At 63.2% G+C, this 40,875-nt stretch carries 37 protein-coding genes and 1 pseudogene (1 of these 38 only partly in view); 12 read left to right on the top strand and 26 right to left on the bottom strand.

The window, feature by feature from the left end:
• The 9 genes from ABWL39_RS04780 to fadD all read right to left on the bottom strand — a co-directional run.
• Window positions 1–448, bottom strand: a 448-nt coding sequence (locus tag ABWL39_RS04780; protein WP_367787588.1) for a hypothetical protein, incomplete at its 3' end; no start/stop codon positions are given.
• 356 nt (window positions 449–804) lie between these two features.
• Window positions 805–990 carry a Lar family restriction alleviation protein gene (locus ABWL39_RS04775; RefSeq protein WP_367787586.1) on the bottom strand — a complete coding sequence of 62 codons (186 nt, stop codon included), beginning with the start codon at window positions 988–990 and terminating at the stop codon, window positions 805–807.
• Between the two features lie 70 nt (window positions 991–1,060).
• Window positions 1,061–1,627 carry a dCTP deaminase gene (gene dcd / locus ABWL39_RS04770; RefSeq protein WP_367787583.1) on the bottom strand — a complete coding sequence of 189 codons (567 nt, stop codon included), beginning with the start codon at window positions 1,625–1,627 and terminating at the stop codon, window positions 1,061–1,063.
• A gap of 105 nt (window positions 1,628–1,732) precedes the next feature.
• On the bottom strand, window positions 1,733–2,824 hold the full coding sequence (apbC, locus tag ABWL39_RS04765) for an iron-sulfur cluster carrier protein ApbC (protein WP_367787626.1): 1,092 nt from the start codon (window positions 2,822–2,824) through the stop codon (window positions 1,733–1,735).
• A gap of 106 nt (window positions 2,825–2,930) precedes the next feature.
• On the bottom strand, window positions 2,931–5,021 hold the full coding sequence (locus ABWL39_RS04760; protein WP_367787581.1) for a 7TM diverse intracellular signaling domain-containing protein: 2,091 nt from the start codon (window positions 5,019–5,021) through the stop codon (window positions 2,931–2,933).
• An 86-nt stretch (window positions 5,022–5,107) separates the two neighbouring features.
• On the bottom strand, window positions 5,108–6,256 hold the full coding sequence (gene dapE, locus ABWL39_RS04755) for a succinyl-diaminopimelate desuccinylase (protein ID WP_367787580.1): 1,149 nt from the start codon (window positions 6,254–6,256) through the stop codon (window positions 5,108–5,110).
• Window positions 6,253–6,600: an ArsC family reductase gene (locus ABWL39_RS04750; RefSeq protein ID WP_367787578.1), complete on the bottom strand. Its 348-nt coding sequence runs from the start codon at window positions 6,598–6,600 to the stop codon at window positions 6,253–6,255. The genes dapE and ABWL39_RS04750 overlap by 4 nt, the downstream gene beginning before the upstream one ends.
• Window positions 6,601–6,634: 34 nt before the next feature.
• Window positions 6,635–7,792 (bottom strand): PilT/PilU family type 4a pilus ATPase, encoded by a 1,158-nt coding sequence (locus tag ABWL39_RS04745; RefSeq protein ID WP_367787576.1) that lies wholly within the window; start codon window positions 7,790–7,792, stop codon window positions 6,635–6,637.
• Between the two features lie 191 nt (window positions 7,793–7,983).
• Complete coding sequence (gene fadD / locus ABWL39_RS04740; RefSeq protein WP_367787574.1) at window positions 7,984–9,666, bottom strand: long-chain-fatty-acid--CoA ligase FadD; 1,683 nt, start codon at window positions 9,664–9,666, stop codon at window positions 7,984–7,986.
• A 419-nt stretch (window positions 9,667–10,085) separates the two neighbouring features.
• On the opposite strand from fadD, the gene rimP reads away from it, so the two are divergent.
• From rimP to chrA, 10 genes and pseudogenes are all read left to right on the top strand, one after another.
• Window positions 10,086–10,511 carry a ribosome maturation factor RimP gene (gene rimP / locus ABWL39_RS04735; protein ID WP_367787572.1) on the top strand — a complete coding sequence of 142 codons (426 nt, stop codon included), beginning with the start codon at window positions 10,086–10,088 and terminating at the stop codon, window positions 10,509–10,511.
• An 87-nt stretch (window positions 10,512–10,598) separates the two neighbouring features.
• On the top strand, window positions 10,599–12,077 hold the full coding sequence (gene nusA, locus ABWL39_RS04730) for a transcription termination factor NusA (RefSeq protein ID WP_367787569.1): 1,479 nt from the start codon (window positions 10,599–10,601) through the stop codon (window positions 12,075–12,077).
• 51 nt (window positions 12,078–12,128) lie between these two features.
• On the top strand, window positions 12,129–14,882 hold the full coding sequence (gene infB / locus ABWL39_RS04725) for a translation initiation factor IF-2 (protein ID WP_367787566.1): 2,754 nt from the start codon (window positions 12,129–12,131) through the stop codon (window positions 14,880–14,882).
• A 50-nt stretch (window positions 14,883–14,932) separates the two neighbouring features.
• Window positions 14,933–15,307, top strand: a complete 375-nt coding sequence (gene rbfA, locus ABWL39_RS04720) for a 30S ribosome-binding factor RbfA (protein WP_367787563.1) — start codon at window positions 14,933–14,935, stop codon at window positions 15,305–15,307.
• Window positions 15,304–16,218, top strand: a complete 915-nt coding sequence (truB, locus tag ABWL39_RS04715; protein ID WP_367787561.1) for a tRNA pseudouridine(55) synthase TruB — start codon at window positions 15,304–15,306, stop codon at window positions 16,216–16,218. Before rbfA ends, truB begins: the two co-directional genes overlap by 4 nt.
• A gap of 109 nt (window positions 16,219–16,327) precedes the next feature.
• The gene (rpsO, locus tag ABWL39_RS04710; RefSeq protein WP_367787559.1) at window positions 16,328–16,597 is read left to right on the top strand and encodes a 30S ribosomal protein S15; all 270 of its coding nucleotides are present in this window, start codon (window positions 16,328–16,330) and stop codon (window positions 16,595–16,597) included.
• 229 nt (window positions 16,598–16,826) lie between these two features.
• On the top strand, window positions 16,827–18,950 hold the full coding sequence (gene pnp / locus ABWL39_RS04705; RefSeq protein ID WP_367787624.1) for a polyribonucleotide nucleotidyltransferase: 2,124 nt from the start codon (window positions 16,827–16,829) through the stop codon (window positions 18,948–18,950).
• Between the two features lie 106 nt (window positions 18,951–19,056).
• Window positions 19,057–19,443, top strand: a complete 387-nt coding sequence (locus ABWL39_RS04700) for a DUF2237 family protein (protein WP_367787558.1) — start codon at window positions 19,057–19,059, stop codon at window positions 19,441–19,443.
• 106 nt (window positions 19,444–19,549) lie between these two features.
• Window positions 19,550–19,717, top strand: a pseudogene (locus ABWL39_RS04695) (chromate resistance protein ChrB domain-containing protein); the annotation flags it as partial.
• 14 nt (window positions 19,718–19,731) lie between these two features.
• The gene (chrA, locus tag ABWL39_RS04690) at window positions 19,732–21,072 is read left to right on the top strand and encodes a chromate efflux transporter (protein ID WP_367787621.1); all 1,341 of its coding nucleotides are present in this window, start codon (window positions 19,732–19,734) and stop codon (window positions 21,070–21,072) included.
• 20 nt (window positions 21,073–21,092) lie between these two features.
• On the opposite strand, the gene ABWL39_RS04685 is transcribed toward chrA, so the two are convergent.
• From ABWL39_RS04685 to ABWL39_RS04605, 17 genes are all read right to left on the bottom strand, one after another.
• Window positions 21,093–21,965: a pirin family protein gene (locus ABWL39_RS04685; protein WP_367787556.1), complete on the bottom strand. Its 873-nt coding sequence runs from the start codon at window positions 21,963–21,965 to the stop codon at window positions 21,093–21,095.
• A gap of 121 nt (window positions 21,966–22,086) precedes the next feature.
• A complete protein-coding gene (locus ABWL39_RS04680) occupies window positions 22,087–22,941 on the bottom strand; it encodes a pirin family protein (RefSeq protein WP_367787555.1) in 855 nt (284 codons plus the stop codon).
• 128 nt (window positions 22,942–23,069) lie between these two features.
• On the bottom strand, window positions 23,070–24,206 hold the full coding sequence (locus ABWL39_RS04675) for an ABC transporter permease (protein WP_367787553.1): 1,137 nt from the start codon (window positions 24,204–24,206) through the stop codon (window positions 23,070–23,072).
• Entirely contained in the window at window positions 24,199–25,137 is a 939-nt protein-coding gene (locus ABWL39_RS04670; protein ID WP_367787552.1) for an ABC transporter ATP-binding protein, read from the bottom strand. Before ABWL39_RS04670 ends, ABWL39_RS04675 begins: the two co-directional genes overlap by 8 nt.
• Complete coding sequence (locus ABWL39_RS04665; protein ID WP_367787551.1) at window positions 25,134–26,213, bottom strand: HlyD family secretion protein; 1,080 nt, start codon at window positions 26,211–26,213, stop codon at window positions 25,134–25,136. Before ABWL39_RS04665 ends, ABWL39_RS04670 begins: the two co-directional genes overlap by 4 nt.
• Entirely contained in the window at window positions 26,213–26,881 is a 669-nt protein-coding gene (locus tag ABWL39_RS04660) for a TetR/AcrR family transcriptional regulator (protein WP_367787550.1), read from the bottom strand. Before ABWL39_RS04660 ends, ABWL39_RS04665 begins: the two co-directional genes overlap by 1 nt.
• Before the next feature lie 182 nt (window positions 26,882–27,063).
• Entirely contained in the window at window positions 27,064–28,365 is a 1,302-nt protein-coding gene (locus ABWL39_RS04655) for a GGDEF domain-containing protein (protein ID WP_367787548.1), read from the bottom strand.
• 112 nt (window positions 28,366–28,477) lie between these two features.
• Entirely contained in the window at window positions 28,478–29,386 is a 909-nt protein-coding gene (locus ABWL39_RS04650; protein ID WP_367787547.1) for a hydroxymethylglutaryl-CoA lyase, read from the bottom strand.
• Between the two features lie 3 nt (window positions 29,387–29,389).
• Complete coding sequence (locus tag ABWL39_RS04645; protein ID WP_367787546.1) at window positions 29,390–31,393, bottom strand: acetyl-CoA carboxylase biotin carboxylase subunit; 2,004 nt, start codon at window positions 31,391–31,393, stop codon at window positions 29,390–29,392.
• Between the two features lie 3 nt (window positions 31,394–31,396).
• Entirely contained in the window at window positions 31,397–32,191 is a 795-nt protein-coding gene (locus ABWL39_RS04640) for an enoyl-CoA hydratase/isomerase family protein (protein WP_367787544.1), read from the bottom strand.
• Window positions 32,188–32,772, bottom strand: a complete 585-nt coding sequence (locus tag ABWL39_RS04635) for a GNAT family N-acetyltransferase (protein ID WP_367787542.1) — start codon at window positions 32,770–32,772, stop codon at window positions 32,188–32,190. The genes ABWL39_RS04640 and ABWL39_RS04635 overlap by 4 nt, the downstream gene beginning before the upstream one ends.
• Window positions 32,773–32,782: 10 nt before the next feature.
• A complete protein-coding gene (locus tag ABWL39_RS04630; RefSeq protein WP_367787541.1) occupies window positions 32,783–34,390 on the bottom strand; it encodes a carboxyl transferase domain-containing protein in 1,608 nt (535 codons plus the stop codon).
• Window positions 34,391–34,429: 39 nt separating this feature from the next.
• A complete protein-coding gene (locus ABWL39_RS04625; RefSeq protein WP_367787539.1) occupies window positions 34,430–35,569 on the bottom strand; it encodes an acyl-CoA dehydrogenase family protein in 1,140 nt (379 codons plus the stop codon).
• Window positions 35,566–36,042, bottom strand: coding sequence for a MaoC family dehydratase (locus ABWL39_RS04620; protein WP_367787538.1), 477 nt, complete (start codon window positions 36,040–36,042; stop codon window positions 35,566–35,568). The genes ABWL39_RS04625 and ABWL39_RS04620 overlap by 4 nt, the downstream gene beginning before the upstream one ends.
• 13 nt (window positions 36,043–36,055) lie before the next feature.
• Window positions 36,056–37,240 carry an acetyl-CoA C-acyltransferase gene (locus ABWL39_RS04615; RefSeq protein WP_367787536.1) on the bottom strand — a complete coding sequence of 395 codons (1,185 nt, stop codon included), beginning with the start codon at window positions 37,238–37,240 and terminating at the stop codon, window positions 36,056–36,058.
• Between the two features lie 64 nt (window positions 37,241–37,304).
• The gene (locus tag ABWL39_RS04610) at window positions 37,305–38,468 is read right to left on the bottom strand and encodes an isovaleryl-CoA dehydrogenase (RefSeq protein WP_367787618.1); all 1,164 of its coding nucleotides are present in this window, start codon (window positions 38,466–38,468) and stop codon (window positions 37,305–37,307) included.
• Window positions 38,469–38,674: 206 nt separating this feature from the next.
• On the bottom strand, window positions 38,675–39,061 hold the full coding sequence (locus tag ABWL39_RS04605; RefSeq protein ID WP_367787535.1) for a MerR family DNA-binding transcriptional regulator: 387 nt from the start codon (window positions 39,059–39,061) through the stop codon (window positions 38,675–38,677).
• 194 nt (window positions 39,062–39,255) lie between these two features.
• Here ABWL39_RS04605 and ABWL39_RS04600 point away from each other — a divergent pair, with 194 nt between their 5' ends.
• On the top strand, window positions 39,256–40,305 hold the full coding sequence (locus ABWL39_RS04600; RefSeq protein ID WP_367787534.1) for an MBL fold metallo-hydrolase: 1,050 nt from the start codon (window positions 39,256–39,258) through the stop codon (window positions 40,303–40,305).
• 45 nt (window positions 40,306–40,350) lie between these two features.
• Window positions 40,351–40,875, top strand: partial view of a CheR family methyltransferase gene (locus ABWL39_RS04595; protein WP_367787533.1) — the 5' portion only. Its footprint extends 312 nt past the window's final position; the window shows 525 of its 837 coding nt (coding positions 1–525); its start codon is at window positions 40,351–40,353; its stop codon lies off the right edge, out of view.

Here is a 40,875-nt window from a genome sequence, read left to right as displayed (position 1 = left end):
AGATGATTGTTACGGGGTCGGTGCCTTTGGCTTTTTCGGAGTTATAGATTGCCAGCCGTTGGGCATCAATGTTGGCTGCTTCGGTGGAAAATTTTTCCTTGAATGCATCGTCAACAATTCGCCCCGTTGTGGAGAGCTTATTTACCGGGTCTCCACCACCGACGCCGCGAAGGTCATAGAAAATGGTGCTTGGGGCATTCGCCATGTCATAGGCGATTCTTTCCGCACTTTGGGGGTCGTCGCTCGCAGACTTCAAGAGCTTCTGTTGTGCTGCTGTTGTGGATTGCGTGGCTCCGTTGCCACCAGCAGCAAGAGCCTTGGCTGCATTAGAAATGGTCACTGTATCGGCAGTTATTGCCGTTGAGGTTGGCGCTTCTTGCCGCTGACTGACCGATTTTGTGAGGGCGCTATACCGTGAAGAAGTACCGCCAAGCCCCTGGATCATCATTTTTCTACCCCTTTTCAATAATTAAATGCTATTGAGTGTAAGGAGTGGAAAACAAGAACCATGCCAGGAAAAGAGCCTTGTTCGTGCCGCTTTTCCTCTCACTGTGGAGTGGGCTTGGCTGGGGGCTATATCCCTTTTCTTCCAATGGAGCCCTTGTTGCGCCTGCTGGATGGGCTGCACGGCAAGCCCTGCCTAAAGCACGACAGCCTATGAATCGAGCTGCGGTATGTCAATCGGGTACGGTGCTTTCCGCGCTGCCAGCAGACGGGGGCGGTGGCACATTGGTCACTCTATGTGGCTTGATTGGCGGGCGGCAGGTTGTCTCGCTCACGGGCAATGGCTTTGCCGTTCCCCGCTTACTTCACCGCATTCCACGCCCGGATCGCTTCGGGCTTGCTCGGGCAGATCGTCGAGATAGCCTTGCAGTTGCCATCCTTGCCGAATTTGGCACATTGCACCCACCAGCGGTTGGAGCCCGATTTCTTCACTTCGGCGGGTTGGCCGCAGCGTGGGCAGGGTTTTGGGATTACGGCTTCAGCCATGGGTATTCCTTGTACGCAAAATGCAGAGGGCCGCGTGGATGCGGCCCTCTGCATGATAGATGGTGCCGAGTCAGATTTTTGGTAGCGTGACGCCGCGCTGGCCCAGGTATTTGCCGCCGCGGTCCTTGTACGAGACTTCGCAGATCTCGTCGGACTCGAAGAACAGCACCTGCGCCACGCCTTCGTTGGCGTAGATTTTTGCCGGCAGCGGGGTGGTGTTCGAGAATTCGAGCGTCACATGGCCTTCCCACTCGGGCTCGAACGGGGTGACGTTGACGATGATGCCGCAGCGTGCGTAGGTCGATTTGCCGAGGCATACGGTCAACACCGAGCGCGGGATGCGGAAATACTCGACGGTGCGCGCGAGCGCGAACGAGTTGGGCGGGATGATGCACGATTCGCCCTTGAATTCGACGAAGGAGTTCGGGTCGAAATTCTTGGGGTCGACGATGGTGCTGTTGATGTTGGTGAACACCTTGAATTCGTCGGCGCAGCGGATGTCGTAGCCGTAGCTCGAGGTGCCGTAGGAGACGATCTTGTGGCCATTGACCTCGCGCACCAGGTTGGGCTCGAACGGCTCGATCATGCCCTCTTGTTCCGCCATGCGGCGAATCCATTTGTCTGATTTGATGGACATCGTGTGTCAGCCAGAAGAAATCGAGGCCGCTAGTCTAGCTGACTGCGGCCTCGTTTGCATTGGGAAAAGCCCAAACCTTGAGCGAGATGGGGTGTGCCGTGCCGATCAGCTGTTCTGGATCACGATTTTCGGGAATTTCGCCGAAAAATCCTGCGCCTTGTCGCCGATCTTGACCGCTACCTTGCGCGCGATCTGCCGGTACAGTGCCGCGATACGGCCGCCCGGCTCGGCTACGACGGTGGGTTTGCCCGAGTCGGTGGAGAGACGAATCGACATGTCGAGCGGCAGCTGGCCCAAGAGGTCGACGCCATAGTCGGCACACATCTTCGCGCCGCCGCCTTCGCCGAAGATCGGCTCGGCATGGCCGCAATTCGAGCAGATGTGGATCGACATGTTCTCGACGATGCCAAGGATGGGCACGCCGACCTTCTCGAACATCTTGAGGCCCTTGCGTGCATCGAGCAGCGCGATGTCCTGCGGCGTGGTGACGATGACGGCGCCGGTGACGGGAATCTTCTGCGACAGCGTGAGCTGGATGTCGCCGGTGCCGGGCGGCAGGTCGATTACCAGGTAGTCGAGCCTGTCCCAGCTCGTCTCGTTGAGCAGCTGCGTCAGCGCCTGGGTGACCATCGGGCCGCGCCACACCATGGGCTGCTCGGGGTCGATCATGTAGCCGATCGACATGGTCTGCACGCCGTAATGCTCGATCGGTGTCATGGTCTTGCCGTCGGGCGATGCGGGCCGCTGGCCTTCGCAGCCCATCATGGTCGGCTGCGAGGGGCCGTAGATGTCGGCATCGAGTATGCCCACGCGCGCGCCTTCGGCGGCCAGCGCCAGCGCCAGGTTGGCGGCCGTGGTCGATTTGCCGACGCCGCCCTTGCCCGAGGCGACGGCGATGATGTTCTTCACGTTCGGCAGCAGCGGGATGCCGCGCTGCACGCTGTGCGAAATGATGTTGGAGCGCACGCGCACCTCCACCTCGCCAAGCTCGGGCGCGGCCTGCAGCGCGGTGCGCAGTTGCGTGGCGAGCTCCTGCTCGACGCTCTTGGCCGGATAGGGCAGCTCGATCTCCACCATCGTCTTGCCACCTTCGGCGCTGACGCGCTTGAGGGCCTTGCCGGTGACGAAGTCCTTGTCGGTGTTGGGGTCGATCTGTTGCTTGAGGATGTCGCGAACGACTTGTTCTGTCTGGCTCATGTCGGAGGACCCTGCGCGGCGGTCGCCGCCGAATAGTTTGCTGAATAGGCTCATGTTGGGTGCCAGTTTAATCAATTCGAGTGGCGGCTTCCAGGCGGTGAAGGGGCTACGCCTGGGGGGCCGTTGCGGCTCCGGCCGCTGTTGCTGTTGCAATGGGCTGCTCGGCCGGGAGTTCGACCACGAAGCAGGCGCCGCGCCCCGGCCGCCGCTCGTGCCAGACATCGCCGCTCATGGCTGTCGCCAGCCGTTTGACGATGGACAGGCCGAGGCCAGTCGAGTGTTCGCCCGCCGTGGGCTGGGCGGATAAGCGCGCAAATTTCTGGAACAGCCGGGCCTGATCTGCGTCCGAGATGCCGGGGCCTTCGTCCTCGATCTCGATGCGGATACGGCCTTGCTGCACGCTCCAGCGCAGGTAGACGCTGCGGTGCGAGGGCGAGAACTTGATTGCGTTCGACAGCAGGTTTTCGCAGATCTGGAACACGGCGCCGCGGTCGAGCCATGCGTCGATTTCGTCCCCGCTCTCGAGGTGCAGCTGGATCTGCTTCTCTTCTGCCCAGCGGCGAGCCTCGGTCACCAGCGAGCGCAGCAGGTCGCCGATCGAGACCTTGCCTGGGTGCAGCAGCAGCTTGCCCGATTCGATCATGTCGAGATCGAGCAGCTTGGAGATGATGCCCATCATGCGGTCGGTGATCTGCTGCAGTTGGGTGAGCGTCCAGTAGGTGCGCTCCTTCGGCCAGTCGTCGAGGCGCGATTGCAGCAAGCCGGTGCCGGCGCGGATCTGGTAGATCGGGTTCTTCAGGTCATGCGCGGCAATGCGCAGGAATTCGGATTTCTCGTGGTTGAGCGTGTCGAGCTCGCGGTTGGCGACTTCGAGTTGCTGATTCGCCTGCAACAGCGCGGCGGTACGCTCCTTGACGCGTTGCTCGAGCTCGCGCTCGGCGTTGCGCAAGGTATCGACCACCATCTCGCGCGCGGCTTCACGCTGTTTCTGCATCTGGCGATAGCGGTCCGCCAGCGCGAACGACAGCAGCAGCATCTCGGCCGGTACGCTGAGGTAGGCGCCATACATCGAGAGGAATTGGACATCGAGCACGCCCAGCGCGCGCAGCATGGTGACGAGGATGCCGGTGATCCAGGCGCCCTGTGCCAGCACCAGGAAGCGGGCGATATGCTGCCCGCGATACCAGCACAGGATGCCGGTGGTGATGCTGCAGAGCGACACCACGATCGCCAGGATGCTGTTGATGTAAGACAGCGTCTGCGTTGAGTACTGTGTCAGCGCCATGGCCGCGACCACCGCCTCGACTGCGGCGAGCACACGCAGCACGGTGGCCATGCGCGGCGCCAGTCGCTTGGGTTCGAGAAAGCGCAGCGTGAACAGCGCAATGCCCAGCATGGCCAGGGCACCGAACAGGTTGACCCCGGCGTTTTCCAGATACACCGAGCCCGGCCACAGGTACTGATAACCGAGGCCGCTATGGGTGGCCTGCCACAAGCCGGTGCAGACCACGGACATGACGTAGAACAGATAGCTGACGTGGATGCGTAGCAAGAACAGCATTAGGTTGTAGGCCGCCAACGCCAGCACGAAGCCAAAATAGAAGCCATGTATCGTCTGCTTTTCCTGGCTTGCCGTGGCGAAATAGCGGTCGGACTGGACCGTGATTGGCAGCGTCATGCTGCTCGTGGTCTGCACCCGCAGGTAATAGGTTGTCGTGCCGCTGGGCTCTGGCCGCAGCGGGAAAGCAAAATCACGGATGGGAAAAGGGCGTTGCGAGAACGGCAGCTGGTCGCCCGTCAGGTCGCGTCGGTAGCCACCGGGTGCCTTGGCGTCGGGGCTGTACAGCGCAATGCTGTCGAGCGTGGGCAGGTCGATCTCGAGAATCCAGTTGGTGTCTGGCGCCTGATTGTCGATCGAGAAACGGAACCAGTACGCCGCACTGGTGTAGCCGAATGCCGGTTGATAGGTGCGGACAGGCTGGAAAGCCTGGTCTGGCCTGGCCATGACCTCGGCCAGCCCGAGCTTGCCGTTGGTATCGACGAGGTATTCGAGATGGGTGCCGAATGTGTTGTACTGCTGCGAAGGCGTCAACACCAGCGGTGCGGCACGGCCCCAGGCCGATAGCGGCAACAGGGCGGCCAGGACGCTGTAGATCGCTAGCAGTCGTATCAGGCGTGTAAAGGCGTGGTGGTGCACAGGAATTCTGCGAAGTTGGTAGGGCGCCGTCCTCCAGGCGCGGCGCCCTACCAAGATAGCCGATCGGCGCGGATCAGGCCAGCGACTTATTTGCTTTGGGGAATGCCGATCAAGCGCTCCAGCGTGCCCTGATAGACGCGCGACAGCTTGGGAATGTCGTCTACCGCAACGCATTCGTTGAGCTTGTGGATGGTCGCGTTGATCGGCCCGAACTCGACGACCTGCGGGCAGATGGCTGCGATGAAGCGGCCATCGGAGGTGCCGCCGGTTGTCGACAGCTCGGGCGGCTGGCCGCAGACGTCGTTGATGGCTGCCGACAGCGCATGCACGAGCGGCCCCTTCTCGGTCAGGAACGGGTTGCCCGACAGCGTCCATTCGATCTGGTAGTCGAGCCCGTGACGGTCGAGAATCTCATGTACGCGGGCTTTCAGGCCCTCCGCCGTGTTCTCGGTGGAAAAACGGAAGTTGAACAGCAGCTCGCACTTGCCCGGGATGACGTTGTTGGCGCCAGTGCCGGCATGGATGTTCGACACTTGCCAGGTCGTCGGCGGGAAATATTCGTTTCCGTGGTCCCATTCGGTCGCGGCGAGCTCGGCCAAGGCCGGTGCCAGGGTATGAATCGGATTCCTGGCCAGGTGCGGGTAGGCAATATGGCCCTGTATGCCCTTGACGTGCAGCCGCCCGGAGAGCGAGCCGCGCCGCCCGTTCTTGATCACGTCGCCAAAACGCTCGCTCGATGTCGGCTCGCCGACGATGCAGCAGTCGATGGTCTCGCCGCGCGCTGCGAGTGCTTCGACCACCTTGACCGTGCCGTCCACCGACGGGCCTTCCTCGTCCGAGGTGATGAGCAGCGCAATCGAGCCATTGGGACGCTTGTGCTCGGACAGGAAGGCCTCGATCGCGGTGATGAATGCCGCCAGCGAGGCTTTCATGTCGGCGGCACCACGGCCGTAGAGCAGGCCATCGGTGATGGTCGGCATGAACGGGTCGCTGTGCCATTGGTCGAGCGGGCCCGTGGGCACCACGTCGGTATGGCCGGCGAAGCACACGACCGGGCTGCTGTCGCCAAGCCGGGCCCAGAAGTTGTCGACATCACCGAAACGCATGCGCTCGATGTTGAAGCCGAGCCGCTCCAGGCGCTCGATCATGATGTCCTGGCAACCCGCGTCACGCGGGGTGTTGGAGGGCAGGGAAATCAGCTGCTCGGTGAGCAGCAGGGTAGGGTTCTGGCTCATTTTCCGAATACCCGCTCATAGCTGTCGGTGCTGAAGCCCAGTTCGATCCGGCCGTCGACATCGAGCACCGGGCGCTTGATCACCGACGGCTTCTCCAGCATCAGGCGAATCGCGCTGGCGTTGTCGGTGACGGCCGCCTTCTGCTCATCAGATAGTTGACGCCAGGTCGTGCCCTGGCGGTTGACGAGCTTGTCCCAGCTGACCTGCATCAGCCAGGCCGACAGCATGGCTTCGCTGACGCCTGCCTTCTTGAAGTCGTGGAAGGGGATGTCGACATGGTGGCTGGCCAGCCATTCGCGCGCCTTCTTGACGGTGTTGCAATTGGGAATACCGTAGATCTTCATGCTTGTGTATCGTTGTTGTCGTAATGGGCTTGGGTCAATGTTGCTCATCGATCAGGTCGATATCGAAGCTGACCGGTTGTTCCTGCTGGGCTTCCTGCTTAGAATGGGGTCTCGCCTGGTCTGTCTCGTCGTGGCTCTGGCCATGGCTGACCAGCCAGTGCAGGTTGGTCGGCGAATCGGCATTCAGCATCGCCTCGTCGAGCGTGATGCGGCCGTCGCGGTACAGCTTGTACAGCGATTGTTCGAAGGTCTGCGAGCCTTGCGACAGGGAGTTCTCCATTGCCTCCTTGATCTGGTCGATCTCGCCGTTCTTGATCAGCTCGGCAATGCGGTTGGTGTTGAGCAGCACTTCCACGGCGGGGATCAGCTTGCCGTCGATGCCGCGCACCAGGCGCTGCGAGATCACCGCCCGCAGCGAGGTCGAGAGATCGAGCAGCAGGCTCGCCCGCGCATCTTCCGGGAAGAAATTGATGATGCGGTTCATCGTGTGATAGCTGTTGTTCGCATGCAGCGTCGACAGGCACAAATGGCCGGACTGGGCGTAGGTGAGCGCGTGCGACAGCGTGTCCTTGTCGCGGATCTCTCCGATCATCAGTACGTCGGGCGCCTCGCGCATCGCGTTCTTCAGTGCATCTTCATAGCTGTGCGTGTCGATGCCGACTTCACGCTGGTTGACGATGCACTTCTTGTGGCGATGCTGGAATTCGATCGGGTCTTCGAGCGTTAGGATGTGGCCCGGCTTGGCGTTGTTGCGGTAGTTCAGCATCGCGGCCAAGGTGGACGACTTGCCCGAGCCGGTCGCCCCGACCACGAGCACCAGGCCGCGCTTGAGCATGCATAGCTCGTCCAGCCCATCGGGCATCTCGAGCTCGTGCAACATCGGCGGGTTGGCCTTGATGTAGCGTATCACCATGGCCACCGCCCCGCGCTGGCGGAAGACATTGACGCGGAAACTGCCGACCTCGGCCACGGGGATGCCGAAGTTCATCTCCCATTCGCGCTCGAAGCGCGCGATGCGCTCTTCATCCATCAGCGAGTAGGCGCACTGCTTGACCTGATCGGCACTCAGCATCTGCTGGTTCACGCCGACGATATTGCCTTGAATCTTGATCTGGATGGGTGCCCCGGCGGTGAAGAATAGGTCGGATGCCTGTTTTTCCGCCATCAGACGGAACAGGGGCTTGAGGTCCATGGTGGCTCCTGATTCGAAGTGTTCTTATTGTCTGGTGAGCGCATGCCGGGCCCGCCCCGCATGCGCATGCCTGGCACGGCGCCAGAGCCTTTCGAGTTTAGCACAGGATGCCCGCGCACCCCGCCGGTGGCGGCCGGGCAAAAAAATGCCCGCCGTGGCGGCGGGCATTCTCTCGTGGCGCGAGGCGTCGATCAGGCCGGAACCTTCTTGACCTCTTCGTCGCGCAGTGCGCGGCGCAGGATCTTGCCCACGTTGGTCTTCGGCAGCTCGGTGCGGAACTCGACGTGCTTCGGTACCTTGTAGCCGGTCAGGTTCTTCTTGCAGTGCTCGATCACGTCCTTGGCCGTCAGGGCCTGGTCCTTCTTGACCACGAACACCTTCACGGCTTCGCCGGACTTGTCGTCAGGTACGCCAATGCAGGCGACTTCGAGCACGCCCGGGTGCAGCGCCACGACATCTTCAATCTCGTTCGGATATACGTTGAAGCCCGACACGAGCACCATGTCCTTCTTGCGGTCGACCAGACGGAAGAAGCCCTGCTCGTTGACGACAGCCATGTCGCCGGTAGCCAGCCAGCCGTCGGCGGTGACGACCTTGGCCGTTTCCTCAGGGCGGTTCCAGTAACCCTTCATGACCTGCGGGCCGCGGATGTACAGCTCGCCCGATTCGCCGACGCCGAGCTCCTTGCCGCTTTCGTCGCGCACCGACGCCTCGGTCGACGGGACCGGCAGGCCGATCGCGTGGTTGTATTCCTTCAGGTTCATCGGGTTGATGCACGCGGCCGGCGAGGTCTCGGTCAGGCCATAGGCCTCGATCAGCGGTACGCCGGTGACCTTCTTCCATTGTTCCGCCACGGCCTTCTGCACAGCCATGCCGCCGCCCAGCACCATTTTCCAGGTCTTGAAGTTGAGCTTGGCGAAGTCGGGGTTGTTGACCAGCGCGTTGAACAGTGTGTTCACGCCAGTCATGCAGGTGACGGGGTACTTTGCCAGCTCCTTGACGAAGCCGGGAATGTCGCGCGGGTTCGTGATCAGGATGTTGAGGCCGCCGATCTTGGTGAACACCATGCAGTTCGCGGTCAGCGAGAAGATATGGTAGAGCGGCAGAGCGGTGATGATGATTTCCTTGCCCTCGCTCACCACCGGCTTCAGCCAGGCATGCGCCTGCTGCATGTTGGCGATGATGTTGCGGTGGGTCAGCATCGCACCCTTGGATACGCCGGTGGTGCCGCCTGTGTATTGCAGGAAGGCGATGTCGTCGTGGCCGACGTTCGACTTCTTCATCTGCTGACGGCTGCCTTGCGACAGCGCATCGTTGAACTTGGTCACCTTGGGCAGGTTGAACGCCGGCACCATCTTCTTGACGTGCTTGACCACGGTATTGACGATCAGCGACTTCGGGAAACCCAGCATGTCGCCGATCTGCGTCGTGATCACATTCTTGACCGGGGTCTTAGAGACGACTTCGGCTAGTACGCTGGCGAAGTTCTCGATGATGACGATCGTTTCCGCCCCCGAGTCCTTGAGCTGGTGCTCAAGCTCGCGCGGGGTGTAGAGCGGGTTGACGTTGACTACAACAAGGCCGGCACGCAGGATGCCGAAGACGCACACCGGGTACTGCAGCAGGTTGGGCATCATGACGGCAACACGGTCGCCACGCTTCAGGCCCAGCACATTCTGCAGGTAGGAGGCAAAATTGGCCGTCAGCTTGTCGAGCTCGGCATAGGTCACCTGCTTGTCCATGCAGGCGAATGCCGGACGATCGGCAAACTTGACTGCACTCTTCTCGAATACCTCACCCACCGATTTGAATTCGTTCAGATCGATTTCCGTGGGTACGCCAGGCTGGTACTGCTTCAGCCAGATTTTTTCCATGTTGCACTCTCCCGTCTATCTTGATGTTTACTTGAATTGGTATAGTTATGCCCCGCCGACTGGCAGGGGTAATATGTAGTCTCGCAGATGCAGTACTGTGCCGCAGCCCGCGCCAATCTCAGATGGGAAAGCCCCAATATGCAAATTGGATTTCCCGTGTTCGGGCCATACTGTACCGGATTTTTCCCGCGGGCGTAAAGCGCGCCTTGCCTGCAAAATTGCCCTGCTTTCGATGCCAGGCAAGCACCGGCTTGATATGTACGGCAATCTCCCTGTTATGACAATGTGCTTGCGATAAAGGGGCGACGCCTTGCTGGGCTTGGTTTTGCGGGCTTTGTCTTATGGGGGTTCTCTGATATAATGCAAAAGATTTAGGGGATGGGCTTTGGGCCCATTTTTTATTTTTCAGGACGGAATATATGGATTTGCGCAGCTTGCTCGATACCACCTTGGCCGGTTTGGGGTATGAGCTAGTCGATCTCGAGCTGGCACCAGGTGGATTGATGCGGGTGTTCATGGACTCGCCCAAGGGTATTACGGTCGACGATTGCGTGACCGTGAGCAATCACCTGACGCGCATGTTCATGGTCGAGAACATCGACTACGAGCGGCTCGAAGTCTCCTCGCCGGGGCTGGACAGGCCATTGGTCAAGGCGGATGACTTCGTTCGCTTTGCCGGTGAGCGCATCAAGCTGAAGCTGCGTGTCCCGGTCGAGCGCCGCAAGAATTTTGCCGGCACGCTGATCGGTCTTGACGACGGGCGCGTGAAGCTTGATGTCGATGGTCAGATGGTCGAGCTTGAGCTTTCCAATGTGGAAAAAGCCAGGATCGATCCGCAGTTCTGATGTCCGGTGGATGCCGCGCCGCAAATAACGAATGTGATAAAGACCGACAGCATAGTCTGTCGCAGGAATGAGCCGGAGGTGTGTTAAATGAGTCGCGAAATGTTGTTGCTGGTGGATGCACTGGCGCGCGAAAAGAATGTCGATAAGGATATCGTCTTCGGGGCCCTGGAATTGGCCCTGGCGTCGGCCACCAAGAAGCGTTTTTCGGAAGAAGACGTCGATGTGCGCGTGTCGATCGACCGCAACTCCGGTAGCTATGATTCTTTCCGCCGTTGGCATGTCGTTGCCGATGCCGACTGGCTGTCCGAAGGCCGTGAAATCGGCCTGACAGAGTCGCGCAAGCAGAAGTCGGACGCCGAAGTCGGCGACGTACTCGAAGAGCCGCTGGAACCGGTCGAGTTTGGCCGTATCGGCGCACAGACTGCAAAGCAGGTGATCCTGCAGCGCATCCGCGATGCCGAGCGCGAACAGCTGCTCAACGACTTCCTCGATCGCCGCGAACACCTGATTACTGGCGTGATAAAGCGTATCGAGCGCGGTAACGCCATCATCGAATGCGGCAAGCTCGAAGCGTTGCTGCCGCGCGAGCACATGATTCCGAAGGAAAACCTGCGCGTGGGTGACCGCGTGCGTGCCTTCCTGCTGCGTATTGATCGTGGTGGCCGTGGCCCGCAGCTGATTCTGTCGCGTACGGCCAAGGAATTCCTGGTCAAGCTGTTCGAGCTCGAAGTGCCCGAAATCGAGGAGCAACTGATCGAGCTCAAGGCCGCCGCACGCGATGCCGGGCTGCGCGCCAAGATTGCGGTGAAATCCAACGATCCACGCATCGACCCGCAGGGTACCTGCATCGGCATGCGGGGGTCGCGTGTCCAGGCCGTGACCAACGAGCTCGCTGGCGAGCGCGTCGACATCATTCTGTGGTCGAGCGAGCCTGCCCAGTTCGTGATCAATGCGCTGGCCCCGGCCGAAGTGAGCAGCATCGTGATCGACGAAGAAACCCACGCCATGGACGTGGTGGTCGACGAAGAACAGCTCGCCCAGGCGATTGGTCGTGGTGGTCAGAATGTCCGTTTGGCCAGCGAGCTGACCGGTTGGACGATCAACATCATGACCGTCGAAGAGGCGGAGAAGAAGCACGAGAGCGAATACGAAGGTATTCGCGAGACCTTCATGAGGTCGCTCGATGTCGATGAAGAGGTCGCGACCGTTCTGGTGCAGGAAGGTTTCTCCACGCTGGAAGAAGTGGCTTACGTGCCGCTCGCCGAGATGCTCGACATCGAAGGCTTCGATGAGGCGCTGGTCAATGAGCTGCGCAGCCGCGCACGTAACGCTCTGCTGACCCAGGCGATTGCCAGCGAAGAGCAGAAGGAAAATGAGGTCGAGGGCCTGCTGACCCTTGAAAACATGGATGCTGATACCGCCAACATCCTGGTCGGGAAGGGCGTTGCAACGCGCGACGATCTGGCTGACCTGGCGGTGGATGACCTGGTCGACATGACCGGTATGTCGCCCGAACGCGCCAAGGAGCTGATTCTGTCGGCCCGCGCGCACTGGTTTGCCGAGTAATAACAGGTGCGCCGAGTAGCCAACTAGGAACGCAGCCAATTAGGAGTCGTAATGGCAGAAACGAATGTACAACAGTTTGCCAAGGAGCTGGGCCTGCAGCCCGAGCTTCTTTTGGATCAGCTCAAGGCGGCCGGGGTCGATAAACGCAACACAGCGGATTCGCTGACCGAACAGGACAAGACCCGTCTGCTCGACTACCTGCGTCGATCGCACGGCGCCAAGGAAGAAAAGCAGAAAATCACGCTGACACGTCGCGAAACCACGGAAATCCGCAAGTCGGATGCAACCGGCAAGGCTCGCACGATTCAGGTCGAAGTACGCAAGAAGCGCGTGTTCGTGAAGCGCGATCCGAGCGAAACACCGACGCCCGAAGAGGAGCTGCTCGTCTCGCAAGCGGCGCCGGAACCCGAGCTGGAGCCTGTGGCCATTGCCGAGCCGGAGCCCATTCCGTTGCCGGAACCCGAGCCGGAGCCCATTCCTGAGCCGACGCCCGAACCGGAGCCCGAGCCTGTGGTCGTCGCCGAGCCGGTGGCCGAGCCTGTTGCCGCTGCTGAACCGGCGGTACCGGTCAAGGTATCGGTGATCGATGATCAGGAACGTGCAATCCGCGAGGCGGAAGCCCGCCGCCAGTCCGCGTTGCAACAGCGCCAAGCGGAAGAGCTGCGTGCACGTCAGGCGCGCGAGGCTGCGCGTCGCGCCGGCTTTGCGGCCGAAAAGGCTGCTGCTGCCGAGCCGGCACCGGCACCGGTGAAGACCGATACCACGCTGCACGTTTCCGAACACCGCAGCGAAAAGCCGAAGTCTGCCGCACGTCCTGCCACCACTGCCGCCCCCGCGGCGCGTCCTGCCGCACCGGCATCCGCACCAGGCAAGCCTGGCGAGCGCAAGGGCGACAGCAAGGGTGGCAAGGATTCCGCGTGGGACGGCAAGAAGCGCTCCGGCGGTCTCAAGACCCGCGGCGGCGATACCGGCGGTGGCTGGCGTTCCGGCAAGGGCGGCAAGCACCGTGGTGGCGATGCGCAGCATGCGTTCCAGGCGCCGACCGAGCCGATCGTACGCGACGTCATGATTCCCGAGACGATCACCGTCGCCGAGTTGGCGCACAAGATGGCCGTCAAGGCAGCCGAGGTGATCAAGGTGCTGATGAAGATGGGCATGATGGTGACCATCAATCAGGTGCTCGATCAGGAAACCGCGATGATCGTGTCCGAGGAAATGGGCCACAAGCCGATCGCTGCCAAGGCGGACGATCCGGAAGCCTTCCTGGCCGAACACGCCGATGCCGATCTGAAGGTGGAGCCGCGTGCGCCGGTCGTGACCGTCATGGGCCACGTCGACCACGGCAAGACCTCGCTGCTCGACTATATCCGCCGTACTCGCGTAGCGAGTGGCGAAGCGGGCGGCATTACCCAGCATATCGGTGCTTACCACGTCGAAACCGATCGCGGCATGATCACCTTCCTCGACACTCCGGGTCACGAGGCGTTTACCGCCATGCGTGCTCGTGGTGCGAAGGTCACCGACATCGTGGTACTGGTTGTGGCCGCCGATGACGGTGTGATGCCGCAGACCATCGAGGCGATTCACCATGCCAAGGCTGCCGGTGTGCCCATCGTGGTTGCGCTGACCAAGGTCGACAAACCCGATGCCAACACCGAGCGGGTACGCCAGGAACTGGTTGCGCAAGAAGTCGTGCCCGAAGACTGGGGTGGCGATGCGATGTTCGTCGAAGTATCGGCCAAGACCGGCCTCGGTGTCGACGCACTGCTCGAAGGCATCCTGCTGCAGGCTGAAGTTCTCGAACTGACCGCACCGCAAGACGCACCGGCCAAGGGTTTGGTGATCGAGGCGCGTCTGGACAAGGGCAAGGGCCCGGTTGCGACGATTCTCGTTCAGTCCGGCACGCTCAAGCGTGGTGACGTGATGCTCGCTGGCTCCGCATTCGGCCGCGTCCGAGCCATGCTCGACGAGAACGGCAAGCCGATTCAGGCTGCCGGCCCGTCGATCCCGTGCGAAATCCAGGGCTTGTCCGAAGTGCCTGCCGCTGGTGAAGAAGTGCTGGTATTGCAGGACGAGCGCAAGGCGCGCGAAATCGCGTTGTTCCGTCAGGGCAAGTTCCGCGACACCATCCTGGCCAAGCGCCAGGCGGCGAAGCTCGAGAACATGTTCCAGCAGATGGGCGAGGGCGAGGTGAAGAATCTGCCTTTGATCATCAAGGCGGACGTGCAGGGCTCCTGCGAAGCGCTGGCGACGTCGCTGCAGAAGCTGTCGACCAGCGAAGTGCGCGTCAACATCGTGCACAGCGCGGTGGGTGCGATCTCCGAATCCGACGTCAACCTCGCGATCGCGTCGCAGGCTGTCATCATCGGCTTCAACATCCGTGCCGACGCCAATGCACGCAAGCTGGCCGAGAGCGAAGAAGTGGACATCCGCTACTACAACATCATTTACCAGGCGGTGGACGATGTGAAGGCGGCAATGTCCGGCATGCTGGCGCCCGAGAAGCGCGAACAGGTCATCGGCTCGGTCGAGGTGCGCCAGGTGTTCCACGTTTCCAAGGTTGGTTCGATCGCCGGCTGCTTCGTGCACGACGGTATGGTCAAGCGCAATGCGCGCGTTCGTGTGCTGCGCAACCATGTGGTCATCCACGATGGCGAGTTGGAATCGCTCAAGCGTTTCAAGGACGACGTGAAGGAAGTGAAGATGGGCTACGAATGTGGCCTGCAGATTCGCAACTTCAACGATATCGTCGAGGGTGACTTCCTCGAAGTCTATGAAGTGGTCGAGGTCGCTCGCACGCTGTAAGCCGACGTGGCCGGCGGCGCGAGTTGCCGGCCTGATCGGAGAATGAAGGTATGGCTAAAGATTTTTCACGTTCGGACCGCGTTGGTCAGCAAATCCAGCGCGAGCTTCCCGAGATTCTGCGCTTCGAGTTGAAAGACCCGCGCATTGGCTTGTTGACGATCACCGATGTCGAGGTGACGCGCGACTATTCCCATGCCAAGGTGTTCTTCACCGTGCTGGGCTCTGGTGAGCAGAAGGCGCAGACGCTCGAGACACTCGAGCATGCGGCCGGTTTCCTGCGCAACGAGCTGGGCAAGCGCATCAAGCTGCGCACCATGCCCCTGCTGCATTTCCACTACGATCACTCGGTCGAGAATGGCATGCACCTGTCGAGCCTGATCGACCAGGCCGTATCGACACGCGCCAAGGAAGACGACACGGAGTGAGTGGTCAGCAGGTAAAGCGGGTCAAGCGCCCGATCAGTGGCGTGCTGTTACTGGACAAGCCCTATGGCTTCTCGTCCAATGGCGCGCTACAAAAGGTGAAGTGGTTGTATCAGGCCGAGAAGGCCGGTCACACCGGTAATCTCGACCCGATCGCGACCGGGCTGTTGCCGATCTGCCTCGGCGAGGCGACCAAGTTCTCGCAGGTGCTGCTGGATGCCGACAAGGCGTATCTGGCTACGCTGAAGTTCGGCCAGACGACGACGACCGGCGATAGCGAAGGCGAGGTGCTGGAGACCCGCCCCGTTGCAGTCGAGGAGGCCCGCTTGCGGGACGTGCTGCAGGCCGTGACGGGCAAGATCGAGCAGGTGCCGCCGATGTATTCGGCGCTCAAGCACGAAGGCCGGAAGTTGTACGAATACGCGCGGCAGGGTGTCGAGATCGAGCGCAAGGCGCGGCCGGTGACGATATACGGCATCGAGCTTGTGCGTTTCGCCGGCGATGAGCTGGTGATCGACGTGGCATGCAGCAAGGGCACATACATCCGTGTGCTGGCCGAGGAAATCGGCCGCCAGCTTGGGTGCGGCGCCCATCTGATCGGCTTGCGCCGTACGCGGACCGCCGGTTTTGAGCTGCAGCAGGCCTACACGGTCGAGGCGCTCGAAGCGATGTCCATGGCCGAGCGCGACAGCCTGCTGTTGCCGGCCGATTGCCTGCTTCAGCATTTGCCCGAAGTCAGGCTCGCGGGCGACGCCGGGCATTATTTCAGCCACGGCCAGGCCGTATGGCATACGCGTATGCAGGAACAAGGGGAGTTGCGCGTCTATGACGACGCCGGCAACTTCCTCGGTTTGGGGATGGTCGACGCCGATGGGCGGGTCGCCCCCAAACGTGTGTTAAGAATTGATCGTTAAGGTTTTTTTGGTTGCGCTCAGCAAGTTAGTCTTCGCCATCGACAACTTGAGGATGTGCCTGCTAGACAGGTACAATTAGCGTTTTTGTATATTTTGGAGAACTCTCAACATGGCTATTACCGTTGCACAGAAAGCCGACCTCGTTAAGCAATTCGGTCACAAGGAAGGCGATACCGGTTCCACCGAAGTTCAGGTTGCGCTGCTGACCGCTCGCATCAATGATCTCACTGGCCACTTCAAGGCCAACATGAAAGATCACCACGGCCGCCGCGGCCTGCTCAAGATGGTTAGCCGCCGTCGTCGTCTGCTCGACTACCTGAAGGATACCAATCTGGAAGGCTACCGCTCGCTGATCGAGAAGCTCGGCCTGCGCAAGTAATTTTGTCGGCATGAGTGGGTCGGGCCATTGCCCGACATGCCGCATGGTGCTGTTTGGCCATCCGACCCGCTTCCCGACTCTCCCTCCTGTTCATCTGCAACGTCCAGCACCCGCAGGGCGTCTAGCAGGTTGTTGCAAGCCAACCCGGTTCGGAAGGTTTTCAACAGCCTGCTACGGCAAAGCTAAGTCGCCATTCACGCTGCGCGTTGCTCCCACCAAAGAAAGGACCATCGTGAGCCTCGTCCAAAAGACATTCCAATACGGCCAGCACCAAGTCACCTTCGAAACCGGCGAGATTGCCCGCCAAGCTACGGGCGCCGTCAAGGTTGCCATGGGCGACACCGTCGTGCTGGTTTCCGTGGTTGGCGCATCCGGCGTCAAGCCCGGCCAGGATTTCTTCCCGCTGACCGTTGACTATCAGGAACGCACCTACGCCGCCGGCAAGATCCCGGGCGGTTTCTTCAAGCGCGAAGGCCGTCCGAGCGAGAAGGAAATCCTGACATCGCGCCTGATCGACCGTCCGCTGCGCCCGCTATTCCCGGAAGGTTTCTTCAACGAAGTGCAGATCGTGGCGACCGTCATGTCCTGCGATCCCGAGATCGATCCCGATATCCCGGCGATGCTCGGCGCATCTGCTGCGCTGGCAGTCTCCGGCATTCCGTTCGAAGGCCCGATTGGCGCTGCGCGCGTCGCTTACGTTGACGGCCAGTACGTGCTGAACCCGACTGCAACCCAGCTCAAGTCCACCCAGCTGGACCTGGTGGTTGCCGGTACCGCACAGGCGGTGCTGATGGTTGAATCGGAAGCCAAGGAACTGGCCGAAGACGTGATGCTCGGTGCCGTGGTATTCGGCCACGAGCAGATGCAGGCTGCGATCAACGCGATCAATGAACTCGCCGACGAAGGCGGCAAGGACCTGTGGGACTGGCAGCCGCCGGCCAAGGACGAGGCGCTGATCGCCCGCGTCGCAGAGCTGGCCGAAGCCGATCTGAACGAAGCCTTCCGCATCAAGCAGAAGCAGCAGCGTTCCGCCAAGATCGACGAGATTGCCGATCGCGTGTTCCCGCAAGTGATCACCGAAGACATGGACACCACCCGCGTGAACCAGGTCAAGGGCATCTTCAAGGATCTCGAAGCGAAGATCGTGCGTGGCCAGATTCTGGCTGGCGAGCCGCGCATCGACGGCCGCGATACCCGTACCGTGCGTCCGATTTCCATCCGTACCGGCGTGCTGCCGCGCACTCACGGCTCCGTGCTGTTCACTCGTGGTGAAACGCAGGCGCTGGTTGTCGCCACGCTGGGCACCAAGCAGGATGAGCAGATCATCGATGCGCTGATGGGCGAATACTCCGAGCGCTTCATGCTGCACTACAACTTCCCTCCGTACTCGACCGGTGAAACTGGCCGTGTCGGCACGCCTAAGCGCCGCGAAATCGGCCACGGCCGTCTCGCCAAGCGCGCATTGGTAGCGATGCTGCCGACGCCGGAAGATTTCGGCTACTCGATGCGCGTGGTTTCCGAGATCACCGAGTCGAATGGTTCGAGCTCGATGGCATCCGTCTGCGGCGGTTCGCTCGCGCTGATGGACGCTGGCGTGCCGGTGAAGGATCACGTCGCTGGTATCGCGATGGGCCTGATCAAGGAAGGCAACCGTTTCGCCGTGCTGACCGACATCCTCGGTGATGAAGATCACCTGGGCGACATGGACTTCAAGGTGGCGGGCACCGAGAATGGCGTCACCGCGCTGCAGATGGACATCAAGATCAACGGCATCACCAAGGAAATCATGAAGGTGGCGCTGGATCAGGCCAAGTCCGGCCGTCTGCACATCCTGGGCTTCATGAAGGGTACGCTGGACGGCGCCCGTCAGGAAGTGTCGCAGCACGCTCCACGCATGTACACGATGAAGATCAACCCGGAGAAGATCCGCGACGTGATCGGCAAGGGTGGTGCGGTCATCCGTGCCATTACCGAAGAAACCGGCACGACGATCGACATCGCCGAAGATGGCACCATCACCATCGCCTCTGTCAGCTCCGAAGGCGCTGATGCAGCGAAGAAGCGTATCTCCGACATCACTGCCGAAGTGGAAATCGGCAAGGTGTACGAAGGCCCGGTCGTGAAGATTCTCGAGTTCGGCGCCATCGTCAACATCATGCCGGGCCGTGACGGCCTGCTGCACATCTCGCAGATTGCCAACGAGCGCGTGCAGAACGTGAACGACTACGTCAAGGAAGGCCAGGTCGTGCGCGTGAAGGTGCTGGAGCAGGACGAAAAGGGCAAGATTCGCCTGTCGATGAAGGCGCTGCTGAACGAAGCGCCGGTAGCCAGCGAAACACCGGCGGCCGAATAAGCCTGCCGTTGTTGTCAGACAGAACCCCGCCTCGTGCGGGGTTTTGTTTTTTGCACGGGGCGGAATCCATTACACTGAATTCATCCAATCACAGCCTGGAATACACATGACCCAAGCACTCAATGTCCTGGGCCTGCCGCTGATGCCCTGCAGCCAGGACCCAGTTACCGGCTACTTTCGAGACGGCTGCTGTAATACCGATGACACCGACATCGGCGAACATGTCGTGTGCGCGGTGATGACCGAGGAATTTCTCGAGTTCTCGAAATCGTGTGGCAATGACCTCTCCACGCCGCGCCCGGAGTATGCCTTTCCCGGCTTGCAGGCCGGCGACCAATGGTGCCTGTGCGCCAATCGCTGGGTCGAGGCGCTGGTGGCCGGCTCGGCGCCAGCCATCGTGATGGCGGCCACCCACGAGGCGATACTCGACCTGGTATCGCTCGAGACGATCGTTACCTATGCGATCGATCGGCCTGGCTTGCCCGAAGCCTGACGCCGCCGATGCTGCGATGCCGCCGCCTGCTATACCCGCCCCATGCGGCGGGTATAGCAGGCAAGGTTGATGTCATGCAATCTGCTTTATGAAGGCCGGTGCCGGGGTGCATTGCCTCGATGCCGGCAGTGTGCCGCCTGAGGCTGCCGGTATCGAGCGCGTGCTGACCGGCTTGCGCGATGCAATCGACGATGATGATCAACTGCTGAGCCAGGCCTGCACGGTGTTCGACGGCCTGCACATCGCTTTCCGGAAGGATGCCGCAAGCACATGAGCGACCCCCGACCCATGCCGGCCGGCGAGCAGCGACAAAGACCGGCCAACATTGGCTTTGGCGAAGCCTTTCGGTTCTGGCTCAAACTGGGTTTCATCAGCTTCGGCGGTCCGGCAGGGCAGATCGCGATCATGCACCAGGAGCTGGTGGAGCGGCGGCGCTGGATCTCCGAGCGGCGCTTCCTGCATGCGCTCAACTACTGCATGGTACTGCCCGGCCCCGAGGCGCAGCAGCTGGCCACCTATATCGGCTGGCTGATGCACCGCAGCTGGGGCGGCATCGTCGCCGGGGCGTTGTTCGTGCTGCCATCCTTGTTCGTACTGATCGCCTTGTCGTGGATCTATCTTGCCTTCGGCCAGGTGCCGTGGGTGGCCGCTCTGTTCCATGGCATCAAGCCGGCGGTGACCGCGATCGTCGTGCAGGCAGCGCACCGCATCGGCTCGCGCGCCTTGAAGAATGGCCTGCTGTGGGCCATCGCGGCCGCGGCGTTCGTGGCGATCTTCGTGCTGAACCTGCCGTTCCCGCTGATCGTGGCGGTGGCCGGAGCGATCGGCTATGTCGGCGGCCACTTGGCACCGGCGCGTTTCCATCTGGGTGGCGGGCATGGCACGGGCAGGCAGTCATACGGCCCGGCGCTGATCGATGACGATACGCCGACCCCTGAGCACGCCCGCTTCCGCTGGTGCCGGCTGGCCCGTGTCGGGCTGATTGGCGGGCTGCTGTGGGCCATCCCCATGGGCGTGCTGGCGCTGCACTATGGTTGGCGGGGCGTACTGACGCAGATGGGCTGGTTTTTCTCGAAGGCCGCGCTGCTGACCTTCGGCGGCGCCTACGCGGTGCTGCCCTACGTCTACCAGGGCGCTGTCAGCCACTATGGCTGGCTCACGCCGACGCAGATGATCGATGGGCTGGCGCTGGGGGAGACCACGCCGGGCCCGCTGATCATGGTGGTGGCCTTTGTCGGCTTTGTCGGCGGCTATGTGAAGGACTGGCTCGGTCAGCCCTTCCTGGCGGGGGCGCTGGCCGCCACGGTGGTGACCTGGTTCACCTTCCTGCCCTCGTTCGTGTTCATCCTGGCAGGCGGGCCGCTGATCGAATCGACGCACGGCGACCTCAAGTTCACCGCACCGCTGACCGCGATCACCGCCGCCGTGGTGGGGGTGATCCTCAATCTCGCGCTGTTTTTCGGCTACCACGTGCTGTGGCCCAAGGGGTTTGCCGGCGCCTTCGAGTGGGGCAGTGCGGCGATCGCGCTAGGGGCACTCGTCGCGCTGTTTCGCTTCAAGCGCAACGTGATCGGGGTGATTGCCGCCAGCGCCTTGCTGGGCCTGGCGCTGACCATGGCCGGCGGCTAGCTTTGATCGACCGATAGGGCCTAGCGCTCGGGCAGCGGGATGCGTTCCGTTTCGCCGGGCACCGCGGGGAAGCGGTCTTCGCGCCAGCGTTGCTTGGCGGCTTCGATCTTTTCCTGGCTGCTGGACACAAAGTTCCACCAGATGTGGCGCCGGCCGTCGAGCGGCGCGCCGCCGAACAGCAGCAGCCGCGTGTCTTCCGTTGCCTTGAGCGTGGGTGTGCTGCCTGGCGTGAGGATGGCCATCTGGTGCGCGGCCAGCGGCCGGCCGTCGATCTCCACGCTGCCGCTGGCGATGTAGAGCGCGCGTTCCGCGTGTTCCGCCGGTATCTCGAAGCTCACGCAATCGGCTACCTCGCCCGCCACGTACAGGGTGCTGCCGTAGGTGCGCACCGGTGAGGTTTTGCCGAAGGCGTTGCCGATGATCACCCGCAGCACCATCCCCGGTGCCTCGACCAGCGGCAGATCGGCCGCCGGGTAATGCCAGAAGCCGGGCTCGCAGTCCTCTTCGGCTTGCGGCAGGGCAAACCAGGTCTGGATGCCGTGCATCGCATGGCCCGTGGCGCGCAGCTCGTCCGGCGTGCGCTCGGAGTGGACGACGCCATACCCGGCGGTCATCCAGTTCACGTCGCCCGGTTCGATGCGCTGCAGGCTGCCGAGGCTGTCGCGGTGCATCATCGCACCTTCGTACAGGTAGGTGACCGTCGCCAGCCCGATATGGGGATGCGGGCGCACGTCGATGCCTTCGCCCGGGCCGAATACCGCGGGCCCCATGTGATCGAAGAAGATGAAGGGGCCGACGGCCTGCTTGGGCAGCGAGGGCAGCAGGCGCCGCACCGAGAAGCCGCCGAGGTCGCGGTCGTGGGGTTTGAGCAGGTGCTGGATGGCAGAAGTCATGGCGAAGTATCCGTGAGCGGGTAGGCGGTGGGCGGCGGTGCTTCAAGCATAGCCGAGAAGCAGCAACGGCGCGGCTCCGGGTGTTGCCGGAAGCCGCGCCGAGCGTGCCTTGTGGCGGGGGTTAGAGGCGGCCGGCGCGGAAGTCGTTCACCGCCTGCTCGATTTCCTCGCGCGTGTTCATCACGAACGGCCCCCATTGCGCGATCGGCTCCCTGAGCGGCTTGCCGGCGATCAGCAGGAGCTTGGCCGGGGTTTCGGCGCGCACTGTCACGCCATCGCGTTCGCTGCGGGTTTCCAGCACCGCCATCTGGCGCGTCTTCACCGGCTGGCCGCGGCCGCCGACGAGTGCCGTGCCCTCGTAGACATACACGAATACGTTGCAATCCGCCGGCAGCGTTTGCTCGAAGCTTGCGCCGGCGGGCAGGTGCAGGTCGAGGTAGAGCGGCTCGGTATCGGGCTTCTGTACCGGGCCGGCCACGCCTTGCGATTCGCCTGCGATCACCTTCACCGTCACGCCTGCCGGCGTGGTCGTCACCGGGATGTCGCTGGCCGGGATGTCGCGGTAGCCGGGCTCGGTCATCTTGTTCCTGGCCGGCAGGTTCACCCATAGCTGGAAGCCCTGCATCACGCCGTTTTCCTGCTCCGGCAGCTCGGAGTGGACGATGCCGCGGCCGGCCGTCATCCATTGCACGCCGCCGCTCGTCAGCAAGCCCTCGTTGCCGGCGCTGTCGCGATGACGCATGCGCCCGTCGAGCATGTAGGTGACGGTCTCGAAGCCGCGATGCGGGTGGTCCGGAAAGCCGGCGAGGTAGTCGTCCGGGTTGTCCGAATGGAAGTAGTCGAGCATCAGGAAGGGGTCGAGCCGGCGTTGCAGATCCTGCGTCAACACGCGCAGCAGCTTCACGCCTGCGCCATCCGAGGTCGGCATGCCGTTGACGATGCGTTCGACTTCGCGGGCGTGGGTGACGGTGCTCATGGCAATCCTTTTTTCAATAATCTGATCATGTGATCAGTTGCATGGTCGAATTTTGCCTCGCTATAGTGGCTGTTGATAGCGACAAGTTCTGCTCTGTCCATTCAGAATTTATGAATGAGTTTTTCCGATCAATCCAGTGTGCGACGGAAGCGCTTGAGCCCGATGCTCAGCACCACCAGCATGAACAGCAGCAAGGGCCACAGATTGGGCCATAGCTCGGTGAGGCCGTTGCCCTTCAGCATCACGCCGCGGATCAGCCGCAGGAAATGGGTGAGCGGCAGCACCTCGCCGATCACCTGCGCCCAGCCCGGCATGCCGCGGAACGGGAACATGAAGCCCGACAGCAGCATGGACGGCAGGAAGAAGAAGAAGGTCATCTGCATCGCCTGCGTCTGGTTGCGCGCGGTGCTCGAAATGGTGATGCCGACCGTCAGGTTGGCGGCGATGAAGGCCAGCACGCATAGCAGCGCGACAGCCAGCGAGCCGACGAAGGGCACGTCGAACACCCATCTGGCGGCCAGCAGCGTCACGGCGACCTGGATGTAGCCGATGATGACATAGGGCGCGATCTTGCCGACCATCACTTCCAGCGGGCGTACGGGGGTGGCGAGCAGGTTTTCCATGGTGCCGCGCTCGACTTCGCGGGTGATGCCGAGCGAAGTCATCATGATCATCGTCATCGTCAGGATCACCCCCATCAGGCCGGGGACGATGTTGTACTGCGAGATGCCCTCCGGATTGTAGCGGCGGTGGATGCGTAGCTCGAACGGCGCCGTGCCGGTTTGCAGCCGTGCAAGCGGGCCGGTCAGGTCGTGGCTCAGCGCGCTCTGGGCGAGCTGCTGCACGGCGCCGATGGCATTGCCCGTCGCCGCCGGGTCGGTGGCATCGGCCGCCAGCAGCAAGGTGGGGTGCTCACTGCGCTGCAGCTTGCGCGAAAAATCGGGCGGGATGACCAGTGCAAACTGTGCCTCGCCCATCTCCAGCTCGCGGTCGGCCTCCCGGTCGCTGGCGTTGGCCCGCATGATCTTGAAGTAATCGCTGTTTTCCAGCGCGCGCACCAGGCTGCGGCTGAACTGGCTGCGGTCGTGGTCGACCACGATGGTAGGCAGGTGCTTCGGGTCGCCATTGATGGCGAAGCCGAACAGGGTGAGCTGGATGATCGGCATGCCGATCATCAGCGCAAAGGTCAGCCGGTCGCGGCGGAGCTGGATCAGCTCCTTGAGCATGATCGCAAACAGGCGGGTAAAGCTGAACGGCTCACGCATAGTTGTCCTCCGCCTGTTTCATCAGTGCGATGAAGATGTCCTCCAGATGCGGGGTGTCGGGCTGCATGGCAATACCGGCGTGGCCCCCGTGGCCATTGACGGCCGCTTCCAGCGCGGCCCGCAGGGCTGGCTCGTCACGCCCGCTGACGTGCAGCGTGTTGCCGAACGGTGTCACCATCTCCACGCCGGGCAGTTTCGCCAGATCGGGGATCAGCCGGTAGACGCCGTCGCCCGACACCGTCCAGGTGTGGTAGCCGCTGTTCGCCACCAGCTCGGTGGGGCTGCCCGTCGCCAGCAGCCGGCCGTAGGCGATGTAGCCCAGGCGGTGGCAGCGCTCGGCCTCGTCCATGTAATGGGTCGATACCAGCACGGTGATGCCCTCGGCGGCGAGCTTGTGGATTTCCTCCCAGAAGTCGCGCCGGGCTTTGGGGTCGACGCCGGCGGTCGGCTCGTCGAGCAGCAGCAGCTGGGGCTCGTGCAGCATGCAGGCGGCCAGCGCCATCCGCTGCTTCCAGCCGCCGGACAGGCTGCCGGCGAGCTGCTTTTGCCGGCTGCCCAGGCCCAGCCGCTCGATCGCGGCATCGACCAGCTGCGTGCGCTTGGGCATGCCGTAGACGCGTGCAACGAAATCGAGGTTCTCGCGGATCGACAGGTCGTCGTACAGGCCGAAGCGCTGCGTCATGTAGCCGACGCGCCGCTTGATGGCGGCCGATTCACGCACGATGTCGTGGCCGAGTGTCTTGCCGCTGCCGCCATCCGGTGTCAGTAGGCCGCACATCATGCGGATCGAGGTGGTCTTGCCGCTGCCGTTGGGGCCGAGGAAGCCGAAGATTTCGCCGCGCCGCACCTGCATCGTCAGGCCGTTCACCACGCTTCTGGCGCCGTAGCGCTTGGTCAGGCTAGTGACGTCGATGACGTTGTCGCCGCTCATTTGCCACCACCCGCCAGGCTCACGTCGAGCGGTAGCCCAGGGCGCAGCCCGGCCGCATCGGCGGTGGATGGCCTGGCCTCGACCATGAATACCAGCTTGCCGCGGTTCTCCTTGCTGTAGATGATGGGCGGCGTGAATTCGGCCTGCGTCGCGATGAAGCTGATCTTCGCCGGGATGGCGTGGCCGCAGCCGTCACAGGCGAGCGTGACGGGGGCGCCGTAATGCAGCTTGCCGACCTCGGTTTCCGGCACGAAGAAGCGCGCCTTGACGGCGTCCGGCGGCAGCAGGCTGAGTACCGGGCTGCCGGCCGTCACCCATTCGCCGACGCGGTACAGCGTGTCTTCCACACGAGCGTTGACCGGTGCGGTGACCGCCTTCTGGCTGAGCTGCCATGCGCTCTGCTGCTGTGCGGCCTTGGCCGCCGCCACATCGGCTTGTGCCGCGCGGCGCAGGTCTTCCCGCCCGGCGAGCCGGGCCACGCGCAGCTGGGCTTCGAGCTCGCCAACCTGAGCCGTGTCGCGCTTGACCTGCGCCTGTATCGTATCGAGCGCCGAATGACTGATGAAACCCTGCCTGGCCAGTGCCTGTTGGCGCTTCAGCTCGGCCTCGCTCAAGCCGAGCGCCGTGTGTGCGCCATCGAGCTGCCTGGCGATCACCGCCATCTCGTCGGGGCGCCGGCCCTTGCCCAGATCCGACGCGCTCGCCTCGCTGCGTGCCACGTGGGCTTCCGCCTCGGCGACGGCGGCCTGTTCCGGCGTGGCATCCAGCGCGAATAGCGGTTGTCCCGGCTTGACGAGCATACCCCGGTCGGCGTTCAGCACCGTCAGCCGGCCCGATAGCGGTGCGGCGACGCGCACATAGTCGGCCTCGACATAGCCGCTCCATGCCTCATGGCTGGCGTCGCTACAGCCCGCCAACAGTAGGCTGGCCAGCAGGGCGGGGCAGGCGGCCTGGTGCATCGCGGCGGCCGCGAGCGGGCGGGCCCGCAGCGATGGTTGTGACGCATCGGATCGGGGCGCGAGGCCCGACAGCGACAGCGGGTTTTGCTTGTGCAGCGGCGTGTTCGTGGAGCCCATCAGGTTTTCTCTTTCAGTTGACGGGCCGTGGCCATCAGGCCCGCCCAGGAAAAGCTCGCAACGTGCTGGCTCAGCTCGTCGATCAATGTGGGGTTGTCGTAGAAATCGGGCTGGAAGCGCTCGACCAGCCCCCGCCCCGCGGCATAGATCACGCACTGGCCCAGCACGCTGAGCACACAGCGCATCAGTAGGGCGGGGGGGGGGGCCTCCCCGAGGATTTCCCGCAGCAGCGCCAGCAGGATTTCCCCCTGTGGCCGGCTGAAACGCTCGAACACGAAATCCAGCGCCGGTGTGGGGTTGGTGATTTCGCGCAGCATCAAGGGGCCGATGCGCGAGGCGTGACTTGGGTCCAGCAGGCGGCTGATCAGCCCGCGCACGAGAAATTCGAACCGCGCCTGCGGCGACAGGTCCGGCTCGGCCGGGATTACCGGATGACGATCGATCGCGCGCTCGGCATGGTGCTGCAGCACGGCGAGATACAGCCCCTGCTTGCCGCCGAAGTGGTAGTTGATCGCCGACATGCGGACGCCGGCACGATCCGCGATGTCCTGCACGCGCGCGGCCTTGAAGCCATCATCGAGAAACACCTGGGTGGCGGCATCGATCAGCAGCGCGCGGGTTTCCTGGCCGGTGGCATGCTTGGAAGGAGGGGGGCGCAGATTTTCCATGAGAGCAGGGTTGTCAGAATTTAGAAAAAGTTTATGGAAAAACTTTTCTAAATTCAATAAAAGAATTTCGATGCGCCTGGCCAGCGCAATAGAAAACGGCTTGCACCAGGCAAGCCGTTTCAGTGGGGAGGGGCGGGATCAGTGGCCGTCAACACGGCGCCCTGGTGGTGCTGGGGCTGCTGCTAGCTGCAGATCTGGTTGCGGCCGTTGGTCTTGGCGACGTACAGCTTTTCGTCGGCGACCAGGAATAGCTCGTTCTCGGAGCGCAGGTCGGGGAAGAAGGCCACGCCGCCGCTGAACGCGAAATGGCGGATGTCGGCGGGCTCCACTTCGAACGGAATCGCGTTGAACGCCTCGCGCATCTTGTTGAGCTTGGCCATCAGGCTGTCGCGGTCGATGTCCCAGAACAGCATGACGAATTCCTCGCCGCCAAAACGCGACAGCAGGTCGTATTCGCCGACATAGGCACCGAGCAGCAGCGACATGCGCTTGATCACGATATCGCCGAAATAATGGCCCCAGGTATCGTTGATGGTCTTGAACTTGTCGATGTCGACGATGCACAGGCCGAGCTGCTTGCCTTCCTGTTCGGCATGGCGGATCAGCTCGTATGCCTTGCGCTTGAAGCCGATCTTGTTCAGCAGGCCGGTTGCGCGGTCCTTGTTGATCAGGTCCTTGTTGATGCGGATCTTGTTGATGCGGTTGATCAGCTGTGGCGTCGCAACGGCCGGGTCGGTCGCCGACAGGATGCCGTCCATGCCCATTTCCGTCGCTTGGCGCGTCAGGGCGGCGTCGGGCGTATGCTGGTGCAGGATGATCTCGAGGCTCGGGTCGGACTCGACGTTGTAGCGGATGATCTTGAGTACGGCCGGCGACTTGCGGAAGGCGGCCTCGTCGATGATCACCACATCGGGCTGCGCCTGCTTGACTGCCGTGTGGAAGGTCTCGAGGTCGTCGTGCACGCGCAGGTCGATACGCTGGGCCTTGAGTGCGCCGGGGTCGAAGGGCAGCGAGTTGCCGAGCGACAGCACGCGGCTCATGTCCGGCCGGCGCTTCTGCGTGAACAGGTTGAACAGCTTCTCTATCAGGCTTTCGTTCGAGATCGGCTTCTCGGCATAGGCCAGGCAGTTGCTCTCGACCAGCGTGCGCTGCAGCTGGTAGCGGCTGCCCTGGCGGCTGGTTTCGAGATATACGTAGGAACGGTTTTGCGGCAGCTGCCTGAGCATCTCGCCGAAGAACATCTTGCGGCTCGCGTCAGCGCCCTGCAGGCTGTTCAGGAAATCGAGATCGACGACGAACAGGTCGTCAGCCGTCGAAATGGTCATTGCCTGCTGAAAATCGACCATCTGATCGAAGAACAACATGTCAAAATCGTATTTGTGGGCATGCAGCAGCAGTTCCTGCTGGTTATCCTTCACAAAATACGTCTGCGCCAGCATGTAGACGCGGCGCTTGTAAAGCAGATCGGTGTCAGACTTACCCATTTACAGCTCTTTTATTATGTCTCCTCTAATACTAGACATATTCCCACGCCGCATGGCCCCGTGACAAGCAATTAGCGGTCGGAAACCGGCGTGCCAGCGGGGATTGCGCGAGTCAGCCAGCACGTTTCGCGAGTATCGCCTTGGCGACTTTGGACGTAGGCGGGCGTTTGAGGAAATCCGAGATGAACGCGGCGGCATCGATCAGCTTGCCGAGGTCGACGCCGGTTTCGCGCCCCATGCCGGCCAGCATGTAGGCGACGTCCTCGGTCGCCACATTGCCGCTGGCGCCCTTGGCGTAGGGGCAGCCGCCAAGCCCCGCCACCGAGCTGTCGATGGTGGCGATGCCGAGCTCCATCACTGCATACAGGTTGGCGAGCGCTTGCCCGTAGGTATCGTGGAAATGGGCTGCCAGGTGCTTGAGCGGCACATTGCGCGCGACGGCCTCGATCATCTTGCGCGCGGCCAGCGGTGTGCCGGTACCGATGGTGTCACCGAGCGAAATCTCGTAGCAGCCCAGCTGATGCAGGCGCTGCGCTACCTCGGCCACCGTCGCGGGCTTGATCTCGCCCTCGTAGGGGCAGCCGAGCACGCAGGAGATATAGCCGCGCACCTTCAGGCCCCGGGCCAGCGCGGTTTCGACGACCGGCGCGAAGCGCTCGAAGCTCTCGTCGATGGTGCAGTTGATGTTCTTCTTGCAGAACGATTCGCTCGCCGCGGTAAAGATCGCGATTTCCTCGCAGCCGGCCTTGAGCGCGGATTCCAGCCCTTTTCCGTTGGGCACCAGGGCGGGGTAGGCCACGCCGGGGCGGCGCACGATGCGCTGCATCAGGTCGCTGTGGTCGGCCATCTGCGGCACCCAGCGCGGCGAGACGAAGGCCGTCGATTCAATGGTGGTGATGCCCGCATCGGCAAGCATGTCGATCAGCCTTAGCTTGATCTCGGTGGGGACGGTGCCGGCCTCGTTCTGCAGGCCGTCTCGGGGTCCGACTTCTACGATCTTGACGCGGGTGGGTAATGTCATATGTCAGCTATCTGAGTTAAGCAGGATCAGCTCTACACCTTCGTTCACCCGTTCGCCCACCTGGTACAGCAGCTCCGTCACCATGCCGGCCTGCGGCGCGACGATGGTGTGCTCCATCTTCATGGCCTCGAGCACGAGCAGTGCCTGGCCTTTCTCGACGCGGGCGCCGGCCTCGATCAGCAGGGCGACCACCGTGCCCGGCATCGGTGCACGCAGGCTGCCGCCGTCGTCGGGTTCTTCCAGCGCGTCGAGCACCGGGTCGAAACGCTGCAGGACAGCATGGCCGCCATGGGCGAACAAGTGGATTTCATTTTCCCGACGAACCACGTCGGCCGTCAACTGCCGGCCGCCAAGAACCAGCGCCAGTTTGCCGTCTTCCCGCCGGCGCGCCGAGCACGGCAGGGTTTGGCCTTGAATTTCAAGCAGATACTGGTCGCCCCGATAATGCACGACGACGGTGCACTCGTCGAAAGTGTCGCGAAAATGCAACTCGGTGTGGGTGTCCTCATTGAGCCGCCAGCCATTCGCGAGGTGCCAGGGCGAACCGGCATCGGCCGACGCACCGCGCCGCGCCTCGGCCGTAGCCTCGATATCGAGCAGTTCGGCCAGTGCTGCGATGGCCAGCGTATCGGCCGAGGCGGGCTGCGGCGGCGGGATCAGCTCATCGCGATGGCGGGCGATCAGGCCGGTGTCGACATCGCCGCTGGCGAAGCTCGGGTGGGCGACCACCTGCGCCAGGAAGTCGAGGTTGGTGGTCAGCCCGACGATGCGGTAATCGGCCAGCGCCTGGCGCATGCGGCGCAGCGCGGTATCGCGGTCCTCGCCCCAGACGATCAGCTTGGCGATCATCGGGTCGTAATAGGGGCTGATCTCGTCACCCTCGACCACGCCGCTGTCGACGCGCACGAACTCGCCTTCCTGCGGTGTGCGCAGCACATCGAGGCGGCCGATCGCGGGCAGGAAGTCCTTGGCCGGGTCTTCGGCATAGACGCGCGCCTCGAGCGCATGGCCGTGGATTGCCAGCCCGGCCTGGTCCAGCGGTAGCGGCTCGCCACTGGCGACGCGCAACTGCCACTCGACCAGGTCCTGACGCGTGATCATCTCGGTCACCGGGTGCTCGACCTGCAGCCGCGTGTTCATCTCCATGAAATAGAACTCGCCCGTCAGCGTGTCGACGATGAACTCGACTGTGCCGGCACCGACATAGCCGATGGCGCGCGCCGCGTTGCAGGCGGCTTCGCCCATCTGGCGGCGGCGTTCCTCGCTCATGCCGGGGGCCGGTGCCTCTTCGAGCACCTTCTGGTGGCGGCGCTGCACCGAGCAATCGCGCTCGAACAGGTAGACGCACTCGCCTTGGCTGTCGGCGAAGACCTGGATCTCGATGTGACGCGGTTTGGTCAGGTATTTCTCGATCAGTACCTTGTCGTCACCGAACGAGGCCAGCGCCTCGCGCTTGGCCGAAGCAAGCTGGGCGTCGACATCCTCTGTACGCTCGACGATCTTCATGCCCTTGCCACCGCCCCCCGCGCTGGCCTTGATCAGCACCGGGAAGCCGATGCGCTGGGCTTCGCGCGCCAGCAGTACCGCATCCTGCTCGTCGCCGTGGTAGCCGGGCACCAGCGGTACGTCGGCCTTTTCCATCAGCTGCTTGGCGGCCGATTTCGAGCCCATTGCCGCGATGGCGCTCGCAGGCGGGCCGATGAAGGCCACGCCGGCGGCTTCGCAGGCCGCCGCGAAATCCTCGTTCTCGGACAGGAAGCCATAGCCGGGGTGGATGGCCTGGGCACCGGTCTGCTGTGCGATCTCGATCAACCGGTTGCCGCGCAGGTACGACTCCTTCGGTGCCGCCGGCCCGAGCAGCCAGGCTTCGTCTGCGAGCTTGACGTGGCGGGCATTGGCATCGGCTTCGGAGTAGACGGCGACGGTCTGGATGCCGAGCTTGCGGCAGGTCTTGATGACCCTGCAGGCTATCTCCCCACGGTTTGCAATCAGTATCTTGTCGAACATGGTCTAGCCTTGTTGGTTGGCCCAGCTCGGGCTGCGTTTTTCGAGAAAGGCCGTCAAGCCTTCCCTGCCTTCGGTGGTGGCGCGTATCGTGGCGATGCGCTGCGCGGTGTCGTCGATCAGGGCGGCGTCGATGGGCTGGCCTGCGACGCGCGCGATCAGCTGCTTGGCCGCACCCATCGCCTGTGGCCCGTTGTCGAGCATGGCGGCGACGAGGGTGGCGACGGTGTCGTCGAGCGCGGCGTCGCCGACCACTTCGTGGACGAGCCCGAGGCGCAGTGCGGTTGCGGCGTCGAAGCGCTCCGCCGTGAGGAAGTAGCGGCGGGCTTGGCTGGCGCCGATCTTGCCCACCACATACGGGCTGATCACGGCCGGGATCAGGCCCAGCCTGACTTCGGACAGGCTGAAGCTGGCGCGCTCGCTGGCCACGACGATGTCGCAGCAGGCCGCGAGCCCGACGCCGCCGCCAAATGCCGCGCCCTGCACGCGGGCGATCGTCGGCACGCGCATCTGGTTCAAGGTCTGCATCAGTTGAGCCAGCGCGCGCGCGTCGTCGAGATTCTCGGCCTGGCCGTAGCCGGCCATGCGTTTCATCCAGTTGAGATCGGCGCCGGCCGAGAAGCTCTTGCCCTCGGCCGCGAGCACCAGCACGCGCACCGCCGGGTCGGCGTCGAAGGCGGCCAGCTCGGCGGTGAGGTCGGCGATCAGCGTGTCGTCGAAGGCATTGTGCAGCGCCGGCCGGTTGAGGCGGATTTCGGCCACGCCGCGCGCATCGAGCGAGGTGAGGATGGCTGGGGTCATTGATCGTCTCTCAGGTTGCGGCACAGCATCATGCTGCGGAAGGTACGGCCATGGTCTTCGGTGCTGCGCTTGCGCATGATGCGGTCGAAGCCCTGACGGAACCAGAAGCTCAGCGCGCCGTCGTTGGTGACGTAGACTTCGGCGCAGGCGCTGTGGATGCGCGGGTCGCGGCGGGCTTGCGCGACCAGCGAGCCGAGCGCCTCGCGGCCATGGTGCTGGCCCTGGAAATCAAAGCCGAGCACGAACATGGCGATGGTGAACATGCCGTCGTTGGGAAAATTGAAGCGGTAATGGCAGTAGCCGATGGCGCTGCCGTCGCCACGCCGGATCAGCCGCACGCCGAGCGGGTAGGTGGCTTCACGGCCTTCGTTCTGCTGTGCCACGAGCTCGTCGTAGACCTCGCTGGGCCATTCCCCGAAGCTCGGGTCGACGTCGGCCAGCCGGGCGTTGGAGTTGAACAGCGCGCGCATCACCGGCACATCGGCGTGCGTGGCGCGTGCGAATTGCAGCGTGTCGCTCGACCAGGCGTCGGGCAGCCCGAAGGCGGGCCCGAGCGGCGGGAAATCCAGTGGATTGGCCATGGCTGTCGTCTTACATGCGGAACAGGCCGAACCGCGTCGGCTCGATCGGGGCGTTGAGCGAGGCCGAGATCGCCAGGCCGAGCACCGTGCGCGTGTCGGCCGGATCGATGATGCCGTCGTCCCACAGCCGGCTGGAGGCGTAATAGGGGTGGGCCTGCTGTTCGAACTGGTTGCGGATCGGCGCCTTGATCTTTTCCTCGTCCTCGGCGCTCAGCGCCTTGCCCTGTTTCTCCAGCGCATCCTTGCGTACCTGCGCCATCACGCCGGCCGCCTGCTCGCCACCCATGACCGAGATGCGCGCGTTCGGCCACATCCACAGGAAACGCGGCGAGTAGGCACGGCCGCACATGCCATAGTTGCCGGCGCCAAAGCTGCCGCCGATGATTACGGTGAACTTGGGCACCTTGGTCGTCGCCACCGCCGTCACCAGCTTGGCGCCATCCTTGGCGATGCCGCCGGCTTCGTACTTGCTGCCGACCATGAAGCCGGTAATGTTCTGCAGGAACACCAGCGGGATGCCGCGCTGCGAGCACAGTTCGACGAAATGCGCGCCCTTCAGCGCCGATTCGGAGAACAACACACCATTGTTGGCGAGGATGCCGACCGGGTAGCCGAAGATGTGGGCGAAGCCGCACACCAGCGTGGTGCCGTAGAGCTCCTTGAACTCGTCGAAATGGCTGCCGTCGACGATGCGTGCGATCACCTGGCGCACGTCGAAGGGTTTCTTCAGATCGGTGGAGACGATGCCGTAGAGGTCTTCGGCCGGGTAGGCGGGGGCCTCGACCGGCCGGGTCACCACGTCCATCGGCTTCTTCCAGTTCAGGTTGCCGACGACGCGGCGCACCATGCTCAGGGCGTGGCGGTCGTTGTGGGCGTAGTAGTCGGAGACGCCCGAGGTGCGCGCATGGACGTCGGCGCCGCCCAAGTCTTCTGCGCTGACCACTTCACCGGTCGCGGCGCGCACCAGCGGCGGGCCGGCAAGGAAGATCGTGCCTTGCTTCCTGACGATGATCGAGTAGTCCGACATCGCCGGCACATAGGCGCCACCAGCCGTGCACGAGCCCATCACGCAGGCGATCTGCGGCACGCCTTGCGCCGACAGGTTGGCCTGATTGAAGAAGATGCGGCCGAAATGGTCGCGGTCGGGGAAGACCTCGTCCTGGTTCGGCAGGTTGGCGCCACCCGAGTCGACCAGCGCGATGCAGGGCAGGCGGTTCTGCGCCGCGATCTCCTGCGCGCGCAGATGCTTCTTCACCGTCAGCGGGTAGTAGGTGCCGCCTTTCACCGTCGCATCGTTGGCGATGATCATGCACTCGGTGCCGGCCACCCGGCCGATGCCGGCGATCAGGCCGGCCGCTGGCACCTGGTTGTCGTATTGATCCCACGCGGCAAACTGGCCGAGCTCGAGAAAGGGCGAGCCCGGGTCGAGCAGGGCGCGCACACGGTCGCGTGGCAGCAACTTGCCGCGTGCGAGGTGCTTCTGCCGCGCATCGTCGCCGCCACCCAGGCGGATCTGCTCGACCTTGGCGCGCAGGTCGGCAACCAGCGCCTGCATGGCATCGGCGTTCTGCCTGAAGGCTTCGGAACGATTGTTGATGGTGTTCTTGATCGTATTCATGTGATGGCAGTTCGCAAATGGCGCACCGGGCAGGCGGTGCTAGAGGTCTTTGACGATTTCGCGCGCGATGACGAGCTTCTGGATGTCGCTGGTGCCCTCGTAGATCTGCGTCACGCGCACGTCGCGATAGATGCGCTCGACCGGGAAATCGGCGAGATAGCCGTAGCCGCCGAGCGTCTGCAGCGCAGCCGAGCACACCCGCTCGGCCATTTCCGAGGCGAACAGCTTGGCCATCGAGGCCTCCTTGAGGCAGGGCTGGCCGGCATCCTTGAGCAGTGCTGCGTGCCATACCAGCTGGCGCGCAGCCTCGATCTGGGTGGCGCAGTCGGCGAGGCGGAACGACACCGCCTCGTGTTCGTAAATCTTCTTACCGAAGGTCTCGCGTTCCTGCGCATAGCGCAGCGCGCATTCATAGGCGGCACGCGCCATGCCCACCGCCTGTGCGGCGATGCCGATGCGGCCCGATTCGAGATTGGCCAGCGCGATGCGGTAGCCTTCGCCTTCCGCGCCGAGCAGGTTGGCTGCCGGCACGCGGCAGTCGTCGAACGCGATCTGCACCGTATCCGAGCCATGCTGGCCGAGTTTGTCCTCGACCTTGGTGATGATGAAGCCGGGCAGGTCGGTCGGCACGATGAAGGCGCTGATGCCTTTTTTACCGGCGGCCGGGTCGGTGACGGCGATCACGATCGCGATATCGGCATTCTTGCCGCTGGTGATGAACTGCTTGCTGCCCGACAGCAGGTAGTGCGCGCCGGTGCGGGTCGCGCGCGTCTTGATGGCGCCGGCGTCCGAGCCGACATGCGGCTCGGTCAGGCAGAAGCAGCCAAGCTGCTCGCCGCTCGCCAGTGGGCGCAGGTAGCGTTCCTTGTGGAGGTCGTGGCCGAAGGCGAGGATTGGCCCGCAGACGACCGAATTCTGTACCGAGATGATGGTCGAGACCGCGCCATCGCCGGCGGCGACCTCTTCGATGGCGACGGCCGCCGAGACATAGTCGAGCCCCGCGCCGCCCCACTCGGTCGGCACCACCAGGCCCATCAGGCCCAGCTCGGCCAGCTCCCTCAGCTCGTCGGACGGAAAGGCGTGGGTCTGGTCGCGCAGCCCGGCGCTGATGGCGAGCTTCTCCTGGGCGTAGGCGCGCACGGCATCACGGATCTGCAACTGCTCGGCAGTCAGCATCATATCGAGGGTTCCTCATCGGGCTGGGCGGGGCCGCGCACGGCGACCCACATGGCGTTTTCCAGGCTCATGACCAGCTCGCCATGTTGGTTGTAGGTACGCCAGGCGGCATTGACGACGCCAAACCCCGGGCGCGACTGCGAGCGTTTGCGGCCGACGATGTCGAACTCCGCGCGCAGGCTGTCGCCGGGCTTGACCGGGCGGTGCCACACCAGTTTGTCGACCTGCAGGCCGACCAGTCCGTTGGCGATCTGGTTCAATGGCGAATCGGTGAGCATGCGCATGGTCAGTGCCGCCGTCTGCCAGCCCGACGCCACCTGGGCGCCGAACACGCTTTGGGCGCCGGCGGTGGCATCGAGATGGAAGGGCTGCGGGTCGTAGCGCGCGGCAAAGGCGTTGACCTCGCCGCTGTCAACGTCGATCGGGCCACCAAGGAAGACGCGGCCCGGCGTCAGGTCTTCGAAATGCAGTTTCACGGGGGCTCCGCGCTTACAGCAATTCGATCGCCATGGCCGTGGCCTCGCCACCGCCGATGCACAGGCTGGCCACGCCCCGCTGCTTGCCATACTGCTTGAGCGCGTGGATCAGCGTGACGACGATGCGCGCGCCCGAGGCGCCGATTGGGTGGCCGAGCGCGCAGGCACCGCCATGGACGTTGACCTTGTCGTGAGGCAGGCCGAGCTCCTTCATCGCGGCCATGGTCACCACGGCGAAGGCTTCGTTGATCTCGAACAGGTCGACCTGGGCCGGCGTCCAGCCCGTTTTGGCGAACAGCTTCTGCATCGCGCCGACCGGGGCGGTGGTGAACCAGCTGGGCTCATGCGCATGAGTGGCATGGCCGACGATGCGAGCCAGCGGCTTGAGGCCGCGTGCCAGCGCATCGGATTCGCGCATTACCACGAGCGCCGCCGCGCCATCCGAGATCGAGCTCGAATTGGCCGGTGTCACCGTGCCATCCTTGCGGAAGGCGGGCTTCAGTTGCGGGATCTTATCCAGATTGGCCTTGAGCGGCTGCTCGTCGATCGTGACCTGGACATCGCCTTTCTTGCCCGGCACGGTGACGGCGACGATTTCGTCATTGAAGCGCCCCGCGTTGATGGCTTTCTGCGCACGCATGGTGGAGGTGATCGCAAATTCGTCCTGCTGGCCGCGCGTGAAACCGTATCTCTCTGCGCATTCCTCGGCGAAGGTGCCCATCAGGCGACCCTTGTCGTAGGCGTCTTCGAGGCCGTCGAGGAACATGTGGTCCTTGATCTCGCCGTGGCCGAGACGATAGCCGCCGCGTGCCTTGGGCAGGATGTAGGGGCTGTTGCTCATGCTCTCCATGCCGCCGACCAGCATGGCGGTGTTGTTGCCGGCCTTGAGCATGTCGTGGGCGAACATGATTGCCTTCATGCCCGAGCCGCACATCTTCGAGATCGTGGTGCAGTTGACCGACAGCGGCAGCCCGCCCTTGAGCGCTGCCTGCCGTGCCGGCGCCTGGCCCTGGCCCGCGAACAGGCAGTTGCCGAAGATCAGTTCGTCGATGTCGGCTGGTTGCAGGCCGGCGCGCTCGACCGCCGCCCTGACGGCCACCGAGCCGAGGTCGGAGGCCGACAAGGCGTTGAAGTCGCCCTGGAAGCCGCCCATGGGCGTGCGCGCGGCGGAGACGATTACGATGGCGTCGGTGGTCATGGTCAGGTCCTGATTGAGGTTTGAAAAGCCGGCTCGTGCACAACCCCCCCGTCGCCAGGGGGGGTTATTCCGTTTCCTTGAACAGCTCACGCCCGATCAGCATGCGGCGGATCTCGCTGGTGCCGGCGCCGATCTCGTAGAGCTTGGCGTCGCGCCACAGGCGGCCGGCGGGGAAGTCGTTGATATAGCCGTTGCCGCCCAGGCACTGGATCGCTTCGCCGGCCATCCAGGTGGCTTTTTCGGCGGCGTAGAGAATCGCGCCGGCGGCATCCTTGCGCGTGGTCTCGCCGCGGTCGAGCGCCTGGCCGACGGCGTAGACGTAGGCGCGGCAGGCGGTCAGCGTGGTGTACATGTCGGCGAGCTTGCCCTGCATCAGCTGGAATTCGCCGATCGGCTGGTCGAATTGCTTGCGCTCGTGCAGGTAGGGGACAACCACGTCCATGCAGGCCTGCATGATGCCCAGTGGGCCCGCGGCCAGCACCGCGCGCTCGTAGTCGAGGCCGCTCATCAGCACGTTGACGCCACGGCCAACCTGGCCCAGCACATTTTCCTCGGGCACCTCGACGTCATCGAAGAACAGCGGATAGGTGTTGGAGCCGCGCATGCCGAGCTTGTCGAGCTTGTTGGCGGCGCTGAAACCCTTCATGCCCTTTTCGATCAGGAAGGCTGTCATGCCGCGCGGGCCGGCGCTGGGGTCGGTCTTGGCATAGACCACCAGCACGTCGGCGTCGCCGCCATTGGTGATCCACATCTTCGAGCCATTGAGCACGTAGCGGTCGCCCTTCTTGTCGGCGCGCAGCTTCATGCTGACGACGTCGGAGCCGGCGTTGGGTTCGCTCATCGCCAGCGCGCCGACGTATTCGCCCGAGATCAGCTTGGGCAGGTATTTCTTTTTCTGTGCCTCGCTGCCGTTCTTGCGGATCTGGTTGACGCACAGGTTCGAGTGCGCGCCGTAGGAGAGGCCGACCGCACTCGAGCCGCGGCTGATCTCCTCCATCGCCACGATGTGGGCGAGGTAGCCCAGGTTGGCGCCGCCGTATTCCTCCTCGACCGTCAGGCCCAATAGGCCCATGTCGCCGAACTTGCGCCACATGTCGGCCGGGAAGGCGTTGTCGCGCTCGATCTCGCTGGCGCGCGGCGCCAGCTCCTTGGCGACGAAGCCCTGCACGGAATCGCGCAGCATGTCGATGGTGTCGCCGAGGGCGAAATTGAGGCTAGGGTAGCTCAGCATGATCGTTCTCCATCCAGATATCGGTTGTAAGGCGGGCGGACCTATGCCGGTACGAGCAATTGTTTTCATGTTAGTCAACGCGCCGGCCTTTGGCCTGACGAGTCGCGCTCGGCTGCGGCTGATTCAAGCAATCGTTTGCTTGAATCGTATGGCATTCAACTTTATCTGCAGTTTACGTTAACGTCAATTTGCGACCAAAATTTTTACTGGTTCAGGATGCTCATGCAACGTTCCTCGAGCGCGGTCATTTCGGCGAGCACGATGTCGATATCCTGCTTCTGCTGTTCGAGCAGGGCGCGCTTGGCCGACACATGTTCGAGCAACAGGCGCAGCTGGGGCTTCTCGTCCTGCGCCAGGTCGTAGAGGTCGAACAGCTCGCGGATTTCGCCCAACGCAAAGCCCAGGCGCTTGCCGCGCAGGATCAGCTTCAGCCGGGTCTTGTCGCGCGGGCTGTAGAGGCGGTTGCGGCCGACGCGCTGGGGTGCGAGCAGCCCTTCGTCTTCGTAAAAACGGATGGTGCGCGTGGTCACGTCGAATTCGCGTGCCAGGTCGGTGATCGTGAAGGTGGGGGTGGAATCGGCGTCGGGCATGGATTTCCCTTGTTCGGGCATGGGGTGCCCAGAATATAGCAGATTGGCCGCCGCACCTTAAGCAAGCGCTCACTTCGCGCCGCGATGGGCGGGGCTTCCAGGCTGCATCGGCGCAGCGTCAGAGCCGCTCAGCTAGCCAAACGGGCCGGGCACGGGCAGAATTTAGTAATTAGACTCAAAAGTCAGTAACGACGATGACCTCCGCTTCTCCTTCCGATCACGCCCTCGATTTCCCGCTGGGCGATCAATTGCCCGCCGCCGGCACCTGTCTGCAGGTTGCCGATGGCGTGTACTGGCTGCGCATGCCGCTGCCGTTTGCGCTCGACCACATCAACCTGTGGCTGCTGCGCGACGGCGAGGGCTGGGCTATCGTCGATACTGGTTATGGCAAGCCCGCCACGCGCGAATTGTGGGAGCAGGTGTTCGCCCATGGCCTGGAAGGTCGGCCCGTGACGCGCGTGCTGCTCACCCACAACCATCCCGATCATATCGGCAATGCGGACTGGCTGGCCCAGCGCTGGAATGCGCCGGTGTGGGCGTCGGAGGGCGAGTTCCTGCAGGCGCACCTGGTGTGGCACGATCTGGCGGGCTTCAACAAGACGCACATGGTCGAGCAATACCGCGCTCACGGCGTCGACGAAGCGCTGTTGCAGCTGCTGGCGACGCGCGGCAACAGCTATCGCTGGGGCGTGCCCTCGCTGCCGGCCACGTTCCGCCGCATCATGCCGCACAGCGTGATCGAGGTCGACGGCTGCGACTGGCATGTCATCGTCGGCTACGGCCATTCGCCGGAACATGTCGCGCTCTATTGCGAACAGAAGGGCGTGCTGATCTCGGGCGACATGTTGCTGCCCACCATCAGCACCAATGTCGGCGTGTGGGCGACCGAGCCCGATGGCGACCCGCTCAAGGCCTTCCTCTCGTCGATCCGGCACTTTCTGCCGCTGCCGGCCGACACGCTGGTGCTGCCGTCGCATGGCCGGCCGTTCAAGGGCATCCAGGCTCGCGTGGCGGCGCTCGAGGCGCATCATGCCGATCGGCTCGAGGTGTTGCGCCAGTTCTGCGCCGAGCCGCGCCAGACGATCGAAACGCTGCAGGTGCTGTTCGGGCGAGAGCTCGATGCCTACCAGCTGTTTTTCGCCATGGGCGAGGCGATCGCCCACCTCAATCACCTCATGCATCGCGGCCAGCTCGTGCGCGAAACCGGCACCGATGGTCGCCATCGTTTCCGGATGGCCGGTTGAGCGTGCTATAACATCCTCATCGCTGCCGACACACGCCCACCTTCAATGACCGAGCCATTCCGCGAGTTTCACTTCACGCCAGACGATTTCGAACGCGTCAGGAAAATGATCTATGACTATGCTGGCATCGCTCTGCACACGGGCAAGCAGGACATGGTCTACGGCCGCTTGGCGCGGCGCCTGCGGGCGCTCGGGCTGTCGAATTTCAAGGACTACCTGGCGCGGCTCGAACGGGGCGACCACAAGGAGTGGGAGGCCTTCGTCAATTCGCTGACGACCAACCTGACCTCGTTCTTTCGCGAGGAACACCATTTCCCGATTCTGGCCGAGCACCTGAAGAAGCGCCGCGACAACGGCGCCGTCACGGTCTGGTGCTCCGCCACGTCGACCGGCGAGGAGCCTTACTCGATCGCGATGACGATCTGCGAGACCTTCGACTCGCTGACGCCGAATGCGCGCATCATCGCCACCGATCTCGACACCAGCGTGCTCGATTTTGCCGCCAAGGGCATCTATCCGGCCGAGCGCGTGGAAAAGCTGTCGCCGGCCCGGTTGTCGCGTTTCATGGTA

The sequence above is a fragment of the Chitinivorax sp. PXF-14 genome (assembly GCF_040812015.1).
In the GTDB taxonomy this organism is placed as follows: domain Bacteria; phylum Pseudomonadota; class Gammaproteobacteria; order Burkholderiales; family SCOH01; genus JBFNXJ01.
The sequence above is the reverse complement of the archived record's forward strand: the minus strand, read 5'-3'. Positions and strand labels throughout refer to the sequence as shown.

Excerpts from the sequence above, each read along its gene's own strand:
- ABWL39_RS04775 (WP_367787586.1), bottom strand. The coding sequence starts at position 990 with ATGGCTGAAGCCGTAATCCCAAAACCCTGCCCACGCTGCGGCCAACCC.
- dcd (WP_367787583.1), bottom strand. The coding sequence starts at position 1,627 with ATGTCCATCAAATCAGACAAATGGATTCGCCGCATGGCGGAACAAGAG.
- apbC (WP_367787626.1), bottom strand. The coding sequence starts at position 2,824 with ATGAGCCAGACAGAACAAGTCGTTCGCGACATCCTCAAGCAACAGATC.
- dapE (WP_367787580.1), bottom strand. The coding sequence starts at position 6,256 with ATGAGCCAGAACCCTACCCTGCTGCTCACCGAGCAGCTGATTTCCCTG.
- ABWL39_RS04750 (WP_367787578.1), bottom strand. The coding sequence starts at position 6,600 with ATGAAGATCTACGGTATTCCCAATTGCAACACCGTCAAGAAGGCGCGC.
- ABWL39_RS04745 (WP_367787576.1), bottom strand. The coding sequence starts at position 7,792 with ATGGACCTCAAGCCCCTGTTCCGTCTGATGGCGGAAAAACAGGCATCC.
- fadD (WP_367787574.1), bottom strand. The coding sequence starts at position 9,666 with ATGGAAAAAATCTGGCTGAAGCAGTACCAGCCTGGCGTACCCACGGAA.
- rimP (WP_367787572.1), top strand. The coding sequence starts at position 10,086 with ATGGATTTGCGCAGCTTGCTCGATACCACCTTGGCCGGTTTGGGGTAT.
- nusA (WP_367787569.1), top strand. The coding sequence starts at position 10,599 with ATGAGTCGCGAAATGTTGTTGCTGGTGGATGCACTGGCGCGCGAAAAG.
- infB (WP_367787566.1), top strand. The coding sequence starts at position 12,129 with ATGGCAGAAACGAATGTACAACAGTTTGCCAAGGAGCTGGGCCTGCAG.
- rbfA (WP_367787563.1), top strand. The coding sequence starts at position 14,933 with ATGGCTAAAGATTTTTCACGTTCGGACCGCGTTGGTCAGCAAATCCAG.
- rpsO (WP_367787559.1), top strand. The coding sequence starts at position 16,328 with ATGGCTATTACCGTTGCACAGAAAGCCGACCTCGTTAAGCAATTCGGT.
- ABWL39_RS04700 (WP_367787558.1), top strand. The coding sequence starts at position 19,057 with ATGACCCAAGCACTCAATGTCCTGGGCCTGCCGCTGATGCCCTGCAGC.
- chrA (WP_367787621.1), top strand. The coding sequence starts at position 19,732 with ATGCCGGCCGGCGAGCAGCGACAAAGACCGGCCAACATTGGCTTTGGC.
- ABWL39_RS04685 (WP_367787556.1), bottom strand. The coding sequence starts at position 21,965 with ATGACTTCTGCCATCCAGCACCTGCTCAAACCCCACGACCGCGACCTC.
- ABWL39_RS04680 (WP_367787555.1), bottom strand. The coding sequence starts at position 22,941 with ATGAGCACCGTCACCCACGCCCGCGAAGTCGAACGCATCGTCAACGGC.
- ABWL39_RS04675 (WP_367787553.1), bottom strand. The coding sequence starts at position 24,206 with ATGCGTGAGCCGTTCAGCTTTACCCGCCTGTTTGCGATCATGCTCAAG.
- ABWL39_RS04670 (WP_367787552.1), bottom strand. The coding sequence starts at position 25,137 with ATGAGCGGCGACAACGTCATCGACGTCACTAGCCTGACCAAGCGCTAC.
- ABWL39_RS04665 (WP_367787551.1), bottom strand. The coding sequence starts at position 26,213 with ATGGGCTCCACGAACACGCCGCTGCACAAGCAAAACCCGCTGTCGCTG.
- ABWL39_RS04660 (WP_367787550.1), bottom strand. The coding sequence starts at position 26,881 with ATGGAAAATCTGCGCCCCCCTCCTTCCAAGCATGCCACCGGCCAGGAA.
- ABWL39_RS04655 (WP_367787548.1), bottom strand. The coding sequence starts at position 28,365 with ATGGGTAAGTCTGACACCGATCTGCTTTACAAGCGCCGCGTCTACATG.
- ABWL39_RS04650 (WP_367787547.1), bottom strand. The coding sequence starts at position 29,386 with ATGACATTACCCACCCGCGTCAAGATCGTAGAAGTCGGACCCCGAGAC.
- ABWL39_RS04645 (WP_367787546.1), bottom strand. The coding sequence starts at position 31,393 with ATGTTCGACAAGATACTGATTGCAAACCGTGGGGAGATAGCCTGCAGG.
- ABWL39_RS04640 (WP_367787544.1), bottom strand. The coding sequence starts at position 32,191 with ATGACCCCAGCCATCCTCACCTCGCTCGATGCGCGCGGCGTGGCCGAA.
- ABWL39_RS04635 (WP_367787542.1), bottom strand. The coding sequence starts at position 32,772 with ATGGCCAATCCACTGGATTTCCCGCCGCTCGGGCCCGCCTTCGGGCTG.
- ABWL39_RS04630 (WP_367787541.1), bottom strand. The coding sequence starts at position 34,390 with ATGAATACGATCAAGAACACCATCAACAATCGTTCCGAAGCCTTCAGG.
- ABWL39_RS04625 (WP_367787539.1), bottom strand. The coding sequence starts at position 35,569 with ATGATGCTGACTGCCGAGCAGTTGCAGATCCGTGATGCCGTGCGCGCC.
- ABWL39_RS04615 (WP_367787536.1), bottom strand. The coding sequence starts at position 37,240 with ATGACCACCGACGCCATCGTAATCGTCTCCGCCGCGCGCACGCCCATG.
- ABWL39_RS04605 (WP_367787535.1), bottom strand. The coding sequence starts at position 39,061 with ATGCCCGACGCCGATTCCACCCCCACCTTCACGATCACCGACCTGGCA.
- ABWL39_RS04600 (WP_367787534.1), top strand. The coding sequence starts at position 39,256 with ATGACCTCCGCTTCTCCTTCCGATCACGCCCTCGATTTCCCGCTGGGC.